Genomic DNA, 57671 nt, shown 5'->3' with positions numbered 1-57671 from the left:
GTGACCGCCGCGAGCGACTCGGCGTTCTTGAGCTGTGCCGCCCGCAGGCCGCCGTCATAGATCGGCATGGTGGCGCCCACCAGCACGCCGGAGGCGGAGGAGATCTGGCCGATGGTCGGCAGGCCGGAGGCGCTGAGATTGGTGGTGCCGCCCGCCGCCACGGCGCCGAGATAGACCTTCGGCAGGAACTCCGCCTCCGCCGCCTTGATGGCGGACTGGCTCGCCTTCATGGCCGAGAAGGCGGCAAGCACGTCCGGGCGCTGGGCCAGCGCCGAGGTGATGAGCGCCTCGGTGGGCACGCCCACGGTGCCGGGCAGCCGGCGCCCGCCGGTCTCGCGCACCTTCAGCTCGGTCATGGGCGAGACCCCCATGGCGGCGAGCAGGCCCTGGTAGGTGTCGCGCTCGGCGCCCTGGGCCTGGACCAGGCCGAACCGCGACTGCGCCACCTGCTGGCGCGCCTGCGCCACCTCCACGGTGGTGCCGATGCCGTTCTTCATGCGGGACTCGGCCGCGTCCTCGATCCGCCGGCTGTTGGCGAGCGTCTCGGCGGAGATGCGCGCCCGGTTCTGCGCAGCCCCGTAGAGGAAATAGGCGCGCGTCACGTCGTAGATGATCTTCTGGTGCGCGCCGTTGAACAGCACGTTGGTGGCGGCGGCGTTGTGGCGCGCCGTCTCGTGCAGTGCGGCGCGCTGGCCGAAGTCGAACACCAGCCATTGCAGCGCCACCTGGGGCGATATGCCTTCCACCGTGGTGGTGACGCTGTCCTTGCCGCCGATGGAGACCGGCAGCGGATTGGCGAAACGCTGCGTGCCGCCGATCACGCTGGCGGCGATGAAGGGCAGATAGGTCGCCTCCACCATGCCGGTGGCGAGCGCCGCCTGCCGCGCCTGCTGCCAGGCGATGCGGGTCAGCGGATTGCGGCTCTGGGCGATGTCGATCAGCTCGGGCAGGCTATAGGCCTTCGCGCGCGAGATGCCGGGCGTCGGGGTGAGCGCCGCGACCGCGGGATCTGCGGGCACGCGGAAGTCGGGCGGCGGCGTGCCGCCACCCTGCTCGTTGGCGGGGGGCGGGGCGTGCGCCGGGTCGGCGGCAGCCTCGGCCGGGGTCCAGGGCTTCGAGGGGTCGGCGGGCGCGGTGTCGAGCGCGCTCAGCGCGCAGGCGGACAGGAGCGTGCCGGCGACCAGGAGCGCGGCGGCGCGGACGGCGGCGCTGAAGAAAGGGATGCGCGCCATGCCGCTACCCCGCCGCCAATTGCGCGATGCGCCGGGCGTGCAGGTCGAGCGGGCTGTCGGGCGCGACATCCGCGTCCGCATCGCTGTCCTCGGGCGCCGGCGTTCCGCCGATGTACGCGGCCACCGCCGTGAGGCGCCGCGCCACCCCGTCCGTCTCATCCGGCGAGAACATGAGCGCCGGCAGCAGGGCCTGCGCCTCGGCGGCGAGCGCGTCGAGCTGTGCGAGGCGAGCCGGAGGCGGGCGCTGGGATGCCGGCTCGAATGGCAGCAGGCGCAGCTGCTCGCGGGTCCGGTCGAGCTCCGTGGCGGCGATCGCGGCGTCGTCGGTCGCCTGGGCACGCGCAGCTGGCGCCATGGCGGCGATCCGCGCCAGCGCCGACAGCCCGGCGGCCAGATGCGCGCGCCCGTCGACGACGGCGCTCTTGGGCCAGATGCCGGTGAAATAGAGATAGACCACAAGGTTGCCGAGCAGGATGCCGATGATGCGGTCGCGCCCGGAATCCATGTCGAGGCTCGGCGCGAAGCCGTTGAGGATGGTGAGCAGGAAGGCGAGGCCGATCTGCACGCCGGCATACGAGATGCGCTCGCTCCCCGCGGACACCCAGGCGGCCGGCAGCACGCCGAGGAACACCAGCACCATCAGTCCGCCCACCGAATCCAGGGCCGGGATCACGAACAGGATCGACAGGAAGCCGAGGCCCGCCCCGACGAGGCAGCCGCTGATGCGCAATGCCAGCTTGTGGACGGTCTCGCCGGTGGTGCCCAGCGCCGCCACGTAGCAGGTGATCATGGCGGTGTGGATACCCTGCCAGCCGATCAGCGAATAGGTCAGGTAGCAGGTGATGGCCGCCGCCGTGGTCTTCAGGGCATAGCGCTCGTAATCGGGATTGGTGAGCGCGTCAGCGGCGAGGAAGGCCGGCTTGGCGGGCGCCGCGGCCGTGCCGCCGTCGGGCCGCGCCAGCCCTGCGAGCTGCGCCGCGATCGCGGCGAGCGGCCCCGTCCCGGCCGCTGCGTCCGCCTGCGCGGGCTGCGGCATGCCGCCGGCCGAGACGGCGGCGGCCGCCGCGCGGCACTGGCGCGCCAGTGCCTCCCTGGCATCGCGCGCGGCATCGGCCGGGACCGCGGCAGCGGCGAGCAGCAGCCGGTAGCTGGTGGACGCAGCGCCGGCGAGCCAGGTCACCGCCGCCTTCGGCGCGGTGTTGAAGAGGGCCGCCATCATCGCCCGCTTGCCGCTCTCCGCCGTGCCCTGGGCCACGTCCTCCACCAGCGCCTCGCGCGCATCCCGATCGCCGTCGAGGAGGTCCGCCGCGCGCAGGAGGCGTGCCGCCACCGTGCCGCGCAGAAGGGTATGCGGGCCGGTGCCCAGGACCAGGTAGAAGACGATCATCAGCGCCATGGGCATGACCGCCATCTGCCACGCATAGAGCAGGCCGCGCGTGACCACCTCGCCCGCCGGCACGTCGTCCACCAGCGTCAGGATGAAGGCGATGACGAGGGCGATGATGGAGCCGATCTCGCCCAGCTGGGAGGCCGCTCCGAGATAGACGAAAGCGAACGAGGTCGCCGCGATCACCACGATCCGCATCAGCGGGCTTTCGGCCGTCGCCTGGATCACCGGCGCCAGGAGGAGCACCACCACGCTGGCGAGGATGATGAGGCCGATGGCCTGGCCGACGCACTCGGCGCCGTTGGGCCGCGCGAGGAAGATGACGAGGTAGCAGCCGATGGCCGCCTCCGGCACCTTGTAGACCATGGCGACGGCGGCGACGAGCGCACAGAGCAGCGCCACCCGCCACGCCATGGCGAAACGGCCGGGGAAGGGCTGCACGTCCCGCCACGCCTGGAGGAGGATTCCCGGCCACGGGGAGGCCCAGCGGGCGTCCGGCGCGGCGTCAGCAGCGGGAGCCATGGTGCACCGTCGCCGTGGCGGACGCGCCGACGCGCATCAGGTTCGCCGGCGGATCGAACAGTCGGATGCGGACCGGAAAGCGCTGCGCCACCCGCACCCAGTCGAGGGATTTCGGCACCAGCGGCATCTTGCGCGGGATGTTGATCAGCTCCTCCGAGACCACGCCCCAGCCGATGCCCTCCACGCGCCCGCGGATGGGGAGGGTGCGGTCGGCCAGCGTATAGACAGTGGCGCAGGCGCCGATGGCGATGCCGGGAAGCTCGGTCTCCACGAACGCGGCGGAGGCGAACCACGCTTCGGTGCTGATGAGGGTGAACACCGACTGGCCGGGCAGCACGTATTCCCCGGCGGCGAGGTTGAGGCCCACCACCTTGCCGTCGAACGGCGCGCGCACCTGCGTGTCCGCGAGCGCGCGCTCGGCGAGGGCTAAGGCGGCGCGGCGCGCCTCCACGGCGGCGCCGGCGGCGGCGGCATCGCTCACCAGCGCGTCGGCCGCCGTCTCCTGCTGGAGCGCCTGCTTGAGGCTGATCTCGGCGTCGCGCTTGGCGGTGGCGGCGTCGTCCACCTGCTGGGCGCTCACGTAGCCCTTGGGCCGCATGGCCTCGAGCCGGGCAAGGGTCTGCGTCGCGAGCTCCAGGTTGGAGCGGGCGCGGCCCACCTGCTCGGCGGCGATGACCGCGTTGGCGCGCGCGGCGGTGAGGCTGCGCTGGCGGTCGGCATAGGCCGCCTCGGCGATCTTCAGGTCAGCCGCCACCTGGGCGAGCTGCAGGCGGTACGGCACCGGATCGAGCGCGAACAAGAGCTCGCCCTTGCGCACCGTCTCGTTCTCGCGCACGCCGAACGACGCGATGCGGCCCGGCACGGCGGCGGAGATATTGACCACGTCGGCGGTGAGCACCGCATCCTGGGAGAGCGGGTTCAGCTCGGTGTTGCGCACGTAGCGCCAGCCGAACAGCACCGCCGCGGCGACCGCCGCGACGCTCACCAGGATGGCGAGCCGCCGCTTGAGGTGAGCCTGCGCCGGGTCCGCCATGTCAGCGTCCGAAGCCGAGGATGGAGACCAGGAAGCCGATGGCGGCGGCGATGCTCACATAGATCGGCAGGCGAACCGGCATGGCGTCATCGATGCCGGCGCGGATGAGGGCGAAGCGGATCGCCACCGCGCCGAGGATGCCCACGAGCGCGCAGGCGAGCCAGGAGGGGAAGTAGGCGCCGAAGAAGGGGATGGAGGGCGCCCCCGCAGGCGCGCAGCCGGTGAGCAGGCCGGTGGCCGCCAGCAGGCCCGCCCGCGCCGCGGGGGGGATCGCCGCCAACCATGCGAGGCGCGTGCGTACCGGCGGCTTCGCGACCCGATATGGCGCCAGGATATCCAGCAATCGACACAGCCCCGGAACAATGCGGCGCAGCAAAATGCAACGAGAAGCCGCAGATGCCAGCCATCATGGCGTTAACGACTCTCTAACAGGCGGCATGGCTGATTCAAACCCCTCGAAGCCGATGCGGCTGAGTTCTCCCGTTCTGGCAACATTGATGATCCCAAATGGGATATCGTGAGCGCGAGGTTGGTTCTATTGCAATGGCCCCCACATGTTGCCACGTTGAATATCCCGGCATCGGCAACCCTGCCGCCCGATGGTGCGTGTTTTATTATTCCTCAGCCCAAGCTATTGTCAGGGCTGTCCGGGTTGCGGCGATGATTATTCGAGCGCTCCGGTAAAATTCCGCCCATCCCTGCCGGCAGGGATGGGCGGATACGGATTCGGGAATCGGTTTCTGGGGGAACGGCGCAGATGTGCACTTCGCTTGTCTACAAGGACGCGGCCGGCAAGGCCTATTTCGGCCGCACGCTCGAGCTCACCACCGATCTGCCCTACCAGATGGTCTATTTCCCGGCCGGCTTCTCCACCGTCTCGCAGGTGGAGGGGCACCCGGCGGTCACCTTTGCCGCGCGCAACGCCGTCCTTGCCGTGACCATGCCGGCTCGCGTGCCCACCGCCGCGGCGCCCCTGACCATGGCGGACCTGAAGGTGCTCGAAGGCCTCAACGACAAGGGCCTCACCTTCAGCCTGCTGTCCTATCCCACTGCGGCCGGCAAGCAGCGCTCTGTGGAGATGACGCGCGCGGTGCTCTGCGCCTCCGATCTCGGCACCTGGGTGCTGGGGCAGTTCTCCACCGTAGCCGAGGTGAAGGCGGCGCTGGAGGCGCAGCCGGTGATGCTGGTGCCGCTCGCCATCCTCGGCGGCGTGGTCTCGCCGTTTCACTACGTGGTGCACGACGCCTCGGGCGCCGCCCTGGTGCTCGAGTTCGACCAGGGCGAGATGCACGTCTACGACAACCCGGTGGGGGTGATGACCAACGGACCGCAGTTCAGCTGGCACCTCACCAATCTCAGCAATTACACCCACCTCAGCAACGTGGACCAGCCTAGCGCCACGTTCGGTGCCTTCAAGGCGACGCAGCCGGATTCCGGCATCGCCACCGCCGGGCTGCCGGGCTCCAGCACCTCGGTCGGGCGCTTCGTGCGCGCCGCCTACTATGCCCAGTTCACCGAGAAGGCTGCGACGCCGGACCTGGCGGTGATCACGCTCGGCCACGTGCTGAACCTGTTCGACCGTCCGCGCGGCGCCACCATCGACTATCCGAGCGCGGGCGGCGGACACCTGGAGGTGGAGGGGCTGAAGGAGGAAGCCGGGACGCCGTATGCCACCGAGTTCACCACCTGGACCAGCCTCGCCGACCTCGACCGGAAGCTGTTCTTCGTGCGCACCTATGGCGCGCTCAACTACACCCGCTTCGACCTTTCGGCCCTCGCCGGCGCAGCTGAGCCCAAGGTGCTGCCGTTCCAGGCGCTGAACGGCGCGGCGCCGGACGCATCGGCGGCGCTGCTCGCCGCGAAGGCGCCCTGACCTACCTCTGGTCCCAGCCGCCGATCTGCTGCTCGGCGGCTGGGTCGGGCGCGCGGGACTGGCCGTCGAGGCGCAAGGTGCGCTCCAGCAGCACCTCGTAGATCGGCCTGCCGCCCAGCCAGTCGGCGATGAAGTTGGCGAACATGCAGGTGAGCAGCACCGGAACCAGTACGGTGTAGGCGCCGGTCAGTTCCGCCAGCAGCACCACGCCGACGAGCGGCGCACGGATGGTGGCGGAGAACAGGCCGCCCATGGCCGCCACCGCCAGCGCCGCCGCCGCGCCCGGAGGCAGCGGCAGCGCCAGTTCCAGGCACAGGGCGAACAGCAGGCCGAAGGCGGTCGCCATGGCGAGGATGGGCGCGAAGATGCCCCCCGGCACACCGGTGGAATAGCTCGCCATGGTCATGGCGAAGCGGATCAGCACGATCAGCGCCATGGTGGCGAGCGGCAGGTTCTCCTTCACCAGGGAGACCGCGAGCAGCTCCCCGCCCATGGTGGCCTCGGGCCGCACCACGAGCAGCACGCCCACGGCGAATCCCACCAGCGCCGGCACGAGATAGAAGCTGGTGCGCCGGCCGATGCCGAGGGAGAGGTCCAGGGACCAGACCAGGCACCGGTTGAAGGCGACGCCGAGAAAGCCCAGCACGATGCCGAGCAGCACGAAGACCGGCAGGAATTCGAGCGGCATGGCCGGCACGGCCATGGCCATGAACGGGCGCGGCCCGGCGATCGCCTGGGTGACGATGCCGCTGGCGACGGACGCCAGCATCACGCCGGTATAGGTCTTGAGCGAATAGGGGAACTGGCGGCGCGTCTCCTCGATCACGAACAGGATCGAGGCGACCGGTGCGCTGAAGGCGGCGGCGAGGCCCGCGGCCGCGCCCGCCGCGAGCAGGCCCCGGTTTTCCTTGGTGGGAAGCTTCAGGCCTTCCGAGGCCGCCTGCGCCACAGACGCGCCCATGTGGATGGTCGGTCCCTCGCGGCCGATCACGAGGCCGGATCCGAGCGAAAGGAAGCCGCCGAAGAACTTCACCAGCAGGGCGCGCAGCCAGCGCACCTTCCGCAGGCCCTCCATGGCGCCCTCGATCTCCTGCACGCCCGATCCGCCGGCCTCGGGCGCGAAGGTGCGCACCATCCAGACCGACACCATCACCAGCACCGCGGCGACGCCGCCGGCGATCAGCAGAAAATGGGTCTCGTCGATCCCCGGTCCCATATGCGCCCGCAGCAGGCGGGGCCATTCCAGCGCGCGGTCGACGCCGAGGTGCAGCGCCGTGCCCAGCACGCCCGTGATCGCGCCGACGAAGATGGCGACGAGATAGAACACCGCATCACCGGCGCGGCTCGGCGAGGGTTCCGCCGGTGGGATGTGCTCCGAAACGCTCAAGACCATTCCCCCAGAACATGCCGAAAACGAGATGAATGTAATATTATTGTGCGATCTACCGAGGTCATTTACATGGTAGCTCTACAAAATACTCAATCCTTTTCCGGAGAAAAGGCGCGTTCTGCCTTGCGCGAAGGCGGGTCTTGATTTTAAGGTCTCTACGCAAGACGAGGCCGCGGCCGAGGAGAAGCCTTTATGTCCCTGGAAGTTGATGGCGCCGATTCCGGCGAGCGCACATACGAGGAGCGGGAGGCTGTCGCCGTCTTCCGTGACGAGGCCGCGCTTCATGCCGCCGTGGACGAGCTGATGCAGGCCGGCCTGCGGCAGGAGGACATGAGCCTGCTCGCCCATGGCGAGCGCCTCGCCAAGACCGGCTTCATGAGCGTCGAGGCGCTCGCCGACGCCGCGGACACGCAGCGCGCCCCCTATGTCGGCAGCGAATCGCGCACCGAGGCGCTTTCGGCCCTGGTCGGCGGGCCGGCCCTGGTTGCGGGGCTCGGCGTCGCGGCTGTGGTGGGAACGGGCGGCGCCGCCTTGATCCCGGTCATCGCCGCCACCGCCGGGGGCACCGCGGTGGGCGGCGCCCTGGGCATGGTCCTGGCGCGGGTGTTCGGCCGCAAGCACGCCGATCAGATCGCCAAGCAGGTCATGAGCGGCGGCCTGCTGCTCTGGGTCCACGCGCCCGATCCCGCGAACGACGCCAAGATCGTCGGCATCCTGAAGAAGAACGGCGCCAGCGACGTGCATCTGCATGTGATCACCCGGAGCTGGGGCATCGCCGACGTGCCGCTGCACGACGCCAATCCCGACCCGCTTCTGCGCTGACCGCCCGTCGGACCGGCGACCCTCCCGCAGGCCGGGAGGGTCGAGGCCGGCACTTCGGCCGGCCTATTTCAGAGCCGAGGCGACGGTGCCCTGGATCCAGGCCTCGGGTGACACCCCCGCGGCGCGCGCCTTGGCGTTGATCGCGTCCACCACGGAGGGCGGGAAGCCGACATCGAGGATGATCTCGTCCGTGCCGTCGATCGCGAACACCGTGCGCGTGATGCGGGCCGCAAAGCGCGAGACGCGGCTCGACTTCTGCGCGTCGGTGAGGCCGGACTGCGATGCCACCACGGGGCAGTAGGCGGCGATCAGGTTGTCGATCACCAGCACCGGATTGGCGCCCTCGGCTTTCAGCGTGGTCACGGCGGCGTTGAGCTGGTCGATCTTGTCGAAGGCGTCGCCGGTGGGTAGCAGCGCCTTGATCTTGGCCGCCTGCGCCGCCTCGAGCGGCTTCGTCGGGCATTCGAACGGGGCGGCCGCATAGGCCGCGTTGCCCGCGCCGAGCGCGAGGGCGAATGCCGTGGCGATGAGGGTGCGTGCGTGCATGGTCCCAACCTTCCCAACGCGTGTGAAACGTAAACCGGGCGAGCCTCGCGCCATGGCCGGCATCGCCGCGCCCGATCGATGCCAGAATAGCTATGGAAGCGCCAGCGGCGGCGCCAGGAGAAATTGCCCCGCTTCCCTCAGCCGCGCCATGTGGTCGAGCTCGCCGACGATGCCGTCGAAGAGGTCGGCCAGCGCGGCGTTCCGGGTTCCAGGCGCCACGGCGCCGGACGGCGAGCGCGCGTCGGGTCGGGCGGCGATCTCGTCCGCGAGATAGTGCAGAGCGGCGGCATCGGCCTGGGACAGGGATGGCTGCGACGCGGAAATAGCGGTGATCCGGTCGCAGATGCGCTCCGCCGCGGCAATCAGCGGGAACCATGCCGTCGCCTCGTGGCAGGCGGGCGGCGGCTCCGCCAGCGCCGCCTGGAGGTGCGCCCGCATGCCGGACAGCCGGCGATAGGCCACCCGCCGGGTGGCGGAAATCCGCTCCGGGGCGGCATCGTCGGCGACTGCGCGCAGATAGGCGGCCATGGCCTCCTTGGCGCCGTGGAAGGTCGCGGACAATCGCCGGACATGCGTCCGTGGCCACGGGAAATAGCCGAAGACCAGGACGATCAGCCCTCCCGTCACCGTGTCGGTCACGCGCTGGAGGCCGTAATCCAGGTTCTTGGGCCCGGGGACGATGAGGTCCACCAGCACCAGGACCAGCGGTGTCAGCACCACAGCCTGGAGCGCGTAGGATCGGCGCATGGCCCAGGGGATGATGCCGGCGAACACGGCCATGGCCGCCACCAGCGCCAGCCCCTTGGGCAGGAAGATGAGGGCCAGCGCGCCGAACGCCGCCCCGACCACGGTTCCCGCAGACCGCAGCACTGCCCGCGCGAAGATCGAGCCGAGGTCGGGCTTCATGACCAGGCTGACCGTCAGCGGTATCCAGAACCAGTGCGGCGCCGTGATGATCCAGTGCGCGGCGTAGGCAACACCCATGCAGAGCGCCAGGGCGGCCGAGGACTGGACGACCTCGCGGCCAGGAAGGCGCTGGTCGATGGCGGTCTGGAGCCAAACGAATCCGGATGGCGGGAGGCCAGCGCCCCCACCGGCCTTGGGCTCGCCGAGCGCGGCGCACAGGGACGCGACGGCGTGTCCCAGGGCGTCCGCAGCCGTGGCTTGCGGTGCGAGGCCGTCGCCGTGCGTCACGGCCTCGGCTGCGTCGTCGAGCCGACGAGCCGTCCGTTCCAGGGCTGCGGCGTCGCTGGCGGACAGTATTGCTGCGAAGACCGCGTCGATGCTCTGCAGCACCGCTGCAAGGCGATCCGCCTCGGGGCTGCGGCCTACCGCATTGCGCCGGGTTTCGAGCACTTCGGCGCTGAAGGCCAGGAGGCGTTCGACGACCACGCGCCGCGCCGCCTCGACCTGCGGGCTTGAGTCCAGCGAGGCGCCGCTTGCCGCAAGCAGCCGATCGCGCCGGGCCGAGGCGAGGGCGGCGAGAGCGACCAGCACGTCCACGATTGTCGAGCGTCGCGAGCGTTCGCCCGCCGCGAGCGCCTCGACGGCGAGCACTGCGGCATAGAGCACGGCGCCGGCGAAAAACAACAGCGCGGCCTGCCAGAACATCCCAATGGCCGGCACGCCGATGGCGATGGATGCGAGCAGGAGCGCCTGCATGGCGCCGATGGAAAAGACCGCGCCAATGCCGCTCAGGATGCCGGCGGCGAAGGCGATCACCGTCATGGTCGCCACCACCGCCGGCCAGGGGAGCGCGCCCAGGTAGCCCGCGAGGAAGCCGAAGGCGCCGATGAAGGTGGCTCCGAGCACCTGACGGAGCCGTGCCGCGTAGGCGCCGGAGGGCTCGCCCGCCGCGGCCATCAGCGCGCCCATGGAGACCCACAGGCCAATCGTGACGGCATCGAGCGACAGACCCAGAGCCCAGGGCAGGCAGATGCAGAAGGCGGCGCGAAAGGCGCGCCCCCATTCCCAGGGGGCGGGCTTGATCCGCGCCAGCTCGCGCAGCCAGGAACCGGGGGCCTCGGCTCCGGGCTCCGGCGGGCCCGCGTCGGGCCCGGGCGTGCGGGTGTCCATGGCCGGAACCGCGGCTCAGAACAGCCCGAGGAGCCGGCTCGCCGCCCAGGCGATGACGACGATGCCCAGGAGCCACAGCCACCAGTTCTCCCTTCGGTAGAAAGCGGCAACGGCCAGCGCCGCGAGGGCGATCAGGGCCAGGACGTCGATTGTCTTGATGTAGTCGGAGAGAAACTGTGCTGCGCTCATTCTCGTTGGCCTTCTTCTTCCGTGCTGTTTTCTGGCGGGATGTTCTGGAGCGCCAAGCCCACCGGTTCTCCCTATGGCGCGCAAACGCAATCGCTCATACGTGAACCACGGAAATCGAATCGGCTGATGCCGCAAGGCTTACTCTAGAGCAGCCGGGAGGACACGTTAACCGGCCCGCTTGTGATGCCGGTGAATCGCCTTGCCTGAGAACTGGAAAAAGGCGGAGCGGGAAGCCAAGGGAGCGTCCCGCTCCGTCCCTCATCTCAGCCCTTCACCACCGGCTGGCGGGTCGCCCGCAGCGACTTCATCAGCGGGTCGCCGATGTCGAGATGTCCCTTGACGAGCGCGGGCGGGGTGAGCGCCAGCCAGTTGTTGAGCGAGACGTCCCGGTACTCGGCGGTGTGGAATACGTTCAGCACCCGCACCGGCTCGTCGCCGGTGTTCTCGATATAGTGCGCGAGCGTCTTCGGCACATAGCCCACGTCGCCTGCGACATAGTCGAAGGTACGGGCGTTGTTCACCGCGTCGAACACGGTCATGCGCGCCTTGCCGCTGATGTAATACTGGATTTCATCCGCGTCCGGATGCCAGTGGATCTCGCGCATGCCGCCGGGTTCGAGATCGATGAACAGGGCGGCGAGGTTGGTGACCTCGAAGTTCTTGCAGTCCACGACCGTGGTCGCGCCGCCCGGGTACTTGGTCGGGGCGAGCTCGGACGCACGGAACACATACTTGTCGGTGAACTCCACCGCGCCGAGCTCCTTGCGGACCTCCTCGATGGGGCCGGGAACGGGCTGGCGGAAGATGTACTTCTCGTGGGACGGGATGCCGTTGAAGGCGCTCTCGGGTACGCCGAAGTTCTTGGCGAGGACCTCGCGCGGCGTATGGGCGAACAGCTCGGTCACCAGCAGGGTCTGGTTCTCCGAGAAGTTGCCGTCGTTGAAGACCAGCACGAACTCGGTGCCTTCCTCCAGGCCCTGGATCGCATGCGGGAAGCCGGCGGGGGCGAGCCAGAGATCGCCGGGCCCGAGGTCTTCCACCAGCGTCCGCCGCTGGTCGTCGATCAGGTAGAAGCGCACCCGGCCCTGGAGCACGTAGGCCCATTCGGCCTCCTTGTGCCAGTGCATCTCGCGCACCACGCCCGGAGGCAGGCGCATGTTGACGATGGCCAGCTCCTTGAGGGTGCCCATCTCGCGGCAGGTGACTTCGCGCGCCCAGCCTCCGTCCTCCAGGCGGTTATGCGCCATGGCGAAGGGGAATTTCAGATTGGGGATGCCGCCATTGTCGGTCAAAGGCGGGATCAGGATGTCGGGGTTCTGTGCCTCGACCTCCGGATTGCGGGGGCCAACGATGTTGGCCCCCTTGGTTCCAACGATCGGCTGCGGCAGGTCGACCATCGTGTGCTCCTATTGGTGCTTGAAATTCGATTCGCCGCGCCGACGTGAGCGGAGCGAACATTCCGCCGGGGTTTCCAGAGCGCGATCCGGGCAGATTGGCTCGATCTGCCCGGTGCATCGCCCTCTCACCTAAAGACCTTCTCACTTGAAGACGCAGAGCGCATTTACTGCCCGGCATGCGATGCAAGCCGGGCAGCGCGTGGTTTCAGGGCCAAAGAGACCGGCGCCATATGCGGATGATACCCGTGGGGGGCTGCCGGCTCTCGGGATGGTCTCGTCAGCCGATCATTCCGCCGGGTGTCGGATCGGCGGCCTTCGGCTGACGAGCCGCGAAGAGGGCAATGATGACCATAATGGCGGCGCCGAGGAAGAGCGAGGCATGGTCCGTGACGCGGATGTCGACGAGAAATCCGATCGCACCGCCCGCCGCGAAGCCGAGCAGGATCGAGAAGAAGATGCCGGCCCACATGAGGTTCGGCTCGCCGTTGATCCCTTCCTTCTTGAACAGGCTCTGCGCCAGGAAGTTGAAGGCCATCTGCACCACGAAGGTCACCGCGACGTTGCCGTAGAGCATGCCGTGATCCTTGTGGAACGCATTGCCCTGTGCGCCGGCGACGAAGCTGACCGCATAGGCGACCACGTGGGGATCGACGAGCCCGAGGCGGGACGCAACGCCGAGCGCGAGCAGTGCGATGCACTCGAACCAGAGCACCACCGGCGTGAAGACCTTGCCGTGGCGCAGGCGGGAGGTCATCAGCACGCCGCACACCGCGGACCCGACGCCAAAGGCGATCACGGAGCCGAACGCGAAGACGAAGGCAGGCCAGTCGCCCTGCACCAGGCGATAGCCGCTCTGAATGACGTTGCCCGACTGCACTGTGGCGAAGGTCTGCGCGTGATAGAGCGTCCACGCGTTCATCAAGCCGGCCACGAAGGCGAGGAGGAAGCCGATGGAGCGGTCCTCCATCAGCGGGAAACGAATTTTCTCAGGATGTTCCTGGATGATCGAGGTGCTCACGATGCCTCCGCGACGTTCGTGATGAAATTGTCGATCTGGCCGCCACCGGCGCGAACTTGAGTTGGGATCTGCCTCAAGGGAAGTTTGATATGCCGACCGTTTCCACATTAATTCCTATATTGGGTGCTTATCGATCAATCATTAATTCCACGTAATATTTAACATTAGAAAGTTTTAACGTGACGTCGCGGGTAAAATAAAAGAAACACTCCGTCGAAACAGATTTCCAGTTGCCGTCAATAGTGTTGCAGATCGACTCGAGCTCTGCCATATCCCAAAATGGGTAAATCGGATTCGTGTGATCGGCGGGCGGCTTAATGGCCGCAACCCGACGCACGAAGGGGGCCGTGGTGCTCGCTGGAACTGCCGGACGGATCGGAGGGGGAGCGTCTTGAAGGCTTTCAGCGATACGGTCCGGAGCATCTATGACGCCGCGCTCGCGCCAGAGCTGTGGCCGGCTGCCTTGTCGAAGATCGGCGGGATGTTCGACGCCGAGGGCGCTGTGGTGATCTTCTACAGCAAGGACTCGGAAGCCGACTTCATCTATTCCGACGAGTTGCGGGAGGCGGTCCGGGTCTATGCCGACGAGGAGTGGAGGAAGCGCGACATCCACGCCCAGCGGGCCCTGAAAATGCATCTCACCGTCGGTGACGTGTTCAACGATTTCAGCGTCGCCACGGCCGAAGAGATCGAGCGCCTGCCGATCTTCGTAGACTTCTTCCCGCGCGTGGGCTTTGGCTGGTTGATGAGCTGCATGGTCCTTCCGGACGCGGACGTTCTGGTCCTGCTCTCGGTGCCGCGGGCGAAGGACAAGGGGCCGTTCGGCGCCGACGAGATGGAGCGGCTCAGCCTTCTCGGACGCCATGTGGAGCAGTCGCTGCGGCTGTCGCTGCGCTTCGCCAATCTGGAAGCGGACGAAGCGATGCTGCGCACCGGCCTCGACGCGGTCGACGCCGGCATCTACGCGCTGGGCCCGGATGGGCACCTCGTTTATGCCAATGCTGCCGGGCAAAGCCGGTTTTCCGGTCTTTTCACGACGGTGGCGGGGCGCGTGCTTCCGCAGGCCGAGGATGTGCGGCCACGGTTCGCCGCCCTTGTGCAGGCTGCAAGCAACGCAGAGAAAATGTCGTCATCACCGCAACCGTGCGTGCTGACGGGCAGAGATGGCGGCAAGACCGTGGTCTGGGCCCTCCCCGTGACGGAAGCGGGCCGGCGGCATATCGGCGCCGGGCCGGCGGCCCAGGTCCTGCTCCTTGCGGTGCCGATCGCGGGCGATCATCCGGTTGACCCGACACTGGTGCGCGATGCCTTCAACCTGACGCTCGGCGAGGCCCGGCTTGCCGCTCTGATCGGCAGCGGAACCGAGGTGCGGGAGGCCGCCGCCAAGCTCGGCGTCACCGAGGGCACGGTCCGCGTGGTGCTGAAGCGCGTGTTCCGCAAGCTCGGCATCAACCGGCAGTCGCAGCTCGTTCTGCAGCTGTCGAGCCTTCGGCAGGGCCGCTATCCCGCGCCACCGGCCGCGCGCGACGAAGCGGCGCAGGGCAGCATGGAATCCTCGTCTAGATTGGCGAAGGAATAGTCCGACGGGAAACCCTTTGCCCGGCCGGGTCCCAGCCGGGCGACGCGCCCGCGCCGCGGATCAATGGGGTATCCGCGCTTCCTCAGGAACACCGGCCCGCGATCAGGCCCAGCGCGTCAGGCAGCTCGACGGAGAAGGCTCCTTTGGGAGGCTACCGCGAGCTACTTAGCCTCGAACCGGTAGTTGTAGAATCCCCACGTCACCTTGCGCGGATCAGCATTCATGCCGACTTCCAGGGGAGACTTCAGATCTGTGAAGGCGAGCCTCATATCCAGGTGGTCGATGCAGCGATCCAATGGCAGGATCAGATCGATCCTCTGCTGGCCGAGACGCCCGAGACGAATGGTCTGGGAGACGCTTCCGAGCAGGCTCACCTCGGCGGTGTCGACAGCGTATTTCTTATAGCTGAACGGCACGATCTCGGCGCTGAAGCGGACCTCGTTGCATGCCTCCTGCGGCAGGCGCGCGAGAAATACGCTGTTCGTCCCTTCGGCCCATCGGAACACGGGGGATCGAACCGACCAGCCCTGCGCAAGGAATTCGGCGCCGTCGCCACTCGCATCCAGATTGACGTTCAATGGCAGGCTAGGAGGCTGGCTCGGAGCGCGTCCAAAGGCCGAGAGCTTCTCATCGAGCGGAACGCGGGCGCAGAAAAAGGCATACCGGCTCTCTCGGCACTCGACATCCCGGCCCAGCCCGTAGGCAACCACAGTTGGGCTCACAGCCTCTTTCATCGCCACGAGCATGACGCTGGTACCGGTAATTCCGCGAAACGGGTCCGCCGCGAAGCTGGCGGTAAGTTCGCCGCAGGATGCTCCACCCCTGTTGAGGTATGCGCCGTCGAACGGCCGGCCGGCGCGTGCCGCCATGAGCTGCATTTCAAGGGTTGAATTGATATTCCGCCTAGAGCCGCAGAGAGCACCCGGCACAAAAACGATAGCGCTGCGCGAAGTGATGAGATCCTTGATGCGTGGGGAATCTGAGGCTACTGCGCCGACAGCGTGTGTGGAATCGGTGCGCGCAATACGAAATAAAGGACTGATATCGATGCCCTGAACTATAACTGCCGCTAGCAGCAGGAGAGTTGCGTAGCGTGGTCCGAGACGCCGATACAGAATGAGGACAGAGCAGATAACAATAATAAAAGATACCGGCCAAAAGAAGCGGCCGCTTGAGCGGAATGTGGACGTTATTCGATTGATGAGTGGAATAGAATCATAGTTTATCTCTAATATTTTATACGGACCAATATAAATCATGCTGGAGGCGGCAAAAACTACCAACGCGGCGAGGGTCGCGGCGAGGAATGAGTACCGAGCAATGAGATGCAGATAGGCGCCCGGGCGCAGGGTAAGCGAAAGGGCAAATAGCAACAACACACCTAGTCCGAGGTAATTGAATCCTTCGTACTGACCGCCTATTGGGTCAAGGAAACCTCGGCCAAAGGACAATAAGCTGTATTGCGGCCAGAAGGGGGACGCGAGATTCATCGAAAAGGTGCCGAATCCCCCAATTTCCGGAAGGGAGACGCCGCGCCCGATTAAACCAAGTGAAGTCAATAGAATAAAAAATACGAATATCATTCCTAAAATTGAAATAATACAAGTTTTAATATCAATTTTCTTTAATCTCCACGAGTCAAATAATCCGGATATAATTATAGGAGAGCACATGGCAAATAGATAAGCATTTATTAAAATAATAAATGGCGTTATTGCGGATATGGCGATTATTTCAATTCGTCTCGAGATCAAGACAATGCGAATATACGCATAAATAGAGGCGACGATAACAAATTGTGCTATCAGGCCAATATGAACATGGCGCCATATAAATTCTGGCAATAGGATAAATAGTGTCGCCCCCGCAATTGCCGCAATCATATTGACATTCAAGATGCGAAACACGAGATAAGAAAAGATACCCATTAATATATAACTTATAAAAATCCATGCTCCTAGATATGGATATAGAAATCCAGTTTTCTTAAAAATAATTTTCCCGAAAATAGCAAGTAGTGGTACTGCGTCAGTGTAATAAATATTTCCTCCATTTGGATAATTAATAAGTTTTGTATAAAGAAGCGGCCAGCGCCAGGAGTCGTTGGCAAGTGCATAGTACCCGATCAGGGATGCCGCGTTGTCGCCGTTGATCCTATTCCAGTATTCTGACGCTCCAAGGAGCATGGTTGGGCCGAAAAGGGCGAGTGCTATTGCTCCGCCGACCATGCCCGAAACAATGAGCCCAATAAAACTGAATAACGCTTTGTGCTGCTCCGGGTGTCGAGCGTGATACATGCCTCAAGTCTCCGGCAATTCATCAGCCGGCCGCTGCTGGGGAGCAGCGCCTCGACGGTCGGCATCCAACTGTGGCGCCGCGATCAGAATATCCTTGAGGCGCTTGGTGCTCTCGGCCCAGGTCAGCCACCTCATCTGCGACGACTGCGGGTGGAGACCCGCGCGAAACACAATCAACCAGTCCCCGATCGCTCCCGCGAGCGCGGCGCCGTCGTCGCCGGAGAAGTAGGTGGCGCAATCGCCGGCGACTTCACGGAATACCGGAATGTCGCGGGCGATGATCGGAATGCCATGCCGGGCGGCTTCGATCAGCGGCAGGCCGAATCCCTCGTCGAGGGAGGCCGCGATGAGGCAATCCGCCTCCTGGTAGATGCGGTCGAGGAACTCGTCGCTCATGCCCTGGAGCCAGAACAGGCGCTTGCCGAGTTCCGGATGGGGGCGCAGGCGGTCCAGAAGCTCCGGCAGGGTCTGCGCGTGCTCGCGTGGAATGTCGCGCCAGCCTTCCTTGCCGACGATGATCAGCTTCGCCTCGCTGCCTCCGGCCCACAGCAGCTCGAACGCGTTGAGTGCCTGGAGGTGGCCTTTCCGGGGCTCGACCGTGCCCACCATGAGAAAGCAGTCGCTGCTTCGCATCATGTCCAACAGGGCGTCGGCGTTCTCGGGCATGCCCTTGGTTGGATGGGAGGCGTCGATGTCCGCCCCCAGGGTCCAGGCATGGATTGCCGGCAGCCGGTCAGGATGGTTCGCATGGGTTTGCAGCCACTCCTGCGTGGCCGATGCGACGGAGGCGGAGATGCACACGAGGTCATCGGCGATGTCGGCGATCGTGAGAATCCACTGCCGGTGTCCGGGTCCGGAGTGCGGCGGGAAGCAGTTCGGCAGCGTCAACGGGAGAATGTCGTAGACGATGAAGCTGATCCGCGCCCCGCGTTGTCTCCACTCCCGGAAGATGCCGGCCGAGGCAGCCTGCACGATGCCTCCGGTGTGGAAATCCGCACCCAGGAAAATATCCCCCTCGGCGACCTCCACCGGCTCGTCGATAAGAATGTTCGGCGTTTTGGTAAAGACCTGCTCGGCATAGCGATGCGCCAGATAAAACCGCCAGCGGCCCGTGATGTCGCTCAAGCGCACCGGCTCCACGCGATACCCCGGCGGCGGAGCCCTGAGGAGTTCAAGGAGCACGCCGCGGACCACACGCTGGATGCCGGACCGCATGTCATTGGTCACCAGGACCGAGACATCGACGAACAGCCGACGGCAGGGGCGTGGCAGCGGGGCTTCGCGCGAGATGTCCGCGGCATGCCGGCGGACCGATGCCTCATCGACCGAGCCGGCCGCGATCATATGACGGGCGGTGCTCCTGAGCGTCGCCAGGTTGTGCAGGCCGGGCGCCGTTGCCGCTGCGGTCTCGATCGCGTCGCGATACATCTGCGCCACCAGTGCGGAATGGTGATTTTTGGCGATGTCGTCCGATGCCCGCTGGCCGAGGGCGCTGCGCATGGCCGCGTTGGCGCAGAGAGTGGTAAGCGCTTCAATCAGTTCCGAGGTTTCGAACGCATCGGAAATCTGCACCACGCAGTCGCTGGGAATCTCCGCCATCGAGCCGTTCGCGTTGACGATGGTGGCGAGCCCGTACGCGAGGCAGTCGAGCGCCGCCGCAGAAGTCTCGCCCCGCGAGACGCCTCTGAGCTGGACGCCGACGTCGGCCGCTCGCAGAAAGCGATGATAGTCGTCCCCCGGGACGAAGCCGGTCATCCGGATGCGGCCGGCCACGTCCGCGTCGTCGATTTTCCTGCGCATTTCCTCGCCATAGGCGTCGTCCAGCAGTTCGCCGACGAAGATCAGATGGCATCGGGGATCGTGGACGAGGTCCGACTGGAGCCAGGCATCCAGCAGGCGATCACAAAGCTTGCTGTGGTGGACGAAGCCGAACGAGCAGACGAGAACGTCGTCGTCCGAGTATCCCAAGGCATGCCGCGCCTCGGCTTTCATTGTCGTCGAAGCGGGATAGCGAACAAGCGGGATCGTGTGCCAGGAGCTTGTGTCCAGTTGCGGATAGAAGTGGTTGGCAAGGGTGCGGGCATAGTGGTTGTGAACTATGACGGTCTGGGCTTCAGCCAGGACCTTAAAATTCGCCGGATATTTTTGAAGGACGTCCCGGATATCCGGTGCGGCGAACCGGTCAATGACCGCCTCGTAGCCATGGGACACCACGAGGGATCGCGCCAGCTCATGTTCATGCCCGCAATAATTTTCTATGTGCAGGATAACATCTGAAATATAAAAATCATGAAGAACAATAATTCCGGGAATTTTCTCCAGCAACGGGAACATGTGGATGTGGAAAGGGGAGTTCCCAAAGTGATAGAGGATGCGGTCATACAGGGCGGCGTTGGCTTCGAACCACGCTGCGGATCGGATGGTGCAATGGGTCCGAACCCACTCATCTGATACGCTCTCCTGCGCAACGACGACATCGATGTCGTAGTGCCGCGTGAGTTCCGGCAGAATCTGGGCGCTGTAGTCGGCGATCCCGCTCCGTTCCGGTGGTAGCGGCGAGACGAAGGCAAGCCGCGGCTTCGAGCCGGCGGGGCGATCGGGCTGGTGGGACTTCGTTTCCCATTCCAGGGCATAGGCAAGGCGCTGGAAAGCGAGACGCTCGCTCGCGGTCTGACTGAAGAAGGATGCTGCCGCGCCTGGTTGGACCAGCGTGGCTGCGGGTTGACGCGGGGGTCTGAGACGATCGCGCACGTTGCGGATCGGTCGCGTGATCAGGCGATCGATGCGGCGCAGCGCAACCCGCAGGGGCGCCTCGCGGGCGAACACGCCCTTTATTTTCCTTTTCGCTGCCCGGCGCGCGTTGCGCGCCCTCACGAGCAGCTTCAGCAACGGAATGGCCGCGAGTTCCTCATGCCGAAGGCGCAACTGGAGAAAATCCGACCGAAGGCCCTGCTGGCTTTGCCCGATGTCCTGGAGCTCGGCGGCGATGCGGTTGTCGAGACCTTTGACAATCGAATCGATCCGCTCCCGCAGGCGGTCGTCGGAGATGCGCAGACCGGTAATTTCCGCTTTCAGCTTCTCGGCTTTTGACAGCCGCTCAGCCAACGCCGCGACCTCGGCGCGAAGCTGGTCGCCCGCTTGGCGTGCCGCTGCGGCTTCGGCCGGAAGGCCGGAAAATCCGGAGAGGGCGCCATGGGTGTCCGCGAGGTCGCCCCGGAGGTCGGCGACCTCGGCCTCAAGCTGCGCCTTCGCCGACTGAAGGCTGGCGATCTCGCCGGACTGGATTCGGATTATGGCGGACAGGCGCTCGGTCACCTCCTTGAGGGCCGCGGTCGCGTTCGTTAGCGCCGTAGCGGTGTGGGCCAAGTCCTCGGTCCTGGCAACCGTCGTGCGAAGGGAGCCTATCTCCGCCGCGAGGCGGCGAAGGTCTGCCGGAGAACGTTCGGTCCGGGCGGTGGCGAAGCGCGCGATCGTCTCGGCGATCCCGCTGCTGCTTCCGGGCTTGGCGGCGATCACGCTGTAGTCGGGGGAGTTGACGAACAGGCCCAGCAAAGCGGACCCCGCCGGCTCGTCGTCTGCTGTCGTCGTCTGGCTGTTCAGCCTGAGGATCGCTGGGTTTTCCAGCCCCGCCGCCTGCACGAAGAAGGCGAGCAGGTGCGGCGGCAGCGCCGCCTTGTGGGTCGGATCCATCAGGAACGACCACGACGCGACCGTCAGGTTTTCCGGATTGGGCGTCTCCAGGATGACGATGCCACCCGGCACCAGCACACGCTCGATCTCCGCCAGCAGGTCGGCGAGGACCTGACGCTCAAGATGCTCGACCACATGAAAGGCTGTGACCAGCGCGAGGGACGACGCGGCGCAGCCCCGCAGATAGTCGATGGCATCCCCAACGACGACCGGGCGGCCGTCGGCGGCGGCGATTTCGGCCATCGACGGGTTGGAGTCCACACCCACGACCGACCAGCCACGCTCGATCAGCAGTCCCAGCCACTCGCCCCGACCGCAACCGATGTCAAGCGCAGTCCGTTCGCCGAACGTGCTCTGAACCTCGTCGAGCAAGGGCAGGTACGTCGTCAGCCGGGCGCGGATGAGTTCAACGCTTCCGCGATGGGCATCCTCGAACTCGCGATAGCGATCCATGAACGGCCTGGAACGACTCATCAAGAAGCCCGATGTCTAAGGTTGCCTACGTTCTGCCAAATTTCTTCCCGTGCTCCTAGCAAGCAGGAGCCACCCGATGCAATCATTCGCTTTGTCGCTGAGGCTCGAGGTTGCAGCTCCCGGGCAGAGGGAGCGCTCAGCGACCTTCAGCGGCGCAGGTTCCCACTTTCGGGTGCCAGGCCTCGGTGCAAGATCACGGTCCGTCACCATTGGTGGCGTGTCCGGATCCTGCGGCGCGGGCGGCGGCGCGCTTCACGCCATGATAGACAGGCCGCCGTCCACATAGACTGTCATCCCGGTGAGGCGCCGGGCGAACGGTGTGGCGAGAAAGGCGGTGGTGAGGCCCACGTCGTCGATATCCACCAGCTCGCCGATAGGCGCGCGCTGGGTCGCCTCGGCGAGGAGCAGGTCGAAATCCTTCAGTCCCGAGGCCGCGCGGGTCTTCAGCGGCCCGGGCGAGACCGCATGGACGCGGATGTCTTTCGGACCCAGCTCGAAGGCGAGATAGCGCACCGCGCTTTCCAGCGCCGCCTTCACCGGTCCCATGAGATTGTAGTTCGGGACCACCTTGTCGGCGCCGTGATAGCTCATGGCAACCAGCGTGCCGCCTGCGGTCATCAGAGGCTCGGCGAGACGCGCCATGCGGATGAAGGAATGGCAGGACACGTCCATGGCTATGGCGAAGCCTTCGGCCGAGGAATCGACGAGGCGCCCTTGCAGGTCCGCCTTCGGCGCGAAGGCGATGGAGTGGAGCGCGATGTCGAGGCTGCTCCAGTCCTGCGCGATGCGGGCAAACACGGCTTCGAGTTCGCCCGGACGGCTCACATCGCACTCCAGCATCATGGCAGCCCCCAGCTCACGGGCGAGGGGCTCCACGTGGGGGCGCGCCCTCTCGTTGGGGTAGGTCACCGCCAGCTCGGCGCCGAGCCGGCGGAACACGCGGGCGCAGCCATAGGCGATGGAATCGGCATTGGCGATGCCGAGCACCAGCGCGCGCTTGCCTTTCAGCGCGGTTCCCAGGACCGCAAGATCGGGATCGGAACGGGCCATCCCTGTCATCCCACGCGCTCCGTCGCGACGAAGGAAAAAGGGGTGAGCGTGGCCGATGCTGGCGCGTCCGCCTGCGTCAGCCTCTCGCGCACCGCGCCGGCGAGGGCGACCACCGAGGCGCCGAAGTCAATGTTCGCCCCGAGCCGGTCAAGCAGCGCGAGCAGGTGCGTCCGCTCCTGCGGCGTCTTCAGCAGAGACGGCAGGGTGTCGAGCGCGAGGTCGGGGGCATGGTCCACGATCAGCGCCTGGCGCCGGATGATGGCCTGCGCGGCATCGGCGGAGAGGGCCAGTAGACCCACGTCCTGCCCCACCAGGTCGCGGATCTGTTTCAGCCTGGAGAGCCGGCGCTCGCCGTCCCCGCGCTTCTGCGCAAGGAGCGCGATGCGCACCGCCGCGTCGGTAAAGCCGCCTTCCCGGACGGCGGCGAGCGCTGCCTCGACTTCCGCCGGCGGCTGCTCCACCAGAGCGGGCGCCACCGGGGCTGTGAGATCGGGATCGAGCATGGCCCACGAGCCATAGAGGCGGAAGAATTCGGTTTCGACCGTCGCGTCGCGCAGCCGCCGGAACAGGTCCCATCCCGCGGTGATCGCGGTCGCGGCGAAGTGCTCGGCGGCCACGTGGGGGCCGTGCTCGTTGCGTGGCGTGCGCTGACTGCGGGCGAAATCCGCGAGCGGCGCCAGTGCCTTCAGCGCCGGATTGAGGTCGGACAACCCCCACCGCGCCATGCGCAGAGGATGGATGGCGCGCAGCGTCCGTCCCATCTCGGGCGTGATGGCGGCTGAGAGCAGCGGATGCATGACCGCTTCGTACAGCCGTGAATTGAATTGCGAGATGTTGGCGACCACCTCGAACGGAATCTCGTCCCTGCGGCCGTACTTCTGCAGCCAGGCGATGTCCTCGACCCGCCGTTCCGTCAGCTTGACGTCATATTTCGGCTCCGGGCCGGAGCGGTCCTCCTCGATCGTCATGCCGTAGAGGCCCGGCGCCAGGCTCTCCACATAGTCGATCAGGTCGACGATCTGGGCGTGCTCGCGCCGCGCGATGGCCCCCGAGACGAAGATGCCGAGATGGCCGATGCTGTCGTGCATCAGTCCCACCACCACCTGGCCGGCATCCTTCAGCGCCTGGGTGGTGGGATAGATGTCGGCCACCCAGTTGATCGCCTGCTGCGGCGGGGTGATGTTGTCGCCGAGCGAGGCGAAGACGATGATGGGCGAGCGCACGGCCTTCAGGTCGAATGTCTTGCCCGGCGCCCATTCCGCCTTGCCGGCCGCGAGCTTGTTGCCGACGAACAGGTTCTCGACGATCCACTTGATCTCGTCCCGGTTCATCAGGAAATAGCCGCCCCACCAGCGCTCGAACTCCAGGAAGCGGGGCGGCTCGGTGTCGACCTTCTCGTAGAGCGTGTAGTACTTGGTGAAATAGGTGTTGGCGGGATTGAGGTACTCGAAATTGTCCACCAGAAAGGCGCCGTCGAACACGCCGCCGCCGAGGTCGCTCGCCAGCAGGGCGGTCCATGAGCCGCCAAGCACGCCGCCGGCATAGCGCATGGGGTTCTCGGCGTCGTTGCCGGCCCAGTAGGACATGGGCGCGCCGTTGACCACCACGGGTCCGACCGTGTCGGGGTCAAGGGCGGCCACCATCATTGCCGCCCAGCCGCCCTGGCAGTTGCCCATCACCACCGGCTTGTCGGGGGAGGGGTGGCGCGCCCGGACGATGCGCAGGAACTCGGATTCGGCCAGCGAGACGTCCGCCAGCGTCTGCCCCGGCACCGGCTCGGGAAAGAAGATGACCATGTAGACGGCATGACCCGCCTTCAGGGCGAAGCCGACCTCGGAATCCTTCTTGAAGCCGCCTATGCCCGGCCCGTGGCCGGCGCGCGGATCGATGATGAGGAAGGCGCGCTTCTCCGGGTCGACGACCACGCCCTCGGGCGGCAGGATGCGCACGAGCGCGTAGTTGCACGGCCGCTCGAAGCTGCGCGCATCGGCGATCATCTCGTAGTCGAACGCCAGCAGCGGCGGCTTCCCGGCCTTCTCGTGGGCGATCCAGTTGTTGCCGCGCTGGCGCAGCGTGTCCCAGAAGATCAGCGAACGCTGCAGGGCATCGAAGGTATAGGAGACCGTGTCGCGCCACGCCTCTTCCGGCGTCTGCGGCCTTGCCGCCTGCGCGAACGCGCCAGCCGCACCGCGCATGACGTCGCCATAGGCGGAGATCGCCTCGCCGAGCCGAAGCCGGTAGATTTCGACGACGCGTCCATAGACCTTCATCATGTCCAGAGGGTGCATGGGGCTCTCCTCAGCCTGCCGGCACGCGCGCGTCTGCGGCGAGCAGGGCCCGCATCTCGCGCACGATCGTCCACTCCTCGTCGGTGGGAATCACATAGGCCTGAGGCCCGTTTCCTCTGGTGATCCTTTCCGAGCCCGCGCGGTTGGCCTCCGGGTCGATCTCGAAGCCGGCCCAGCGCGCCGCCTCGATCACCTGGGCGCGGGTCGCCGCGTCATTCTCGCCGATCCCGGCGGTGAAGACGAGGCCGTCGATGCCGCCGAGCCCGGCAACCAGCGACCCGAGCTCCTGATTGATGCGGTAGATGAACAGGTCGATGGCGCGCTGCGCGCCGGGCTCCGCCTCCGCCTTCTCGCGCAGCTCACGCATGTCGCTGGAGATGCCCGAGACCCCGGCGAGGCCGCATTTGGTGTACAGGAACATCTCCGCCTCCGAGGCGCTCATGCCCAGCTCGCGCTGGAGATAGAACACGACCGCGGGGTCGATGGTGCCGCAGCGCGTCCCCATCATCAGCCCGTCGAGCGCGGAGAAGCCCATGGTGGTGGCGATGCTCCGGCCGGCATCCATGGCGCACAGGCTCGCCCCGCTGCCGAGATGGGCGGCAACCACCCGCCCTCCGGCCAAACGCTCTCCCACCTTCGGGAACTGGGTGGCGAGATAGGCATAGGAGAGGCCGTGGAAGCCGTAGCGCCGGACCCCCGCGTCGCTGAGCGACTTGGGGATCGCGAACAGCTGGGCGATCTCCGGCTGGGTGCGATGGAAGGCGGTATCGAAGGCGGCGACCTGCGGCAGGCCCGGGACGCGCCGGGCGATGATGCGGATCGGCTCCAGGCTGCGCGGCTGATGCAGCGGCGCAAGCGGGGAGAGCTGGTCCAGCTCGGCGATGACCTGCGGCGTCAGCCGTACCGCATGGGCATAGCGCGCTCCGCCGTGCACCACGCGGTGGCCCACGGCTGCGAGCTGGTGCCCGCCGCGGTGGGCGGAGAGCCAGTCGGAGAGATGGGCGAGCGCCTCCTCGAAGCCGAAGGCCCCGTCGCCCGGCCAGCGCTGGTCCGCGACGGTCTCGCCTGCGTGGTCCTTGACCTTGAAGTGCGGCTCTGTGCCGAGCCCCTCGAACAGGCCGCGATAGAGCCGGTTGGGCACGTCGGCGCCGTCGTCCAGGAACACCTGGAACTTGAGCGAGGACGACCCGGCGTTGAGGACGAGCTGGACCTGCGCCATGGTCAGACCTCCGCCGCCTTGGCCGCGGCACGCCGCGCCTCGGCGAGAAGCGAGGCGACGGCGCAGGAGGCGAGCCGGGTCATCCGCGAATCCGCCCGGCTGGTGAGGATGATCGGCACGCGCGCGCCCAGGACGATGCCGGCGGCGTCCGCTCCGGCAAGGAAGGAAAGGCTTTTTGCCAGCATGTTGCCGGCCTCCAGGTCGGGTACCACCAGGATGTTGGCGCGCCCGGCCACGGGCGACTTGATGTGCTTGATCTGCGCCGAGCCCAGATCGATGGCGTTGTCGAGCGCGAGCGGCCCGTCGACGATGCCGCCGGTGATCTGGCCCCGATCCGCCATCTTGCACAGCGCCGCGGCCTCGATGGTGGAGGGCACGCTCGGGTTCACCGTCTCCATGGCCGAGAGCACCGCCACCCGCGCCTCCTCGAAACGAAGCGCGTGCGCCAGCTCGATCGCGTTCTGGACGATGTGGCACTTGTCCTCGAGCGAGGGAGCGATGTTGATCGCCGCATCGGTGATGATGAGCGGCTCGGGATGGGCCGGCACGTCCATCACGAAGCAGTGGCTGATGCGCCGGGCCGTGCGCAGGCCGGTATCCCGCGCCACCACCGCGCCCATCAGCTCGTCCGTGTGGAGGCTGCCCTTCATCAGGGCGTCGGCCTCTCCGGCCCGCACGAGCGCGACGGCCTTTTCCGCCGCGTCGTGGCTGTGGGCCGCGTTCACCTGGCGCACCGCCGAGATGTCGAGCTTCGCGGCGGTGGCCGCGGCGGCGATCTTCGCCGGCGGACCGACCAGGATGGGCGTGATGAGGCCGAGCTCGGCGGCGTCGAGCACCGCGCCGAGGGAGACGTCGTCGCACGGATGCGCCACGGCAACGGTCAGCTTCGGCAGGCGTTGCGCGGCGGCGATCAGGTTGTCGTACTTGCCGTGACGACCGACGGTGCCGCCGGTTGCGCTCGAAATGGGCATCCTCTTCCCTCTTCCGTCTGGCGGATCCGTCGGCGTGCGAGCACCTGCGAGGGGAGACCGTGGCGTTGATACCCCAGTGCCCGGCGCCCGCTCGCCATGACCGCCATTCCTATGGGCGGCGAAGGCGCGCTGCTCCATGACACGTATCAATCTGCGCGCGAATAGGCCATATGCCGCTGCTCCGCCCGGGGCGCTCCGATCCCGTCCGCCGCCGCGGCTGGGGGCTCGGCCGCCGGCGGCATCGGCGGGGCGCGAGCCATGAGGCCTCGCGCCCGCCGCGCTCCGGCTATGCGGGCTCGTCCTCCCGGATGATCGGCATGGTGAGGCAGTGGAGGGTCCCGCTGTTGCGGGGGAAGGTGAGCGTGTCGAGGTCCACGCCGACGACCTCGAGGCCGAGATTCTCGAGCAGGCGCCTGCCGCGACGGCGCTGCTCCTGGACACCGTCGTCATAGAGCACCCGGCCGGGGCGCAGCACCACCGTGCCCTCCACGTAGGCGCCGGCGGGCTTGTCGATCACCTCGCATCGCGCCTCGCGCGAGAGCCACGCACCGAACCAGTCGGGGACGCAGGAGCGGTCGAGCACGGCGGTGCGCGCGTTCACCATGGTCAGGGGCACGTCGAGGTGGCCCGAGGGGTGGTTCACCTCGACGAAGCGGACGTCCACGTCCGGGTCCGCTGCCAGGACGACCTCCTTCACCTGCCGCGCACCCTCGGCGTTGCCGCGCGGCGTGACGCCGATGGCAAGGTGCTTCGGCGTCACCCAGACCACGCTGCCGCCTTCCATGGTGGCGGAGCCGTTGAGCGTGTGCAGGATCGGGCAGCCGATGGCGGCGTAGGTCTGGGCGGTGGGCTGCTCCTCGCCGCGGCGCAGGGCGTCATAGAGGCGTCCGATGATGACGCCGCCCCTGACCGTGAAGGACGGATCGCGGGTGTAGATCGACTTCACGAGGCGGGCGCCGTCCGCTGCCTCGGGCTTGCGCAGCACCACCTCGACGCCTTCCGCCTCCAGCGCCGCGACGAGGCGCTCATGGGCGGCGATCATGGCCGGCAGGTGGGGCTTCTCGGTATAGCGCCAGCGCGAGAGCGGTTCGGCGATGGCGCCGATCTCGGGACCCGGCCGGTGAAGCAGGACCGAGCGCAGGCGTCCCACCTCCGTGGGGGCACCCCATGGGCGGCCCCAGTAGCGCGCAACCTCGTCCTCGAAGCGGGTGGTGAGCGGCGGATGGTCTTTCAGATAGATCGCGCCAAACTCGGCGATCTTCGCCGTGATGTCGGGAGCCGTCGCGCCTTCAGTCATGGTTTTTCTCCTTCTTCTACTTTCCCATCTTCCGCGATCTGGTTGGGATCCGAGAATAAGTAGGCAAAAACCCTAGGATGCAGGCGCGGATGCCGTCCAATAATGAAAAAGGGGGATGCCATATCGCATTTCATATGCTGGCCCGATGCCGAGACGGCAGGGCTGCCGCGAAGGCGAGCGCCGGGCGGGCTGCGCCGCGCCGCCGGCCGGTCGGAGCGTATGTCTTTTCTTTTATGAATATCAAACTTACGTTTATCACATTGATATTGTGGCAGGCATTTCCCTCGCGGATCATGTCCCATCGAGACCCAGCCGGCGCCTGTCGAGGCCCCGTTTTCCGGGAGATTCAGCGATGAACTTGCGAGCTTACGCGGGGTGTTTGACCGGGGCCGCCGTCGGCCTCCTCCTGGGCGCCGGCGCGGCGCTTGCGCAGGGCACGGTCACCATCGGGGCGGTGGGGCCCTTCTCCGGCCCGTCGGCCACCTCCGGGCTCGCCATGAAGAAGAGCTGGGACTATGTGGCCGGCAAGGTGAACGCGGCGGGCGGCGTCGAGATCGACGGCAAGAAGAAGCAGATCAAGATCATCTTCGAGGATGACCAATCGAAGCCCGAGGTGGGGGTCAGCGCGGCCCAGAAGCTCCTCACCCGCGACAATGTGGACATCCTGCTCGCCGGCCTGTTCAACAGCTCGGTGACGCTCGCCATCATGGAACTGGCGCCGGACTATGACGACAAGATCTTCTACAGCGGCCAATCGGTGAGCTCCGCCATCGCCGGCCGCATCCGCGCCGAACCGGCGAAATTCAAGCGCTTCTGGAAGTTCGGCTACAACAGCGACGCACTCGGCTCGACCGTGGTCGGGACCATCACCGACCTCGCCAGGGACGGCAAGATCCCGGCCAAGGCCAAGACCATCGCCTTCGTCGTGGAGGACACGGACTACAGCCGCTCGAACATCGAGGTGATGAAGCCGGATTTCGCCGCCGACGGCTGGAAGATCGTCGCCACCGAGGCGGTGCCGCTCGGCTACGCGGACTTCTATCCGCAAATCTCCAAGCTGAAGCAGCTCAACCCGGACGTCATCATCTCCATCTTCACGGCGGCTAATTCGGGTGCCGCCCTGGTGCGTCAGCTCGACGAGCAGAAGATGGCGACCACCCACATGGCGGTCTATTATCCTGGACTGAAGGAGTTCCGGGAGGCCGTGGGGCCGCTCGCCAACGGGCTGCTCTACACGCCGCTCCTGGTGGATGCCGAAGGCAGCGCCGCGCACCGGGCCTTCGCCGCCGAGATGGTGGCCAACGGCATGGCGGCCTCGCTGGACTACGGCCTCGGCATCTGCAACGCGCAGGTGCTGATGGACGCGCTCGCCCGGGCCAAGAGCGTGAACGCGGACAAGCTCAGCGCCGCCTTGGAGAAGACCGACTACAACTGCGCCATCGGTCGCTGGGTGTTCGATCCCAAGAGCCACTCGCCGCGGGTGGGCAAGGACTATTTCGTACTGCCCGCGGCGCAGATCCAGGACGGCGTGCCGCGCATCGCCTGGCCAGCCGACCGCGCCGCGGTGCCATTCAGGCCGCGCGGCTGATACCGGCGGCGGCGAAGGAGATTCACGTGGGCGATCGGCCGGGGGCGATCCTCGAAACGCGGAGCCTGAGCGTCCATTACGGCGGCGTGGCCGCCGTGGACGCGGTGAGCCTCGCGGTGCGTCCGGGCGAGATCTTCGGTCTGCTCGGCCCCAATGGCGCCGGCAAGACCACGCTGCTCGCCGCGATCGCCGGCGCCGTGCGCCCAACCGCCGGGGAGGTGCGGTTTCGGGGCGAGCCGGTCACGGCGCTGCGGCCCGACCAGCTGGCGCGTCGCGGCATGGCCCGCACCTTCCAGATCACCCGGCCGTTCGAGGACTTGACCGTCGAGGAGAACGTAATGGTCGGCGCGCAGCCGCGCTGCGCCTCGCTCGGGGAGATGCGGGCGCAGGTGGCGGAGCTGGTGGAGTGGGTCGGCCTGGGCCACAAGCGCCATGCCCTCGCCAAGGGGCTTTCCACCGGCCAGCGCAAGCGCCTCGAGCTCGCCCGCGCGCTTGCCACCCGGCCCGCCTTGCTGCTGATGGACGAGGTCTCCGGCGGCCTCGACCAGCCGAGCGTTCCCGGGCTGATCGAGCTGGTGGCGCGGGTGCGGGCCTCGGGCGTCACCGTGGTGCTGATCGAGCACAACATGCGCATCATCAGCGCGCTGTGCGACCGCGTGATGTTCCTCGACCGCGGGCGGCAACTGGCGGAGGGCGCGCCGGGCGCCGTCATGGCCATGCCGGCGGTGGTGGACCTCTATCTCGGCTCAGGGGGCGCCCATGCTTGAGATGCGCAGGGTCTGCGTGCGCTACGGCGCGGCACAGGTGCTCTGGGACATCGACCTGTCGGTGGGCGAGGGGGAGGTCGTCGCGGTGATGGGGCCCAACGGCTCCGGCAAGAGCACCATCTTCAAGGCGGTGATGGGGCTTGCGCCGCCCTTCGCCGGGGCGATCTTGTTCCAAGGCGAGGACATCACGCGCCTGCCGGTGGAGAAGCACGTGGCGCGGGGCATCGCGCTGGTGCTGGAGCGCCGGCGCCTGTTTCCCACCATGACGGTGCGCGAGAACGTGCTGATGGGCGCCTTCCATCCGCAGGCGGCAAAAGGGGCGGATGAGGCCCTGCGCTGGCTCCAGGGTCTTTTTCCCGTGCTGCGGGAGCGCGGCAGCCAGATCGCCGAGAGCCTCAGCGGTGGCGAGCAGCAGATGGTCGCCATCGCCCGCGGGCTGATGTCGCGGCCGCGCCTTCTGATCCTGGACGAGCCGTTCCTCGGCCTTGCTCCGAAGATGGTGGCCCAGGTGGTCGACCTCATCCGCGCCGTCAATGCCGAGGGGATCGCGGTGCTTTTCAACGAGCAGAACGTGCGCACCTCCTTCTCCATCGCCGACCGAGGCTACGTCATCGAGAGCGGCCGCAACGTGGTGGACGGGACGGGACTGAAGATGCTCGAGCATCCCGACATCCGCCGGGTCTATCTCGGCGAGCAGGGAACCGCCCCATGAGCGGCCAGCTGATCGAGCAGATCGTCAACGGCGTGATCCTCGGGGCCATCTATGCGCTCATGGGTGCCGGCCTCACGCTCATCTACGGCACCATGCGGGTGCTGAACTTCGCCTATGGCGAGTTCTACATGCTGGGCGGCTATGCCTTCCTGCTGCTGACCTCGGGGGCAGGGGTGCCGTGGCCGCTGGCCCTCGTGCTCGCCGCCGGCCTCGTGTTCGCGTTCGCGGCGGCGACCGCCGCCGGCGTGGTGCAGCCGCTCCTCGCGCGTCCGGGCTGGGACTTCAGCACCATCGCCGCCACGCTCGGCATCTCCATCGCCCTGCAGAACGCGGCGCTCGCCATCTGGGGCGAACGCTTCCAGTCGGTGCCCTACATGGTGGATGGCACGCTGGAGGTGGCGGGCCTCCACATCCCTTACCAGCGCCTGCTCATCGTCGCGGCCGCCGCCGTGCTCATCGCCGGCAGCGCCGCCATCCTCTCCTTCACCCGCTTCGGGCGCGCCGTGCGGGCGACCGCCCAGGACCGGGAGGCCGCGCGCGTGCTCGGCGTGCCGGCGGACCGCACCAGCATCCTCGCCTTCGCGTTCGGCTCCGCGCTCGCCGCGCTCGCGGGCATGATCCTCGCGCCGATCTATGCGGTGAGCCCATGGATGGGCGTGCCGCTGGCGCTGAAGGCGTTCGCGGTGGTGGTGATGGGCGGCCTCGGCAGCTTCCGCGGCGCCGTGGTCGCGGGCCTTCTGCTCGGCATCGTCGAGGCGGTGGGCGTGGCGCTCACCGCCTCGGAATGGCGCGAGGCGATCGCCTTCGCGGTGCTCATCGCCGTCATCTGGGTCCGGCCCTGGGGCCTCTATGGAATGGAGCGCTCGGTCCGATGAACGGAATGTTCGCTCCGCGCAAGGGCCGCACGCTCGCCGCCGCCGGCCTCGCAGCCGCGGCCTGGCTCTCGATCCCGCTCCTGGTGCAGCAGCCCTACGTGCTGCACGTCCTCATCCTGACGGCGATCTTCGCCACCTTTGCCATCGGCTGGAACCTCGTCACCGGCTTTGCCGGCCTGAAGACCTTCGGCCACCATGCCCTGTTCGCCATCGCCGCCTATGCCTCGGCGCTGCTGGCGAAGAATTTCGGCTGGAGCCCGTGGGTCACGGCCTGGCTCGGCGCCGGCCTCGGCACGCTGGTGGGCTTCCTGGTGGCGCTGCCGGCGCTGCGCATCCGCTCGGTGGCCCATCTCGCCATCGTCACGCTGGCCTTCGCCGAGATCATCCGCATCCTGATCGCGAACCTCAAGGAGGTGACGCGCGGCGAGCTTGGTCTCGTCGGCATCCCCGCCTTCGATCCCCTCGTTCTGCCCGTGCTGGGGCGGGTGAGCTTCGGCGGCTCGGGACGGCCGGCCTTCTTCTACCTTGCCTCGGTGCTGATGCTGGCCGCGCTGGCGAGCGTCTGGGCGCTGATGCGCTCGCGCGTCGGGCTCGCCTTCGTGGCGCTCCGCAACTCCCAGGAAGCGGCCGAGAGCCTCGGCATCAACCTCGCCCGCTACAAGTTCCTGGCGTTCGCCGCGAGCGGCTTCATCGTCGGCCTCAGCGGGGCTGTCTATGCGCACTATGTCCGCGTGCTGACGCCCCACTCCGTGGCCGGCCTGGAGGTGATGATTATGGTGATCGCCATGGTGCTCGTGGGCGGAATCGGCACCCACCTCGGGCCGGTGGTAGGCGCGCTGGTCCTTGTCGGCGGTGCCGAGGCGCTGCGCGACGTGGGCAACTACCGCCTGCTGCTCTACGGCGCCTTGATCGTGCTCGCGACCCGGTTCTTCCCGCAGGGCATCACCCGGCTGGCGGAGCATGTGCGCTGGCCGCGTCCCGCTTTCCTGAAGCCTCAGCCAGATCCGGAGCGGCTCTGATGTCCGGCGAAATCCCGTTCGACCACGCCCGAGCGGCTGAGGACCCGCGTCCTGTCGGCGACGCCGCTTTGGTGCCGCCGCTGTCGGACGTCGACCTGAAGCTGCTGGCGGTGTTCGTCACGGTGGTGCGCTGCGGCGGATTCGCGCTGGCGCAGAACGCGCTCAACGTCAGCCCGTCCACCATCTCGATCCACATCTCGAACCTGGAGATCCGCGTCGGCGCCAAGCTCTGCAAGCGCGGGCGCTCGGGCTTCCAGCTGACGCCAGAGGGCGCGGAGGTGTTCGAGGCTGCCAAGAGCCTGTTCGCCCATATCGAGGAGTACCGGGCGCGCATCGCCGGCATCAACGGCCTGCTCCTGGGCGAGATCAATGTGGGGGTGATCGACAACATGGTCGAGCACCCGACCTTCCGTCTCGACGCCGCCATCGCCGCCTTCAAGCGCTCGGCGCGGGACGTGAAGGTGAACGTGACGGTGGCCCCGCCCAACAACCTGGAGCAGATGATCCTGGACGGCCAGCTGCACATGGCCATCTCGTTCTTCCCCCGCCGGCTCACCCGCTTCCTCTACGAGCCCATGTTCTCGGCCCAGATGGAGCTGTGCTGCGGCCGCGACCATCCGCTGTTCGAGATCGACGATGCCGACATCACGCCGGCGCACGTCGCGGCTGCCGAGCATGCCCAGCGCGGCTATGTCACGCTGGAGCAGATGCAGCCGCTGCATCGGCGCTTCCGCTTCACCGCCAGCTCGCCGAGCATCGAAGGGCTCGCCTATCTCATCCTTTCGGGCGGCTATCTCGGCTTCCTGTCCTCGGTCTACGCCCGACGCTGGATCGAGCGGGGGCAGATGCGGGTGATTCGCCCGGACCTGTTCTCCTACCGTTCGGACTACCTCCTCGCCTACAACAAGACCGCCCCTGAGACGCGCGCCTTCCGCCTGATGCTGCAATATCTGCGCACCGAGGCGCACGTGCCGTGAGAGCGGCCGCGGAGCATTCGCCGGCGCTGAGCCTGCGCCAGCTGCAGGCTTTCCGGACCGTGATCGCCACCGGGACGATGACGCGGGCAGCCGAGGCGCTGAGCACCTCCCAGCCCGCCATAAGCGCCATGATCGCCGCTCTCGAGCGCGAGGTCGGCTTCAAGCTGTTCTATCGCCGGGGATCGGCGCTGGTGCCGACCCCGGAGGGCATGACCTTCGACGCCGAGGCGCAAAGCGCCTTGCTCGGGATCGAGCGGGTGAAGCGCGTCGCGGTGGATATCCGCAACCGGCGCCGCGGCGCGCTGCGCGTCGCCGCCTGCTCCTGGCTCGGCAGCGGCTACCTGCCGGAGCTCGTCACCTCCTTCGCCCGTGCCCATCCAGGCATCGAGATCCAGATCGTGCCGATCGGGAGCGCGGATGTGAGCGCCTCGCTCCTCGAAGAGGCGACCGATATCTGGATGCTCGATGCGCCGGCTTCCCATCCGCTCCTTGTGAGCGAGGAGCGCGCGGTATCCTGCGTCTGCGTGCTGCCGCAATCCCATCCGCTGGCGGAGCGCGCGGTGCTCGATCCCGGCCTGCTGGGCGGGATGGCCCACGTGGCGCCGCCGCGCGACAATCCGCTCGCGGCGCAGGTGGAGGAGGCCTTCGCCGCGGCGGGCGTGCGCCTGCGCACCACGATCCGGGCCGAGAGCTTCGCCACGGTGTGCTCCTTGGTGTCCTTCGGTCTCGGCTTCGGCGTGGTCGACGAGGTCACCGCGCGCCACCTGAAGCCGCTGGGCCTGACCATACGCCCGTTCGCGCCTGCCATCGGCCTTACGCTCGCCGCCATGCACCGCATCGACCGGCAGCTGTCGATCGCCGCCCATTCGTTCCTCGACGCCCACCGCCGGCTCATCGGGGTCGCGCAGGGTGAAGCGGGGTTGGTCGGCGCGGCGAAGGCGGAGGCCCGGTCGTGAGCGCGGGGCGCCCTAGGCCCGGGATGGCCCGCGACCGCGCAGGCGATTGCCGGCGAAACGGCAAGTGATAGGACTTACAGAGGCGCGAGGCGCTCATCACGGCGCGCATCGGGAGGCGGTCATGCTGAATTCGGAGATTGAGGCGCGCAGGCGGCAGGCGGTTTCGCGCGCGGTCGGGGTCACCACCGAGATCTATGCCGCCCGCGCCGAAAATGCCGAGATCTGGGACGAGGAGGGCAGGCGCTACATCGATTTCGCCGCCGGCATCGCCGTGGTCAATACCGGCCACCGCCACCCCAAGGTGATCGCCGCGGTGCGCGAGCAGCTCGACCGCTTCACCCACACCTGCCACCAGGTGGTGCCCTACGAGACCTACGTGCATCTGGCCGAGCGGCTCAACGCGGCGGTGCCGGGCGATTTCGCCAAGAAGTCCGTGTTCGTGACCACCGGCGCCGAGGCCACCGAGAACGCGGTGAAGATCGCCCGCGCCGCCACCGGCCGAGCGGCGGTGATCGCCTTTTCCGGCGGCTTCCACGGCCGCACCTTCATGGGCATGTCCATGACCGGCAAGGTCACGCCCTACAAGACCGGCTTCGGGCCCATGATGCCGGACGTCTATCACCTGCCCTTTCCGGTGGCCCTGCACGGCGTGACGGAGGCGGAGGCGCTCGCCGCGCTCGACCGCCTGTTCAAGGCCGACGTGGACCCGGCGCGCGTCGCCGCCTTCATCGTCGAGCCGGTCCAGGGGGAGGGGGGCTTCTACGAGGCGCCCGCCGCCTTCCTGAAGGAGCTGCGCGCCATCGCCGACCGCCACGGTATCGTGCTGATCGCCGACGAGGTGCAGACCGGCTTCGCTCGCACCGGGCGCATGTTCGCCATGGAGCGCACCGGCGTCGCGGCCGATCTCACCACCATGGCCAAGGGGTTGGGCGGCGGCTTTCCCATCGCCGCGGTGACGGGGCGGGCGGACCTGATGGACGCCCCCGGCGTCGGCGGCCTCGGCGGCACCTATGGCGGCAATCCGCTGGCGGTGGCCGCGGCCCACGCGGTGCTCGACGTGATCGTGGAGGAGGGGCTTTGCGCCCGTGCCGAGGCCCTCGGCGCGCGCCTCAAGCAGCGGCTGCATTCGCTGGCCGGCGCTGTGCCCCAGATCGCCGACATCCGCGGGCCGGGCTTCATGAATGCGGTGGAGTTCGCCCATCCGGGTGGGGGAGCGCCGGCGCCCGACTTCACCAACGCGGTGCGCCAGCGCGCGCTCGCCAAGGGGCTGATCCTGCTCTCGTGCGGCGTCTACGGCAACGTGATCCGCTTCCTCGCGCCGCTGACCATTCCCGACGCGGTGTTCGGCGAGGCGCTCGACATCATCGAGGCGAGCCTGCGCGAATGCGCCGCCGAAGCCTGAGCGAGACCGGGAGCGGGGCCGATGCATGATGCCACGGGCGAGGCGGCACAGGGCCACGGAGCCAACCTTGCCATCAATCCCCGGCGGCTCTGGGACAGCCTGATGGCAACCGCCCGGATGGGCGGGACCGCCAAGGGCGGAATCTGCCGTCTGGCCCTGAGCGACGCCGACCGCGAGGCGCGCGACTGGCTGCGCGGCGCCTGCGCCGCGCTCGGCTGCACGGTGACGGTGGACGAGGTGGGCAACATGTTCGCGCTCAGGCCCGGCCGCCGGCCGGACCTCGCGCCCATCGCCTTCGGCAGCCACCTCGACACCCAGCCCACCGGCGGCAAGTTCGACGGCATCCTCGGCGTCCTCGCCGGCCTGGAAGTGCTGCGCACGCTCGACGAGGCGGGCTTCGACACCGCCGCGCCGCTGATGCTGGTGAACTGGACCAACGAGGAGGGCGCGCGCTTTGCCCCGGCCATGCTGGGATCCGGCGTCCATGCGGGGGTGTTCGACCGCGCCTATGCCGACGCGCGGGAGGACCGGCAGGGGGTGCGCTTTGGCGACGCCATCGCGGCCATCGGCTATCGCGGCGCCGCGCCGGCTGGCTCGGTTCGCCTCGGCGCCCTGTTCGAGCTGCACATCGAGCAGGGGCCGGTCCTTGAGGCGGAGGGCCGGACCGTGGGCGTGGTCACGGGAGTCCAGGGCATGCGCTGGTACGAGGTCGCGGTCACCGGCCGGGAGGCTCACAGCGGCTCGACGCCGATGGGCCTGCGCGCCGACGCGCTGCTCGGCGCGGCGCGGCTCGTGACCGAGGTGCATGCCATCTCGCTCGCGCACCGGCCGGCGGCTGTGGGCACGGTGGGGTCTCTGGAGGTGGCGCCGAACTCGCCCAACGTGATTCCCGGCGCTGTCCGTCTCACGGTGGACCTGCGCCACCCGGACGATGCCGTTCTGGAGGCCATGGAGACACGGCTTCGGGCCGCGGCCGCGGCTCTCGCAGGTGACTCTGGCCTTGAGGTTCGGCTCGCCAGGATCTGGGATTCGCCCGCGGTTCATTTCGACGCCGGCTGCATCGCCGCCGTCCGCTCGGGCGCGGCCGCTGCCGGGCTGCCGACGCGCGACATGGTTTCCGGCGCCGGTCACGACGCGGCCTACATCGCGCGCATCGCCCCCACGAGCATGATCTTCGTGCCGAGCGCGGGCGGCCTCAGCCACAATGAGGCCGAGAGCACCACCGCCGAGGAATGCGCGGCCGGCGCCCAGGTGCTGCTCAACGCCATCCTGGCCTACGACCGCGCCGGGGAACACGGATAGCGCACATCCGCCACCGCGCGTCGGAAGGGCCGGCCGGGCGTGGCATCCAGCTTTCCGGGCGGCCAGGAGGATTGGCGCCCGGACGCCCCGATGCCGGGCGGACATGCGTGGCGCGCGGCGCGCCGGGGCTTGTCCGGGCGCCGTTCCGGTTGCCAGAGACGGCCCGACGGGTTTACGACACCTCCGAATGCGGCTGCGCCGCTTTGAAACGCGCTGGCGGCCGCGCCGCCCAGGACCATAGGACGACCATGACGCTCCACACCCGTCCCGCCGAGGCCAAGAAGCTCATTGCCGGCGCCACCGGCGACTGGGAGGTGGTGATCGGCATGGAGGTGCACGCCCAGGTCTCCTCCAATGCCAAGCTGTTCTCGGGCGCCTCCACCGCCTTCGGCGGGCCGCCCAACGACCACGTCTCGCTGGTGGACGCGGCCATGCCGGGCATGCTGCCGGTCATCAACGAGGAGTGCGTCGCCCAGGCGGTGCGCACCGGGCTCGGGCTGAAGGCGGAGATCAACCTGACGTCCGTGTTCGATCGGAAGAACTACTTCTATCCGGACCTACCGCAGGGCTACCAGATCAGCCAGTACAAGAGCCCCATCGTCGGCGAGGGGTTCGTGGTGGTGGACCTTTCGGACGGCGAGAGCATCACGGTCGGCATCGAGCGGCTGCACCTGGAGCAGGATGCCGGCAAGTCGATCCACGATCTCTCGCCCAACCTCTCCTTCGTCGACCTGAACCGCTCCGGCGTGGCGCTGATGGAGATCGTCTCGCGGCCGGACCTGCGCTCCTCGGACGAGGCGAAGGCCTACGTCACCAAGCTGCGCACCATCCTGCGCTATCTCGGCACCTGCGACGGCGACATGGAGAAGGGCAACCTGCGGGCGGACGTGAACGTCTCCGTGCGCCGCCCCGGCGCGCCCTACGGCACGCGCTGCGAGATCAAGAACGTGAACTCCATCCGCTTCATCGGCCAGGCCATCGAGGTGGAGGCGCGGCGCCAGATCGAGATCATCGAGGACGGCGGCACCATCGACCAGGAGACGCGCCTGTTCGACCCCAACAAGGGCGAGACGCGCTCCATGCGCTCGAAGGAAGAGGCGCACGACTACCGCTATTTCCCCGATCCGGACCTTCTGCCGCTGGTGCTGAAGGAGGCCTTCGTCGAGGACCTGAAGCAGCACCTGCCGGAGCTGCCGGACGAGAAGAAGGCGCGCTTCATCGCCGAGTACGGCCTCTCTCCCTATGACGCGAGCGTGCTGGTGGCGGAGAAGGAGACCGCGGACTATTTCGAGGCGGCCGTGAAGTCCGGCGGCGCCCAGCGCAACGCCAAGCTGGTGGCCAACTGGATCATGGGCGACATCGCTGCCTACGCGAACACCGCCGGCGTGCCGGTCTCGGCGACCCCGGTGTCGGCGGCGCAGGTGGCCGGCATCGTCGACCTCATTTCCGACGGCACCATCTCCGGCAAGATCGCCAAGGACGTGATGGTCATCATCCTCGGCGAGAAGTACGAGGGCGATCCGCGCGACCTGGTGGAGGCGCGCGGCCTGAAGCAGGTCACGGACACGGGCGCCATCGAGAAGGTGGTGGACGAGATCATCGCCGCCAACCCGGACAAGGTGGCGCAGGTCCAGGCCAAGCCCACCATGCTGGGCTGGTTCGTGGGCCAGGCCATGAAGGCCTCCGGCGGCAAGGCCAACCCACAGGCGCTCAATGAGATCCTGAAGGCCAAGCTCGGAATTTGATCGCCTCCACGCGAGCCACGCCATCGCGGATCGGCGCCGCTTCGACGAGGTCGTGCACGTCTGTGCGATCTTCAGCGTCTATCGCGCGCCTCGTTTCGGGCATGATTGCCGCCGCTCTCGGCGCGCTTGTGGTAGCGTGACGCGATAAGGATGCGCGCACCGGCGGCCATCTTTGGGAGGCCTTGCGTGCCAAGCCGATACCTGGCGCAAGGGTGGACCGGAACCGGTTCGGGACGCCCTTTCCCTCCGCATTTCTAGAACGCTGCGGAAGGCGGCGGCCCGCCCTGGCCTCATCAAAATCGTTCATGAGGCCAGCAGCAAAATTCGTTTGTCGTACAATATGACGTCAATACGGTTGAGGCGTCGATGGGCGCCGGTTCTGGCGCGCTCGTGCCGCAGGCTGGACGGTTCGCAGAAGGCCTCCGGATCGGCCTGTGGCGTGTCGCCAAGAACGGGCTTCAGAAAACAGGCTTCAGAGAACAGGCCTCAAGAAACAGACCTGGAGGAAATGATGAAGACGCCGGCCATCCTTCTCGGCGCGCTGCTCGGCGTCGCCGCGGGCTCCGCCTGGGCGCAGTCCGCGCCAGCGGGCATCTCCGACGATGTGGTGAAGATCGGAGTGCTCGGCGACATGTCGGGTCTCTATTCCGACGTTTCCGGCAACGGCTCCGTGGAAGCGGCGAAGATGGCCGTGGAGGACTTCGGCGGCAAGGTGCTCGGCAAGCCGGTGGAGATCATCTACGCCGACCACCAGAACAAGCCGGACATCGCCTCCTCCATCGCCCGGCGCTGGTACGACAACGAGAAGGTCGACGCCATCGCCGACGTGGTCGGCTCCGCCAGTTCGCTGGCGGTGACCTTCGTCGCCAACGAGCGCAAGCGCATCGCCCTCATCAGCAACGGTGCCACCGCCGAGCTCAACGGCGCCAAGTGCACGCCCTATTCGGTGCAGTGGCGCAGCGACACCTACGCCATGGCGCGAAGCACCGCCAAGGGCATCCTTTCCCAGGGCGGCAAGACCTGGTTCATCGTCGCCGCGGACTACGCGCTCGGGCACTCCTTCGCCAAGGATCTGACCGACGTGCTCAACGAGTCGGGTGGCAAGGTGGTGGGCAAGGTGTTCCACCCGGTCGGCACCACGGACTTCTCCTCCTTCGTGCTGGCCGGCCAGACCTCGGGCGCCGACATCGTCGCCTTCGCCAATGCAGGCGGCGACATGGTGAACGCGGTGAAGTCGGCCGCCGACTTCGGCCTCACCGTGTCCGGCAAGCAGCGCATCACCGGCTTGCTGGTCTTCATCTCGGACGTGCATTCCATCGGCCTCGAGAAGGTGCAGGGCCTGGTGCTGGAATCCGACTTCTATTGGGACATGGATGATCGCACCCGCGCGTTCGGCGAGCGCTTCTTCAAGCGCACCGGCCGCATGCCCACCATGACCCATGCCGCCAACTACTCGGTGGTGCTCAACTATCTGAAGGCGATCGAGAAGGCCGGCACCGACACCGCCGAGCCGGTGATGGCGACGCTGAAGAAGATGCCCATCGACGACGTGTTCGCCCGCAACGCCTATGTGCGCGAGGACGGCCTTCTCATTCACGACCTCTACCTCTTCCAGGTGAAGTCGCCGAAGGAGAGCAAGCGGCCGTGGGACTACTACAAGCAGCTCGCCACCATCAGCGGCAAGGATGCCTTCCGCCCGCTCGCCCAGAGCGCGTGCCCCTTCGTGAAGAAGAACTGAGGTTTGGGGGGCGGGAAGTCCACCCCCGGCTCAACGTCTTGCCCGGCCGGGTCGCGATGCGATCCGGCCGGCTCGCTTTCAGGCACCCGCGCGGCCGTCGCCGCTCACGCCGGCGCGGCGCCCGGCGCGGTTGGGCCGAACACCTCCTCGAACGCCACCTTCAGCACCGCATCCACCTCCGCCAGGCTCACCGGCAGGCCGAGGTCGGCAAGGCTCGTGACGCCGTGCTCGCGCACGCCGCAGGGCACGATGCCGGAGAAGTGGGAAAGGTCCGGCTCCACGTTCAGCGAGATGCCGTGGAACGTCACCCAGCGGCGCACGCGGATGCCGATGGCGGCGATCTTGTCCTCGCCGGAAAAGCGCGGCACCCACACGCCGACCCGGTCCTCGCGCCGCTCGCCGGTGACGTTGAACGCCGACAGCGTGGCGATGATCCAGGACTCCAGGGCGCTCACATAGCGCCGCACATCCTCGTCCCGGCGCTTGAGGTCCAGCATCACGTAGGCGACGCGCTGGCCAGGCCCGTGATAGGTGAACTGGCCCCCGCGCCCGGTCTGGAACACCGGGAAGCGAGCCTCCACCAGATCCTCCGGCCGCGCGCTGGTGCCGGCGGTGTAGAGCGGGGGATGCTCCAGCAGCCAGACGCACTCATTCTCGGTGCCGGCGGCGATGGTGGTGGCGCGCGCCTCCATGGCGGCCACCGCCACCTCGTAGGGGACGAGGTGGTCGCTCACCGCCCAGTCCACCGGCGGCGCGGTGGCTTCCCGCGGGCGGAAGCTCATGGCGAGCCCGCTGCGGGGGATGGGGACGGCGGAAATTCCGGGGCGGACGGCTGGCGCACCCGCCTCTGGGCTGCTGGCGCTTGAGGTCATCGCGCATGCTTATCCCATTCCGGCGGCCGGTAAAGGGGAGGGCGGCGGGCCCCGTCCACAGCCGCCTTCGCAGCGCGCGGAACCGGCGCCGATGGCCTCTTGTGGCGCCGGTATCGATCTGTTAGACGATGGCCCCCGGCGGCGGCCGGCCCCTTGAGGGGTCCTGTCCCGGTGCCATCCCTGACTGCGGTCGTGGCGGAATTGGTAGACGCGCTAGCTTGAGGTGCTAGTGGGGAGACCCGTGGAGGTTCGAGTCCTCTCGTCCGCACCAGAGATGGAGGCAGGCCTTGCCTGCCGGGACGCGCGGCCGGACCGCGTGGGCATCGAGGGCGGCCGCAAGGTCGCCTTTTGCTTTTGAGGGGGGGCAAGCAAGGCGCTCCCATCGCAAGGCAAGCCGCTCTCCCTCGCACTTTCGGCCTCCCACGCCTGCGCCCTTCCTCGCACCGCTGCCTTTGCTCACGCCATCGCCCTCCGGATTGGCCGCAGGGGCCATCGGGGGGCCGGGCGCGACGCGGGGTGTTGGCAGGGATGCTCCGGTCGAGCCGGAGCATGACGGTGGTGCCTGGATGACAACGGTTTCGGGGTGACGGCGCAGGGGCGCGTGTGACGCGCTTCCCGCTCAGCCATTCGTGCCCGCCTTCGGCACCATGTGCACCACGCTGTAGCCGCGCGCCGCGAGCGCGCGCAGGAAGGCGGGAAGCATGGCGGCGGTCTGCTGCTTGGTGTCGTGGAACAGCACGATGCCGCCGCCCGCCGCGTCGAGCCGGTTCAGCACCAGGTCGAGCTGCGCCTGGGGTGTCTGGACGTTCCAGTCGCTGGCCCAGAGATCCGCGCCGAACACGCCGATGCCCTTGCGCGCGAGATACTCCAGCACCTGCGGCGTCGAGGCGAAGCCGGGAAATCGGAAGAATGGAACCCGCGGCGCCGCGCCGGCCGTGCCGTAGGCTGCCTTCTCGTCGGCCGCGATGCCCTGCTCGATCTCCTTCACCGCCGCGTCGAACGGGATCTTGGCCAAGGTCGCCGCCGGGTGGGTCATGGAATGGTGCGCCACCGTGTGGCCCTCGGCGAGGGTGCGCTTCACCAGCTCCGGCCGCAGCTTCGCGTTCTGGCCGATGAGGAAGAAGGTGGCGTGCACGCATTCCGCCTTTAGCGCGTCGAGGACGGCGGCGGTGGTACCCGGCCATGGTCCGTCATCGAAGGTGAGCACCACCTCGCGCGGCTTCAGCGGCAGGGTCTGCGGGAACGACTTGGTGCCGACCTGAAGGCCCCTGGGGTCGACCTCCAGCACCCGGCCGGTCCCGAGCGCGTCCGGCCGGCCGGGGCAGGTGTCGGCCAGAGCCGCGGCGGGCGCCAGCGCAAGGAGCAGCAGGAGACTCGCGGCGGCAAGGCCGCATCCATGCGCATTCCGTCCGTCCGTCATGCCCCGCCTCATGAAAACGCCGTCGCGCGATTGTCGGCGCCAGTGTCTCACGCCGGCAGGTGGCCGGGGAGGGGACAGGAGGCGTGGCCGCCCGGGGCGGGGTGTCGCACGGCGGCAACGTCCGCCGAAAGAGGCATTCCCAGGGGCGGAATTCAATCCGTTTCGCCTTGCGATTCCAGTCATAAGGGATCAATGGCTCGGAAGTGCCTGCCGGCACGCGGGCGCCCCGGCGATTCTCTGCCGGCCCGCGGCGGCCGGCCACATCTCCACCCTCGGTTTCCAGTCGTACCCCGTTCCGCCGGAGGTCCCATGCGCGAGGATCAAGAGACCATGCACCCGCGCGCCGGGGAGCCCATCGCCGTGCGCGAGGAGGGGGGCGCCATCTCCGAGGCGTTCCGGAGCGCCGTCGAGGCGGCGGTCGAGGCGCGGGACGTGGACCGCCTCAAGGCGCTCACCGGCGCGCTCCACGAGGCGGACATGGGCGACCTGCTCGAGGCGCTCGACGCCGACGAGCGGCGCCGCCTGATCGAGCTGCTCGGTCCCGCCTTCGATTTCACCGCGCTCACCGAGCTGGACGAGACGGTCCGGGTGCAGATCCTGCACGCCATCTCCCCGCGCATCGCCGCGCGCGGCATCTCCGAGCTCGATTCCGACGATGCGGTCTACATCCTCGAGGACCTGGACGAGGACCACAAGGCGGCGATCCTGGAGCACCTGCCGGCGCCGGAGCGCGTCGCGCTGCTGCGCTCCCTCGACTACCCCGAGGAGAGCGCCGGCCGGCGCATGCAGACCGAGTTCATCGCCGTGCCGCCGTTCTGGACCGTGGGCCGCACGATCGACTATCTGCGCGAGACCGCCGACCTGCCGGAGACCTTCTACGAGGTGTTCGTGGTCGATCCCGGCTACCGGCTGATCGGCGCGGTGGCGCTCGACCGGCTGCTGCGCGCCAAGCGCCCGGTGCTGATGACGGCGGTGAAGAAGGAGCAGCTCCACGTGGTGAAGGCCTCCGAGGACCAGGAGGAAGTGGCCCGCATGTTCGAGCACTACAACCTCGTCTCCGCCCCGGTGGTGGACGATGCCGGCCGCCTCGTGGGCGTGGTCACCATCGACGACGTGGTGGACGTGATCCAGGAGGAGGCGGACGAGGACCTGCGCGCGCTCGCCGGCGTCGGCAGCGACGAGGAATTGTCCGACACCGTGGGCTACATCTCCAAGAGCCGCCTGCCGTGGCTGGTGGTCAATCTCGGCACCGCCTTCATCTCCGCCTCCATCATCGGCCTGTTCGAGACCACGATCGAGAAGATGGTGGCGCTCGCCGTGCTCATGCCCATTGTCGCCTCCATGGGCGGCAATGCGGGCAACCAGACCATGACGGTGGCGGTGCGCGCGCTCGCCACCAAGGACCTCGGCAGCCACAATGCCCGCCGCGTGATCTCGCGCGAGGTGCTGGTGGGCCTCATCAACGGGCTCGTGCTGGCGACGGCGCTCGGCGCCATCGCCGCCTTCTGGTTCTCCAGCGCCCAGCTCGGCGCGGTGATTTCCACGGCGCTGGTGCTGAACATGCTGGCGGCGGGGCTTTTTGGCATTTTGATACCGCTGGCGATCTCCCGGCTGAAGCTCGATCCGGCGGTGGCGTCCGGGGTTTTCGTCACCATGGTTACTGACGCCGTAGGCTTCTTTGCCTTTCTCGGCCTTGCAACATGGTGGTTTTCACTTACCTAAATATTTCCACTCCCAGCCCCGCTCAAGCTTGCGTGACTGGCCAGAATGTCGGACAAATTTTGCCGTTGGCCGGCGGAGTCGTCCGAGTGTGTTTCGGATTTGCGCCCAGTTCCGGCTTTGGGGGCGGCCATACCGTGGCGATCCGGCTTTGATTCCCGTGCCCTCGCGCTGACGGGACTGTTCGCCCTCCTCGTATTGCTGGGGGGTGTCGTCCTGGCACTCTTCCATGCAACCCAACGTAATGCCGAGCGCGTACATGCGCGCGACCGCCACGCGGTATTCGCCGCCGTCGCCGAGCGCCAGGAGCATATGGGACGGGTGCTTGCCGGGATGGTCGCGGGGCGGGAGGCGGAGATCGTCCAGGCGCTCGCGGAGGACCGCAAGGGAACGCTTCATGAGCGGCTGGGCAAGACGCTGCAGGAGCAGTTCGGCTTCGAGATGACCTATGTGCTCGATGCGGACGGCCGCGTGCTCTACGCCTCGGAGCTGGGTCGCATCGGCGCGGGGGAGGCTCCGCATTGGCTTGCGCCGGTCTTTTCCCGCCAGATGCAGCGTTGGCGCGCCGCGCCGGGCGCGGGCCTCGCGGTCTCGGACGGCGAGGCGGGGCTGCTGGCGGCGCGTCCGCTCGCCGCGACGCCGGCTGGCTCCGTCCTGCGCCAGCCTTTGATGGTCGTCACGGTGGATGTGGTGGACCAGGCCTTCCTCAGCGAGGTGTTCGGGTCGCTCGACCTGCCGCCCCCGCATCTGGTGCGGGACGAGGCCGCCCGGTCTCCGGACGCGGTCGCGATGGCCAATCTTCTGGACGGGCCGCGCGCCGGCTTCGCCTGGAGCGCGCCGCAACGGGATGACGGCCCGCTGAACGAGCTGGCGACTGTGATGGCCGGCGCGGCGGTGGTGCTCTGTTTCGTCTTTCTGGGCATGACCGTGCGTGCCAGACGCACGGCCGCGGCGCTGGCCGTCAGCGAGGCGCGCATGCGCGAGCTCGCCCAGCGCGACGGCCTCACCGGGCTCGCCAATCGCGGGTATTTCATCGCCGAGCTGAAGGACGCCCTCGCGCGGCGCGAGGACGGCACGTCCATCGCCCTGTTGTTCATCGATCTCGACGGCTTCAAGGAGATCAACGACAGCGTCGGCCATGCCGGCGGCGACGAATTGCTGGCCGTCGTGGCACGCCGCCTGCGGGGCTGCGTGGGCGAGCGGGGGCTGGTCGCGCGCTTCGGCGGGGACGAATTCGTTCTGTTCACCCGCTTTCGGGAGGATGCCGAGCTCGGCAGCCTTGTCGCCGCGCTGTTCGGGGTGCTCGACATTCCCGTCCATGTGGGCGCGACCGATCTCTCCATCAGCGCCTCCATGGGCGCTGCGCGGGCACCGCAGGACGCGCGCACCAGCGACGAGCTGCTCAGCCTCGCCGATGTCGCGCTCTACCGCGCGAAGGCGGAGGGCAGGGGCGCCTACCGTCTGTTCGAGCCGCGCTTCGAGCGCGAGCGCCTGGAGCGCCGGCGCACCGAGGCCGAGCTGGTGGCGGCGCTCGACAAGGGCGAACTGAAGCTGGTGTTCCAGCCGCAGGTGGACGTGGAGAGCGAGCGCATCGTCGGCTTCGAGGCGCTGGTGCGCTGGGACCACCCGACCCGCGGGCGCATCCTGCCGGGTGCGTTCATCCCGGTGGCGGAGGGCTCGCGGCTCATCAACCGGCTGGACGCCTACGTGCTGCGCCAGGCCTGCGAGCAGGCGAAGGAACTGCCCGGTGTCACCATCTCGGTGAACATGTCGCCGCTGAACATGCGCCATGCAGGCATGGTGGACAACATCATCGCCACCCTGCGCCAGACCGATTTCGACCCCCGGCGGCTGGAGATCGAGATCACGGAGAGCGCCATCCTGGATGCGAGCTCGGAGGGCCAGGACGCGCTCGCGCGCCTGCGTGGGCTCGGGGTGCGGCTGGCGCTCGACGATTTCGGCACCGGGCACGCCTCGCTGGTGCATGTGCGGCGATTCCCCATCACCAAGATCAAGATCGACAAGTCCTTCATCCTCAATCTCGGCGTGCAGCGCGACGCGGCCGCGATCGTCGAATACGTGGTGCGGCTCGGCCGCTCGCTGGGCATCACGCTTACCGCCGAGGGGGTTGAGACGCGCGAGCAGCTGCGCTTCCTGCGCGCCTTCGGTGCCCACCAGGCGCAGGGCTACCTGTTCTCGCCGCCCTTGCCGCTGGCCGCCGCGGCGGCGCTGCTGAAGCGCCAGGCGGAGGCCGAAAGCCAGCGTGCGCTGCGCGGGGCGGGAGAGCATCTGGCCAAATGAGGGCGCCGTAGCGAGCGCCAGCGGGCGGCGCATCACGAGCCGGAATTCTTTCCTTGAAAGAAAAATTATATCTCTATAAGAGATTTTTGCCCCCGACGGATTGGCCTCCGCGCATCGACGGTTGCGTTTGCCTGGGCGCTTGGCACAAGACGGGCTGACACAGCGACGCGCGCTGCGCGCGGCCGGCAGAGGGATGTTGCGCGTGACTGGGACCAAGCTCATGGACACTCCGCACATCGAGACAAGGCTCATCGATGGCAAGGCCTTTGCCGCCGGCCTGCGGGCGCGCATCGGCGCCGAGGTGGCGGCGCTGGGCGCGGCCCATCCCGGCTTCAAGCCCGGCCTCGCCGTCGTCCTGGTCGGGTCCGATCCGGCGAGCGAGGTCTACGTGCGCAACAAGGCGGCGCAGACCGTGGAGGCTGGCATGGCCTCCTTCGAGCACAAGCTGCCGGCCGACACGCGCGAGGAGGACCTGCTGGCGCTGGTCCGCGCCCTCAATGCGGACCCGGCCGTGAACGGCATCCTGGTGCAGCTGCCGCTGCCGGCGCAGATCGACGCCATGAAGGTGCTCGCCGCCATCGACCCCGAGAAGGACGTGGACGGCTTCCACGTCATCAATGCCGGCCGCCTCGCGGTGGGCCTCGACGCGCTGGTGCCCTGCACCCCGCTCGGCTGCGTGATGCTGCTGAAGCACCATCTGGGCAGCCTCTCCGGCCTGAAGGCGGTGGTCGTGGGGCGCTCCAACATCGTCGGCAAGCCGGTGGCGCAGCTGCTCCTGAAGGAGGACTGCACCGTCACCATCGCCCATTCGCGCACCCGCGACCTTCCGGGGGAGTGCCGGCACGCGGACATCCTGATCGCCGCCGTGGGCCGGCCGGAGATGATCAGGGGCGACTGGATCAAGCCCGGCGCCACGGTGATCGACGTCGGCATCAACCGCGTGCCCCGCGAAGACGGCAAGACCCGCCTCGTCGGCGACGTCGCCTTCGCGGAGGCGCAAGGCATCGCCGGCCTCATCACGCCGGTGCCGGGAGGGGTGGGCCCCATGACCATCGCCTGCCTGCTCGCCAATACTCTCACCGCGGCAAAGCGCCAGGCCGGCATCGCCTGAGCCCGGGAACGGGCTGCGCGTCGCGCGCGTTTCCGGGATCGAAGGAGGACGCCATGGCCGTGGACCGCAAGCAGACCTTCGCGCCGGAGGAGATCACCGCGCGCCTTGCCGCCGAGCTGCCCCGCTGGCGCTACGAGGACGGCTGGCTCCGCCGCACCTACAAGACCAGCAGCTGGAAGGGCACGCTGATGGTCATCAACGCCGTGGGGCATCTGGCGGAGGCTGCCTGGCACCATCCCGACCTCACGGCTTCCTATGCCTGGGTGGAGGTGCGCCTCATGTCCCACGATGCCAAGGGCATCACCGAGCGCGACTTCGCCTTGGCGAAGAAGATCGAGGAGGTGGTGATGTGGCAGCCGGGCCTCGAGGAGGGCGGCGCGCTGGAAGGCACGCCGCAGGGGGATTTGCGGTTCGCCTATGTGAAGTATGAATGAGGGGCGGGAGCCTCACGCCGTCCCCGGAAACAGCTCCACGTGCGTCTGCGCCGTGCGGCCGAAATAGAGCGCGCGGCGGCCGGTGAAGGAGACCATGTAGCCGGCGCAGCCAGCGGCCTTCGCCTTGTCGCAGAAGCCGAGATAGGTGTAGCCGGGCGAGAGTGTCTGCGCCTCGCGGATGGCGGCCTGGATCGCCGCGGCGTCGAACGCCGGCGCCACAGGGACCGGGCTTTCATGGCAGCCGAGGGCGAGGGCCTCGCCGCTGGGCAGGAAATAGGTGGCGCGCGCCTGCCTCAGGTCCACCTCGTAGCCCTCGAAGCCGACCGCCATGAGGGCGCCGACGATCTCGGGAAAGGTCATCGCGTTGGCCTCGGCGGCCTTGAGGCATGCGGCGGCGGTGTCGGCCTGGCGCGGGTCCATGGGTGGTCTCCGGTGTCCGGGGGAATGGTCAGTCGACGGGAACGGCCCGAAGGCCGCGGGTCTCGACGATGCGCCGCAGCGCGCCGGCGATGACCGCGCGCTCCTGCGGCGTGAGGCCGGCGAAGAATTCGGCGTCGTTCTCGTCCGCCAGCGCCGCGAGCACGGGCACCAGCGCGGCTCCTTCGGGGGTGAGGGCGAGGGTGTGGGCGCGCCGGTCGCTCTCGCTGGCGGCGCGAACGATGAGGCCCTTCGCCAGCAGCCGGTCCGCGAGCTTGCTGACCGCGCCGCGGGTGAGGCCGAGCCGGTCCGCGAGGCGGCTCGGCGCGGTGGGCGGCTCGCCATGGAGCACGCGCAGCAGCACCCATTCCGCCACCGTCACCCCGTGCCCCTCCACCTTGCGGGCGAAGGCGAGGGAGACGTGGTTCGACACGAAGCGCAGCCAATAGCCGAGGTGGGCGGAAAGGTCCGAGACGGGCATGAGCCAGGGTGCCTGAGTTAATTGAATAGGAAACTATATGCAGTTGGTTTCCATGTCAACTATGCCGATTGATGGTCGCCCCGCCGCGCGGCCGGTCTATGGTGCGGCGTTTTCCCAGGAGACGTCCCCGTGTCCGGCGCACCCAGCTCCCGCCTCTCCGCGCCGTCCGCCCTGCGCAATCGCGGACCGATTCTCGACGTGCTGCGGCAGGTGCTGCCGGCCGAGGGGCTGGTGCTGGAGATCGCCAGCGGGTCGGGCGAGCACGTGGTTCACTTCGCCCGGCATCTGCCGCATCTCGTTTTCCAGCCGACAGATCCCTCGCCGGAGGCCCGCGCCTCGGTCGCGGTCCATGTGGAGGCGGAGAGGCTCGCCAACGTCCGCGCGCCGCTGGCGCTCGATGCCGGCGCGGCCGACTGGCCCGTGGGGCGGGTGGATGCGGTGGCGTGCATCAACATGATCCACATCTCGCCCTGGACCTCGACGCTGGGTCTGATGGCGGGCGCGGGAAGGCGGCTGTCGGCCGGTGGGCCGCTGGTGCTCTACGGACCCTATGTGCGCGACGGGGCCGAGACCGCGGCGAGCAACCTCGCCTTCGATGCGAGCCTCAAGGCGCGCGATCCCGCCTGGGGCCTGCGGCGGCTGGAGGATGTGGTGGCCGAGGCGGCGCGGCATGGTCTTGCGCTCGACCGCATCGTCGAGATGCCGGCCAACAATCTCACGGTGGTGTTCCGCAAGGCGGGATAAGCCTCAGGCCGCCGCCTGCGCCTGCAGCGCGGCACGCAGGGCGGCAAGCCGCGCCGGGTCGAGGGCGCCGGTGCGGCCTTCGGCACACAGCGCGCCCCGGAAGCCCAGATAGTCCGGCCCCAGCGCGGCGAGCGGCGCCGTATCGGCAAGCGTGAGCGCACCGGCGAGGCCGCTCATCAGCCCGCGCATATGCGCGGAAGCCACGAAGGCCGCGAGCGTCCGGTCGTCCAGATGGGCGCGCAGCGGGCCGGCGGCCTTGTCGGCGGTGTCGAGCATCACGCCGGCAAAGCCCGCGCTGGCGAAGGCCGGCACCATGGCGAGATCGGGCTTGAGGTCGGCGAATAGGACGGCGATGAGCCGATGCGTCCGCGCCAGGGGCGCGAGGGCGGAAAGGCAGGGTGCGAGCGCCTCCGGCCCGTTGGCGGGGGTGAGCGCGAAGCCGATCTTCACCAGCGGGACGCCGCTGGCCGCCACCCGCGCCGCCGCGGTGGCAAGCGCGGCCGGCTCCGGCGGATGGTCGCCTATGGTCGCGCTGAGCAGTGGCCCGCCCGGCGGCAGGGCGCGCCAGCGGGCGACGGCTGCGGCAAGCGCAGCGGTCTCCCACGCGCCGAGGGCGCCCTGCGCCGGGTCCTTGAGGTCGACGATGTCGGCGCCGCCGGCAATGGCCGTGTCCATCTCTGCGAGGGTCGCGACGCTGGCGAGCAGGCCCGGCGCCGCGCAGGGCAGGGCAGGGCTCACGAAGCCGCCCGCGCGCGATGGTCCGCGACGGTCTCGCAAAGCCAGTCCCAGGCCTCGCGCTCGGCGGGGCCGGCGGTCTTCTCCACGGCGACCGAGAGATAGTTCATTTCCCGGTCCACCCGTTCGGGGTCGAGCATGTGCAGGCGCGACACCAGGATTGCCCCTTCGACCACCGCCGCCACCGCGCGGTTGAGGCCAAGGAACGTACCGTGGCTCTCCTGGTGCACCACGCGGCAGAAGAAGCGCGGGCGCACCGTATCCTCCTCCACCCGTGTCACCTCGAACTCCTCGTGCGCCAGCGCCGCCTCCAGCCGCACGCCGGCGATGCGGCTCGCCGGCACGGTGGGCCAGGAGCGGTGCCGGCCGGTGATGCAGCCGGCGAAGATGCGTGCATCGTCGGTGAGGTTCACCACGCCCGCGCGCGCGACAAGCAGGTTGTCCAGCGTGCGCGAGGGACGGAACGGCTGCAGCAGGTAGCCGCCCTCCACCACGCTCGCCCCCATGGGCGCGACGTGCGGCTCGCCCAAAGGCGAGAGCGTGGTGACGATGGTCTCGCGGATCACTCGGGCTCGTCCTTCCCGTCGCCCTCGGGCGCCTTGATTGTGGAGGAAAGCGTCGGTCCCGCCTCGTCGAAAGTCAATCGATGGGCGGTCTCGGCACCCGATCCGGTCTCTGCCGCGACGCCCCAGGCGAGCGGGGCGTCCTGCGCGTACCGCTTGCCGAGCCGGAAGGCGATCTCGGCGCGGGCGGTTTCCACCCCGAGATAGAAGGCATGGGCGCCGTCCCGCTCCACCTTCAGGTGCGGATAGAGCGCGAACGGGTCCTGTGCCACATGGTGGCCGTCGCGGTTGTAGGCGTGGATGCCGTCCTCAGTCACCTCGATGCGGAAGTTGCGGTCGCGCACCTCGGCGGCGAGGCGCTCGACCTCGGCGGGCGTGGTGGAAAACGGCGCGCGGTCGCGCAGCGCCATCAGCCCGCCGCCGAAGCCCTGGGGCAGGGCGCCTTGCTCGCGCGCGGCGAAGAACTCGCGCCGTGCGCGGTCGAATTCCCGCACCGCCGTGCGGCAGTGCGGGCTCACCTGAACCGCCAGCACCGCATTGAGGCGCAGCTCGGAGATGATGCCCATGAGCACGGCATTGATGCCCGTGGTGTCGGCGTCGGTCAGCTCGGTGACGTTGCCGATGCCCATCAGAATCGGGATGTCCGGCTTCAGGCGCCTGAGTTCCGCATAGCGCAGCAGCGAGGCGGTGAAGCCGAAATGGATCGGATCGAGGATGGGGTCGGCGAGAAAGGGTCGTCCCATGGCCTCGCAGGCCTCCACCGCGCGCACCAGCGAGGCGAGGTCGCCCGGCGTTGTCGGCACCAGGACAGGCACCGCCGGTCCCTCGTTCAGCAGGTCGAGCGTCGTCTCGCTGAGGCTGAGAAGGAAGTCGGCGCCGGCCCGGTTGGCGCGCGCGAGGTCGTCCGCGCTGAAGCTGTCGACGCTCACCTTCAGCCCGTCTGCCTTGAGCGCGGCGATGGCCTCCTCCAGATGCGGGAACGGCTCGTCCGGCAGCGCGCCGAGGTCGATCACGTCCGCGCCGTCGGCGGCGAGCGCCTTGGCGCGGGCGAGGATGCCGGGCACGGCGAGGCGCGGGGCGTCGACGATCTCGGCGAAGATGGTCACATCCTGCCGCGAGAGGTCCGGCGCCTTGCCGCCGCGGCCGAAGAAGGCCGGGATGTCGGCGGCCTCCTCCGGTCCGCGCTCGAACGGCACGCCGAAGCGCTCCGACAGCCGGTCGAGATCACCGCGGAAGCGGCCCGGCATCAGCACCCGGTCGGTGCCGGCCGGCAGCGCCAGCCGGCGCTCGACGATCTGCGTCGTCATCAGCGCCGCCACCTTCACGCCGATGTTCAGGACCACCGGCTGGAGCACAGAATCGGAAATGGCGTCGGCGATCCGGGCGATGCGGGGCTCGGCGAGCGAGCCGGTGAGGAGGACGACGCGCTCGGCCATGGTTCAGGCCGGCGCTTGCGCCAGCTCCGCCTTGCGGCGGGCGATGGCGTCGGCGAGGTCGGCGAGGCTCTCCGCCACGGTGGTGGCTTCGAACGCCTTGAGCTTCTCGGTGTTCTCCAGGTCGATGCGGCGGGGAAACACCTTCACCAGCCCGCCCGGAGCCATGGAGAGCATTTCCGGTGCGGTGTCGCAGGCGAAGACGATGGACGGCACGCGGCACTTGCCGGCCTGGGCGAAGCAGTTGGTGACGAGGGTGTCGGAGATGCCCAGCACCGCCTTCGCCACGGTGTTGGAGGAGGCGGGCGCCACCACCAGCGTGTGGTAGAGGCCGTCATAGAAGCGCCCCACCGGGGCCGCCGAGGCGGTGCGGTCGCGGAAGACGCCGGTGCCCTCGGGCAGCGCCTGCTTGTACATGCGCAGCACCTCCTCGGCGGCGGCGGACACGAACAGGTCCACCGCGCCGAGCCCGCCGATCATCTCGATGCACTCGGTGAAGAAGTGGCCGGAGCCGGACAGGGCCCAGGCCCAGCGCGGGGCGGGGGAGGTGTCGGTCATCAGGGGTCCATCCCGGCGCCGGTCGCCAGCGCCGTTTCGAGCCGGGCGGAATCGTCCGCGTTCACCAGGACAATAGAGCCCGCGAAGCCGGACGCCATGTGGGGAAAGGCACGGTCGAGGATTCCCGCGGCGGCGAGCGCCTCAAGATCGGCGGCCGCGTCCGGCGCGGGCACGGCGGCGCCCGGTGCCTTCACCAGCACCAGCCGACGCGCGCCGAGCTGGCGCGCGAGCCAGAGCGAGAGGCTGTCGGAGGTCACGTCCCAGGATTGCGGGATGCCGGGCGCGTCCAGAAGCATGGCGGCCGGGAACCACAGCGCCGCTCCCACGCGCGGCGCCCTCAGCTCGACCTCGCTGCGGCAGGGGACGAGCGCCGGCTCGATGTCGGCCAGCGCGAAGGCGGTCTGCTCCATGGCCAGGATCGCCATGGCGTGGCAGGCGGCTTCCGATAGGTCAAGCTGCGGCTGAGCGTCGCGCACCGCGTCGGCGAAGGCGCCGCCGCCGGGCACCAGGATCGCCTGCGGATCGGTCGCGAGCCGTTGCAGCAGCGCGCGCGGCGCATGCCCATCGAGGAGGCTGCCGCCGAGCTTCACGATCACGGGGAAGTGGCGCATTGAACTCACAGGTCGCATCCTCGCCTACTCTGGAACCATGCTAAAGGCTTCGCGCATGCCTGCGGCGCATCTCTTGTGGCCGCACCCCTTCCCATTGGACATAAGTTCAAATATTCATATTATTGAATAATAATGGGAAGGGCCGCAGAACGGTCCGCTGTGCCAAAGGTCGCTGTGCCAAGAGAGGAAACCGAAATGCGTCTCATTCTGGCCTCCGTCGCCATCATCGCCGTCACGGGCTCAGCCCTCGCCCAGGACCCGCCGAAGACCGACGCCGCGCCTGCTGCTGCCGCTGCCGCCGGGGCTCCGGATCTGGCGAAGGGTGAGAACTCCTTCAAGAAGTGCATGGCGTGCCATGCCATCGGCCCCGGCGCCAAGTCCAAGGTGGGCCCGCCCCTGAACGGCATCGTCGGCGCCAAGTGGGCGCACTTCGAGGGTTATGCCTATTCCCAGGACATCAAGGACGGCGCCGCCGCCGGCAAGGTATGGGACGTCGCGACCCTCAACGAATACCTGACCAACCCGAAGTCCCTCGCCCCCAAGGGCAAGATGGCCTTTGCCGGCATCAAGAGCGAGACCGAGCGCGCCGACCTCATCGCTTATCTCGCCCAGTTCAATCTCGAGGGTAACAAGAAGTAGTAAGTCGAATTGGTACACCCGCCCCGCGCGCTATGCCCGATTTGGGGGATGACGTTCCGGAGGTAATGTGCCAGCAAATGAAGCTGCGCCGGTCAGGCGAATGAGGGCACTGAGGAGTGCCTTCAGGGCGGTGCCTCCCCGGGAGGCACCGCCTTTGGGCGCCCCTGCTGCCCTCCATGCTCCGCCCCGTTCCTTCGTCCGCCTTCAGGCGCGCTTGCATCCGGGCGCGGCGCGGCACAGCTTCGCGCCCGAGCCGAGGATGCCCGATGCCCGAACACGATTTCCGATCCCAGCGACTATACGTCGAACCGGAGCTTTGTGCCGGCGCCTCCGTCACCCTGCCGCCTGAGCAGGCCCACTATGTGGCCCATGTCATCCGCCTCGCGGTGGGTGAGACCATCCTGCTGTTCAATGGCCGCGATGGCGAGTGGCGCGCGCGCCGGGTCGCCGGCGGCAAGCGCGACGTGGTTCTGGAGGTGGAGGCGCAGGTCCGGCGTCAGCCGGCGCCCACCTTGCTCGAATACGCCTTCGCGCCGCTCAAGCATGCGCGCCTGGATTACATGGTGCAGAAGGCGGTGGAGATGGGCGCCGGCATCCTGAGCCCTGTCATCACCCGTCACACCCAGGTCACGCGCGTCAACGGCGAGCGCATGCGTGCCAATGTCATCGAGGCGGCGGAGCAGTGCGGCATCCTCGCCATTCCCGAGGTGCGCGAGCCGCAGCCGTTGGCGCGCTGGCTCGCCGCCCTTCCCGCCGATCGCCTGCTCGTGTTCTGCGACGAGGCCGCGCCGGCGGCGGACCCGCTGGCACCGCTGCGCGCGCAGCCGGAGGCCGCGGCGAGCGTCCTGATCGGTCCGGAAGGCGGCTTCGCGCCGGACGAGCGCGCGCTGATCGCCCCGCGGGCGGTGATTTTGTCGCTTGGGCCGCGCATCCTGCGGGCCGACACGGCCGCGGTTGCGGCGCTGGCCTTGGTCGAGGCCGCGCGTGGGGCGCATGCGGATTCTCAAGCCGAAACAAAGTAATGTGCGTGTGCTGGAATTGTTGCAAAGAAAAAGATGGAAAAAGCGGCTTTTTTTCTTGCCATCGGTTGCCGCTCCGTCCCCATCCGCATTGCATTGCGGTAAGTTATTGAAAGCGTTGCCTTCATTTAAACGTTAGCGGCGGCGTCAAATTTTGGTCCGAATTGTCGCCAGTTTGTGCGAAACCTAACGGCCAGTTCGGCGTTGCTCGCTCCATGTGTGCATCCGCCGAGACCGCTTCCCGCGGCATACCGGACGCGCGGCCCGAGGCCGGTCCGTCCCGCGGCGCCGCGCCTTGGCGGAACGCGTCGGACCCGCTGCCCGCGGGCCGGTGCCGCGCACAGGAGGAGGGGCATGTCGCACTACCGATTCGGAATCGAGGAAGAGTTCTTCGTCGTCGATGTCCAGACCAAGTCCTCGGCGCGCCGCATGCCGTCGGGCATGTTCGAGGAGCTCAAGGGCGCGCTCGGCGAGCAGGTCAGCGTGGAGCTGCTCCAGTCCCAGCTCGAGATCGCCACCCATCCGGCCACCGGTGCCGGCAGCGCTCTCGATGAACTGCGCCACCTGCGCCGCGCCGCGGCGAAGGTGGCGGCGGAGCACGGGCTCGGCCTGATCGCGGCCGGCACCCACCCGACCGCTGCGTGGGAGGGCGGGCGTCAGACCCAGACCAACCGCTATGACGGGCTCATGAACGATCTCAAGATGATCGGCGAGCGCAACATGGTGTGCGGCCTGCACGTGCACGTGGAGCTGCCCGACCCCGACCAGCGCGTGGACGTGATGCGCCGCATGGTGCCCTATATCCCGCACTTCGTGGCGCTCTCCACCTCCTCGCCGTTCTGGCAGTCGCGCCAGACCGGGCTCATGGGCTACCGGCTCGCCGCCTATGACGAACTGCCGCGCACCGGCCTGCCCCACATGTTCGAGAGCAATGCGGACTACGAGCGCTACGTGGAGGCGCTGGTGGAGGCGCGGGCGATTGCGGATTCAAGCTATCTGTGGTGGACCATCCGTCCCTCGCGCAAGCTGCCGACGCTGGAGCTGCGCGCGCCGGACAGCTGCACCCGGATGGAGGATTCGGTTGCCATCGCCGCGCTCTACCGCGCGCTGGTGCGGTTCCTGGTGCGCAATCCCCATCACAACCGGGAGGCCGGCGCGGTGGACCGCGCCATCGCCGACGAGA

The 57671-nt window shown here is 68.2% G+C and carries 48 protein-coding genes and 1 tRNA gene (2 of these 49 cut by a window edge); 23 read left to right on the top strand and 26 right to left on the bottom strand.

Going from position 1 to position 57671, the window contains the following annotated elements; all coding sequences use genetic code 11:
* The 4 genes in view from V5F67_RS14880 to V5F67_RS14865 are tightly spaced (at most 4 nt apart) and all read right to left on the bottom strand, a layout consistent with a single transcriptional unit that may run on beyond the window.
* Nucleotides 1-1232, bottom strand: partial view of a TolC family protein gene (locus tag V5F67_RS14880; RefSeq protein WP_394017024.1) — the 5' portion only. It extends 325 nt beyond the left edge of the window; 1232 of the gene's 1557 nt are visible here — the first part of the coding sequence; its start codon is at nt 1230-1232; the stop codon falls past the left edge of the window.
* Between the two features lie 4 nt (nt 1233-1236).
* The gene (locus tag V5F67_RS14875; protein WP_394017025.1) at nt 1237-3141 is read right to left on the bottom strand and encodes an FUSC family protein; all 1905 of its coding nucleotides are present in this window, start codon (nt 3139-3141) and stop codon (nt 1237-1239) included.
* Complete coding sequence (mdtN, locus tag V5F67_RS14870; RefSeq protein ID WP_394017026.1) at nt 3125-4174, bottom strand: multidrug transporter subunit MdtN; 1050 nt, start codon at nt 4172-4174, stop codon at nt 3125-3127. Before mdtN ends, V5F67_RS14875 begins: the two co-directional genes overlap by 17 nt.
* Nucleotide 4175: 1 nt before the next feature.
* Nucleotides 4176-4454 (bottom strand): YtcA family lipoprotein, encoded by a 279-nt coding sequence (locus tag V5F67_RS14865; protein WP_394017027.1) that lies wholly within the window; start codon nt 4452-4454, stop codon nt 4176-4178.
* A gap of 477 nt (nt 4455-4931) precedes the next feature.
* Here V5F67_RS14865 and V5F67_RS14860 point away from each other — a divergent pair, with 477 nt between their 5' ends.
* Nucleotides 4932-6047 carry a linear amide C-N hydrolase gene (locus V5F67_RS14860; RefSeq protein WP_394017028.1) on the top strand — a complete coding sequence of 372 codons (1116 nt, stop codon included), beginning with the start codon at nt 4932-4934 and terminating at the stop codon, nt 6045-6047.
* Nucleotide 6048: 1 nt separating this feature from the next.
* On the opposite strand, the gene clcA is transcribed toward V5F67_RS14860, so the two are convergent.
* A complete protein-coding gene (gene clcA / locus V5F67_RS14855; protein WP_394017029.1) occupies nt 6049-7434 on the bottom strand; it encodes a H(+)/Cl(-) exchange transporter ClcA in 1386 nt (461 codons plus the stop codon).
* A gap of 195 nt (nt 7435-7629) precedes the next feature.
* Between clcA and V5F67_RS14850 the strand changes: the two genes are divergently transcribed.
* Nucleotides 7630-8259, top strand: a complete 630-nt coding sequence (locus V5F67_RS14850) for a general stress protein (protein ID WP_394017030.1) — start codon at nt 7630-7632, stop codon at nt 8257-8259.
* 63 nt (nt 8260-8322) lie between these two features.
* On the opposite strand, the gene V5F67_RS14845 is transcribed toward V5F67_RS14850, so the two are convergent.
* From V5F67_RS14845 to V5F67_RS14825, 5 genes are all read right to left on the bottom strand, one after another.
* Nucleotides 8323-8805: a hypothetical protein gene (locus tag V5F67_RS14845; RefSeq protein ID WP_394017031.1), complete on the bottom strand. Its 483-nt coding sequence runs from the start codon at nt 8803-8805 to the stop codon at nt 8323-8325.
* 90 nt (nt 8806-8895) lie between these two features.
* The gene (locus tag V5F67_RS14840) at nt 8896-10881 is read right to left on the bottom strand and encodes an FUSC family protein (RefSeq protein WP_394017032.1); all 1986 of its coding nucleotides are present in this window, start codon (nt 10879-10881) and stop codon (nt 8896-8898) included.
* A gap of 15 nt (nt 10882-10896) precedes the next feature.
* Nucleotides 10897-11070: a hypothetical protein gene (locus V5F67_RS14835; protein ID WP_394017033.1), complete on the bottom strand. Its 174-nt coding sequence runs from the start codon at nt 11068-11070 to the stop codon at nt 10897-10899.
* 263 nt (nt 11071-11333) lie between these two features.
* The gene (locus V5F67_RS14830; RefSeq protein WP_394017034.1) at nt 11334-12467 is read right to left on the bottom strand and encodes a cupin domain-containing protein; all 1134 of its coding nucleotides are present in this window, start codon (nt 12465-12467) and stop codon (nt 11334-11336) included.
* 277 nt (nt 12468-12744) lie between these two features.
* Nucleotides 12745-13485, bottom strand: coding sequence for a YoaK family protein (locus tag V5F67_RS14825; protein ID WP_394017035.1), 741 nt, complete (start codon nt 13483-13485; stop codon nt 12745-12747).
* Between the two features lie 391 nt (nt 13486-13876).
* On the opposite strand from V5F67_RS14825, the gene V5F67_RS14820 reads away from it, so the two are divergent.
* On the top strand, nt 13877-15064 hold the full coding sequence (locus V5F67_RS14820) for a helix-turn-helix transcriptional regulator (RefSeq protein WP_394017036.1): 1188 nt from the start codon (nt 13877-13879) through the stop codon (nt 15062-15064).
* Between the two features lie 161 nt (nt 15065-15225).
* Here V5F67_RS14820 and V5F67_RS14815 read toward each other — a convergent pair whose 3' ends face one another.
* The 7 genes from V5F67_RS14815 to V5F67_RS14785 form a co-directional block, all read right to left on the bottom strand.
* Nucleotides 15226-17361 carry a DUF6311 domain-containing protein gene (locus tag V5F67_RS14815; protein ID WP_394017037.1) on the bottom strand — a complete coding sequence of 712 codons (2136 nt, stop codon included), beginning with the start codon at nt 17359-17361 and terminating at the stop codon, nt 15226-15228.
* A 3-nt stretch (nt 17362-17364) separates the two neighbouring features.
* Nucleotides 17365-21504 carry a glycosyltransferase gene (locus V5F67_RS14810; RefSeq protein ID WP_394017038.1) on the bottom strand — a complete coding sequence of 1380 codons (4140 nt, stop codon included), beginning with the start codon at nt 21502-21504 and terminating at the stop codon, nt 17365-17367.
* 273 nt (nt 21505-21777) lie between these two features.
* The gene (gene fabI / locus V5F67_RS14805) at nt 21778-22575 is read right to left on the bottom strand and encodes an enoyl-ACP reductase FabI (protein WP_394017039.1); all 798 of its coding nucleotides are present in this window, start codon (nt 22573-22575) and stop codon (nt 21778-21780) included.
* Between the two features lie 5 nt (nt 22576-22580).
* Nucleotides 22581-24863: a DUF3141 domain-containing protein gene (locus V5F67_RS14800; RefSeq protein WP_394017040.1), complete on the bottom strand. Its 2283-nt coding sequence runs from the start codon at nt 24861-24863 to the stop codon at nt 22581-22583.
* 10 nt (nt 24864-24873) lie between these two features.
* Nucleotides 24874-26082 (bottom strand): acetate/propionate family kinase, encoded by a 1209-nt coding sequence (locus tag V5F67_RS14795; protein ID WP_394017041.1) that lies wholly within the window; start codon nt 26080-26082, stop codon nt 24874-24876.
* 2 nt (nt 26083-26084) lie between these two features.
* Nucleotides 26085-27053: a phosphate acetyltransferase gene (locus tag V5F67_RS14790; RefSeq protein ID WP_394017042.1), complete on the bottom strand. Its 969-nt coding sequence runs from the start codon at nt 27051-27053 to the stop codon at nt 26085-26087.
* Nucleotides 27054-27339: 286 nt separating this feature from the next.
* Entirely contained in the window at nt 27340-28350 is a 1011-nt protein-coding gene (locus V5F67_RS14785; RefSeq protein WP_394017043.1) for a dimethylarginine dimethylaminohydrolase family protein, read from the bottom strand.
* 379 nt (nt 28351-28729) lie between these two features.
* Between V5F67_RS14785 and V5F67_RS14780 the strand changes: the two genes are divergently transcribed.
* The 11 genes from V5F67_RS14780 (at nt 28730) to V5F67_RS14730 (ending at nt 41431) form a co-directional block, all read left to right on the top strand.
* Nucleotides 28730-29938, top strand: a complete 1209-nt coding sequence (locus tag V5F67_RS14780; protein WP_509210575.1) for an ABC transporter substrate-binding protein — start codon at nt 28730-28732, stop codon at nt 29936-29938.
* A gap of 26 nt (nt 29939-29964) precedes the next feature.
* Entirely contained in the window at nt 29965-30705 is a 741-nt protein-coding gene (locus V5F67_RS14775; protein WP_394017046.1) for an ABC transporter ATP-binding protein, read from the top strand.
* Nucleotides 30698-31417, top strand: coding sequence for an ABC transporter ATP-binding protein (locus tag V5F67_RS14770; protein ID WP_394017047.1), 720 nt, complete (start codon nt 30698-30700; stop codon nt 31415-31417). Before V5F67_RS14775 ends, V5F67_RS14770 begins: the two co-directional genes overlap by 8 nt.
* Complete coding sequence (locus V5F67_RS14765) at nt 31414-32292, top strand: branched-chain amino acid ABC transporter permease (RefSeq protein ID WP_394017048.1); 879 nt, start codon at nt 31414-31416, stop codon at nt 32290-32292. Before V5F67_RS14770 ends, V5F67_RS14765 begins: the two co-directional genes overlap by 4 nt.
* A gap of 5 nt (nt 32293-32297) precedes the next feature.
* Complete coding sequence (locus tag V5F67_RS14760; protein ID WP_394017049.1) at nt 32298-33311, top strand: branched-chain amino acid ABC transporter permease; 1014 nt, start codon at nt 32298-32300, stop codon at nt 33309-33311.
* On the top strand, nt 33311-34288 hold the full coding sequence (locus V5F67_RS14755; RefSeq protein ID WP_394017050.1) for a LysR family transcriptional regulator: 978 nt from the start codon (nt 33311-33313) through the stop codon (nt 34286-34288). Before V5F67_RS14760 ends, V5F67_RS14755 begins: the two co-directional genes overlap by 1 nt.
* Complete coding sequence (locus V5F67_RS14750) at nt 34285-35244, top strand: LysR substrate-binding domain-containing protein (RefSeq protein WP_394017051.1); 960 nt, start codon at nt 34285-34287, stop codon at nt 35242-35244. Before V5F67_RS14755 ends, V5F67_RS14750 begins: the two co-directional genes overlap by 4 nt.
* A gap of 121 nt (nt 35245-35365) precedes the next feature.
* Nucleotides 35366-36646, top strand: coding sequence for a 4-aminobutyrate--2-oxoglutarate transaminase (locus tag V5F67_RS14745; protein ID WP_394017052.1), 1281 nt, complete (start codon nt 35366-35368; stop codon nt 36644-36646).
* A 21-nt stretch (nt 36647-36667) separates the two neighbouring features.
* Nucleotides 36668-37948, top strand: a complete 1281-nt coding sequence (locus V5F67_RS14740) for a Zn-dependent hydrolase (protein ID WP_394017053.1) — start codon at nt 36668-36670, stop codon at nt 37946-37948.
* Between the two features lie 248 nt (nt 37949-38196).
* Entirely contained in the window at nt 38197-39693 is a 1497-nt protein-coding gene (gene gatB, locus V5F67_RS14735; RefSeq protein ID WP_394017054.1) for an Asp-tRNA(Asn)/Glu-tRNA(Gln) amidotransferase subunit GatB, read from the top strand.
* A 511-nt stretch (nt 39694-40204) separates the two neighbouring features.
* Entirely contained in the window at nt 40205-41431 is a 1227-nt protein-coding gene (locus V5F67_RS14730; protein ID WP_394017800.1) for an ABC transporter substrate-binding protein, read from the top strand.
* Nucleotides 41432-41535: 104 nt separating this feature from the next.
* Here the strand turns inward: V5F67_RS14730 and lipB are convergent, their stop codons facing one another.
* Nucleotides 41536-42213, bottom strand: coding sequence for a lipoyl(octanoyl) transferase LipB (lipB, locus tag V5F67_RS14725; protein WP_394017055.1), 678 nt, complete (start codon nt 42211-42213; stop codon nt 41536-41538).
* Between the two features lie 276 nt (nt 42214-42489).
* Between lipB and V5F67_RS14720 the strand changes: the two genes are divergently transcribed.
* Nucleotides 42490-42574 (top strand) — tRNA-Leu (locus V5F67_RS14720).
* Nucleotides 42575-42922: 348 nt separating this feature from the next.
* On the opposite strand, the gene V5F67_RS14715 is transcribed toward V5F67_RS14720, so the two are convergent.
* Nucleotides 42923-43723, bottom strand: coding sequence for a polysaccharide deacetylase family protein (locus tag V5F67_RS14715; protein ID WP_394017056.1), 801 nt, complete (start codon nt 43721-43723; stop codon nt 42923-42925).
* A gap of 309 nt (nt 43724-44032) precedes the next feature.
* Here V5F67_RS14715 and mgtE point away from each other — a divergent pair, with 309 nt between their 5' ends.
* From mgtE to V5F67_RS14695, 4 genes are all read left to right on the top strand, one after another.
* Nucleotides 44033-45445 carry a magnesium transporter gene (gene mgtE, locus V5F67_RS14710; RefSeq protein WP_394017057.1) on the top strand — a complete coding sequence of 471 codons (1413 nt, stop codon included), beginning with the start codon at nt 44033-44035 and terminating at the stop codon, nt 45443-45445.
* A 309-nt stretch (nt 45446-45754) separates the two neighbouring features.
* Nucleotides 45755-47743 (top strand): putative bifunctional diguanylate cyclase/phosphodiesterase, encoded by a 1989-nt coding sequence (locus V5F67_RS14705; RefSeq protein WP_394017058.1) that lies wholly within the window; start codon nt 45755-45757, stop codon nt 47741-47743.
* Nucleotides 47744-47963: 220 nt separating this feature from the next.
* Complete coding sequence (gene folD / locus V5F67_RS14700; RefSeq protein ID WP_394017801.1) at nt 47964-48854, top strand: bifunctional methylenetetrahydrofolate dehydrogenase/methenyltetrahydrofolate cyclohydrolase FolD; 891 nt, start codon at nt 47964-47966, stop codon at nt 48852-48854.
* Nucleotides 48855-48907: 53 nt separating this feature from the next.
* Nucleotides 48908-49288: a 4a-hydroxytetrahydrobiopterin dehydratase gene (locus tag V5F67_RS14695; RefSeq protein WP_394017059.1), complete on the top strand. Its 381-nt coding sequence runs from the start codon at nt 48908-48910 to the stop codon at nt 49286-49288.
* A gap of 12 nt (nt 49289-49300) precedes the next feature.
* Here V5F67_RS14695 and V5F67_RS14690 read toward each other — a convergent pair whose 3' ends face one another.
* A complete protein-coding gene (locus tag V5F67_RS14690) occupies nt 49301-49708 on the bottom strand; it encodes a DUF1398 family protein (protein ID WP_394017060.1) in 408 nt (135 codons plus the stop codon).
* Between the two features lie 28 nt (nt 49709-49736).
* Nucleotides 49737-50186 carry a MarR family winged helix-turn-helix transcriptional regulator gene (locus V5F67_RS14685; RefSeq protein ID WP_394017061.1) on the bottom strand — a complete coding sequence of 150 codons (450 nt, stop codon included), beginning with the start codon at nt 50184-50186 and terminating at the stop codon, nt 49737-49739.
* A gap of 129 nt (nt 50187-50315) precedes the next feature.
* On the opposite strand from V5F67_RS14685, the gene V5F67_RS14680 reads away from it, so the two are divergent.
* Nucleotides 50316-50930 (top strand): DUF938 domain-containing protein, encoded by a 615-nt coding sequence (locus V5F67_RS14680; RefSeq protein WP_394017062.1) that lies wholly within the window; start codon nt 50316-50318, stop codon nt 50928-50930.
* A gap of 3 nt (nt 50931-50933) precedes the next feature.
* Here V5F67_RS14680 and V5F67_RS14675 read toward each other — a convergent pair whose 3' ends face one another.
* Genes V5F67_RS14675 through V5F67_RS14655 form a run of 5 tightly spaced genes read right to left on the bottom strand, consistent with a single transcriptional unit; the run spans nt 50934 to nt 54830 of the window.
* On the bottom strand, nt 50934-51668 hold the full coding sequence (locus tag V5F67_RS14675; protein ID WP_394017063.1) for a (5-formylfuran-3-yl)methyl phosphate synthase: 735 nt from the start codon (nt 51666-51668) through the stop codon (nt 50934-50936).
* Entirely contained in the window at nt 51665-52231 is a 567-nt protein-coding gene (locus V5F67_RS14670) for a DUF447 domain-containing protein (protein ID WP_394017064.1), read from the bottom strand. Before V5F67_RS14670 ends, V5F67_RS14675 begins: the two co-directional genes overlap by 4 nt.
* Nucleotides 52228-53664 (bottom strand): DUF6513 domain-containing protein, encoded by a 1437-nt coding sequence (locus tag V5F67_RS14665; RefSeq protein ID WP_394017065.1) that lies wholly within the window; start codon nt 53662-53664, stop codon nt 52228-52230. The genes V5F67_RS14670 and V5F67_RS14665 overlap by 4 nt, the downstream gene beginning before the upstream one ends.
* Nucleotides 53665-53667: 3 nt before the next feature.
* Nucleotides 53668-54219 (bottom strand): flavoprotein, encoded by a 552-nt coding sequence (locus V5F67_RS14660; RefSeq protein WP_394017066.1) that lies wholly within the window; start codon nt 54217-54219, stop codon nt 53668-53670.
* Nucleotides 54219-54830, bottom strand: a complete 612-nt coding sequence (locus tag V5F67_RS14655; protein ID WP_394017802.1) for an amino acid kinase family protein — start codon at nt 54828-54830, stop codon at nt 54219-54221. The genes V5F67_RS14660 and V5F67_RS14655 overlap by 1 nt, the downstream gene beginning before the upstream one ends.
* A gap of 195 nt (nt 54831-55025) precedes the next feature.
* Here V5F67_RS14655 and V5F67_RS14650 point away from each other — a divergent pair, with 195 nt between their 5' ends.
* The 3 genes from V5F67_RS14650 to V5F67_RS14640 form a co-directional block, all read left to right on the top strand.
* Nucleotides 55026-55469 carry a c-type cytochrome gene (locus V5F67_RS14650; RefSeq protein ID WP_394017067.1) on the top strand — a complete coding sequence of 148 codons (444 nt, stop codon included), beginning with the start codon at nt 55026-55028 and terminating at the stop codon, nt 55467-55469.
* A gap of 266 nt (nt 55470-55735) precedes the next feature.
* Nucleotides 55736-56491, top strand: a complete 756-nt coding sequence (locus V5F67_RS14645) for a 16S rRNA (uracil(1498)-N(3))-methyltransferase (RefSeq protein WP_394017068.1) — start codon at nt 55736-55738, stop codon at nt 56489-56491.
* Between the two features lie 351 nt (nt 56492-56842).
* Nucleotides 56843-57671 carry the 5' portion of a carboxylate-amine ligase gene (locus V5F67_RS14640; protein WP_394017069.1) on the top strand. Its footprint extends 290 nt past the window's final position, so only the first 829 of its 1119 coding nucleotides appear in the window; it begins with the start codon at nt 56843-56845; its stop codon lies beyond the right edge, outside the window.

Origin of the sequence: Xanthobacter pseudotagetidis, assembly GCF_043194795.2 — a bacterium.
In the GTDB taxonomy this organism is placed as follows: Bacteria; Pseudomonadota; Alphaproteobacteria; order Rhizobiales; family Xanthobacteraceae; genus Xanthobacter; species Xanthobacter tagetidis_A.
The sequence above is the reverse complement of the archived record's forward strand: the minus strand, read 5'-3'. Positions and strand labels throughout refer to the sequence as shown.

Excerpts from the sequence above, each read along its gene's own strand:
- V5F67_RS14875 (WP_394017025.1), bottom strand. The coding sequence starts at position 3,141 with ATGGCTCCCGCTGCTGACGCCGCGCCGGACGCCCGCTGGGCCTCCCCG.
- mdtN (WP_394017026.1), bottom strand. The coding sequence starts at position 4,174 with ATGGCGGACCCGGCGCAGGCTCACCTCAAGCGGCGGCTCGCCATCCTG.
- V5F67_RS14860 (WP_394017028.1), top strand. The coding sequence starts at position 4,932 with ATGTGCACTTCGCTTGTCTACAAGGACGCGGCCGGCAAGGCCTATTTC.
- V5F67_RS14850 (WP_394017030.1), top strand. The coding sequence starts at position 7,630 with ATGTCCCTGGAAGTTGATGGCGCCGATTCCGGCGAGCGCACATACGAG.
- V5F67_RS14845 (WP_394017031.1), bottom strand. The coding sequence starts at position 8,805 with ATGCACGCACGCACCCTCATCGCCACGGCATTCGCCCTCGCGCTCGGC.
- V5F67_RS14840 (WP_394017032.1), bottom strand. The coding sequence starts at position 10,881 with ATGGACACCCGCACGCCCGGGCCCGACGCGGGCCCGCCGGAGCCCGGA.
- V5F67_RS14835 (WP_394017033.1), bottom strand. The coding sequence starts at position 11,070 with ATGAGCGCAGCACAGTTTCTCTCCGACTACATCAAGACAATCGACGTC.
- V5F67_RS14830 (WP_394017034.1), bottom strand. The coding sequence starts at position 12,467 with ATGGTCGACCTGCCGCAGCCGATCGTTGGAACCAAGGGGGCCAACATC.
- V5F67_RS14815 (WP_394017037.1), bottom strand. The coding sequence starts at position 17,361 with ATGTATCACGCTCGACACCCGGAGCAGCACAAAGCGTTATTCAGTTTT.
- V5F67_RS14810 (WP_394017038.1), bottom strand. The coding sequence starts at position 21,504 with ATGGATCGCTATCGCGAGTTCGAGGATGCCCATCGCGGAAGCGTTGAA.
- fabI (WP_394017039.1), bottom strand. The coding sequence starts at position 22,575 with ATGGCCCGTTCCGATCCCGATCTTGCGGTCCTGGGAACCGCGCTGAAA.
- V5F67_RS14800 (WP_394017040.1), bottom strand. The coding sequence starts at position 24,863 with ATGCACCCTCTGGACATGATGAAGGTCTATGGACGCGTCGTCGAAATC.
- V5F67_RS14795 (WP_394017041.1), bottom strand. The coding sequence starts at position 26,082 with ATGGCGCAGGTCCAGCTCGTCCTCAACGCCGGGTCGTCCTCGCTCAAG.
- V5F67_RS14790 (WP_394017042.1), bottom strand. The coding sequence starts at position 27,053 with ATGCCCATTTCGAGCGCAACCGGCGGCACCGTCGGTCGTCACGGCAAG.
- V5F67_RS14785 (WP_394017043.1), bottom strand. The coding sequence starts at position 28,350 with ATGACTGAAGGCGCGACGGCTCCCGACATCACGGCGAAGATCGCCGAG.
- V5F67_RS14770 (WP_394017047.1), top strand. The coding sequence starts at position 30,698 with ATGCTTGAGATGCGCAGGGTCTGCGTGCGCTACGGCGCGGCACAGGTG.
- V5F67_RS14765 (WP_394017048.1), top strand. The coding sequence starts at position 31,414 with ATGAGCGGCCAGCTGATCGAGCAGATCGTCAACGGCGTGATCCTCGGG.
- V5F67_RS14760 (WP_394017049.1), top strand. The coding sequence starts at position 32,298 with ATGTTCGCTCCGCGCAAGGGCCGCACGCTCGCCGCCGCCGGCCTCGCA.
- V5F67_RS14755 (WP_394017050.1), top strand. The coding sequence starts at position 33,311 with ATGTCCGGCGAAATCCCGTTCGACCACGCCCGAGCGGCTGAGGACCCG.
- V5F67_RS14745 (WP_394017052.1), top strand. The coding sequence starts at position 35,366 with ATGCTGAATTCGGAGATTGAGGCGCGCAGGCGGCAGGCGGTTTCGCGC.
- V5F67_RS14740 (WP_394017053.1), top strand. The coding sequence starts at position 36,668 with ATGCATGATGCCACGGGCGAGGCGGCACAGGGCCACGGAGCCAACCTT.
- gatB (WP_394017054.1), top strand. The coding sequence starts at position 38,197 with ATGACGCTCCACACCCGTCCCGCCGAGGCCAAGAAGCTCATTGCCGGC.
- V5F67_RS14730 (WP_394017800.1), top strand. The coding sequence starts at position 40,205 with ATGAAGACGCCGGCCATCCTTCTCGGCGCGCTGCTCGGCGTCGCCGCG.
- lipB (WP_394017055.1), bottom strand. The coding sequence starts at position 42,213 with ATGAGCTTCCGCCCGCGGGAAGCCACCGCGCCGCCGGTGGACTGGGCG.
- V5F67_RS14715 (WP_394017056.1), bottom strand. The coding sequence starts at position 43,723 with ATGACGGACGGACGGAATGCGCATGGATGCGGCCTTGCCGCCGCGAGT.
- mgtE (WP_394017057.1), top strand. The coding sequence starts at position 44,033 with ATGCGCGAGGATCAAGAGACCATGCACCCGCGCGCCGGGGAGCCCATC.
- V5F67_RS14705 (WP_394017058.1), top strand. The coding sequence starts at position 45,755 with ATGGGACGGGTGCTTGCCGGGATGGTCGCGGGGCGGGAGGCGGAGATC.
- folD (WP_394017801.1), top strand. The coding sequence starts at position 47,964 with ATGGACACTCCGCACATCGAGACAAGGCTCATCGATGGCAAGGCCTTT.
- V5F67_RS14695 (WP_394017059.1), top strand. The coding sequence starts at position 48,908 with ATGGCCGTGGACCGCAAGCAGACCTTCGCGCCGGAGGAGATCACCGCG.
- V5F67_RS14690 (WP_394017060.1), bottom strand. The coding sequence starts at position 49,708 with ATGGACCCGCGCCAGGCCGACACCGCCGCCGCATGCCTCAAGGCCGCC.
- V5F67_RS14685 (WP_394017061.1), bottom strand. The coding sequence starts at position 50,186 with ATGCCCGTCTCGGACCTTTCCGCCCACCTCGGCTATTGGCTGCGCTTC.
- V5F67_RS14665 (WP_394017065.1), bottom strand. The coding sequence starts at position 53,664 with ATGGCCGAGCGCGTCGTCCTCCTCACCGGCTCGCTCGCCGAGCCCCGC.
- V5F67_RS14660 (WP_394017066.1), bottom strand. The coding sequence starts at position 54,219 with ATGACCGACACCTCCCCCGCCCCGCGCTGGGCCTGGGCCCTGTCCGGC.
- V5F67_RS14655 (WP_394017802.1), bottom strand. The coding sequence starts at position 54,830 with ATGCGCCACTTCCCCGTGATCGTGAAGCTCGGCGGCAGCCTCCTCGAT.
- V5F67_RS14650 (WP_394017067.1), top strand. The coding sequence starts at position 55,026 with ATGCGTCTCATTCTGGCCTCCGTCGCCATCATCGCCGTCACGGGCTCA.
- V5F67_RS14645 (WP_394017068.1), top strand. The coding sequence starts at position 55,736 with ATGCCCGAACACGATTTCCGATCCCAGCGACTATACGTCGAACCGGAG.